The sequence below is a fragment of the Sphingomonas sp. 4RDLI-65 genome, from assembly GCF_049472435.1.
Taxonomy (GTDB): domain Bacteria; phylum Pseudomonadota; class Alphaproteobacteria; order Sphingomonadales; family Sphingomonadaceae; genus Sphingomonas.
The window spans coordinates 53,888-108,785 of the sequence record NZ_JBCEBT010000009.1; the positions used below are offsets into that span (position 1 = coordinate 53,888).

Genomic DNA, 54,898 nt, shown 5'->3' on the forward strand with positions numbered 1-54,898 from the left:
CAGCCTCGCGTCGCGCGGCCATGTCGGCGATCTTCGGGGCGATCGCTTCGGCGGGGTCGCCGTGCATGACGTAGGCATCGCACTGCGCGGCGATCATCGCCTTGGCCTTCTCGCTCTCGCCGCCGGCGTAGACGGTGGGGCGCTTGACGGGCTTGGGTGAGCAGATCGCCTGTTCGGTTGTGTAGAACTGGCCGGCGAAGTCGAACCGCTCCTGCGTCCACAACCCGTCGACGACGGTCAGCCACTCGGCGGTGCGCGCGTAGCGATCGTCGTGCTGGTCGAACTGGAGGCCGTATTGGTTGGCCTCGTCCGCCCACCAGGACGACACGACGTTGAGCGCGAGACGGCCGCCCGAGATCCGGTCGATGTTCGCCGCCGCCTTGGCGAACAGCGCGGGGTGGTGGAAGTTCGGGCGGACCGCGACCATCAACTCGATGCTGTCGGTCACTGCCGCGAGCGCCGCCGCGGTCGACCATGCGTCGAGCGCGGGCTGTTCGATGCCCTTGATATCGTTGAGGTTCAGCTCGGCGATCAGCGTCAGGTCGTAGCCCCAGCGCTCGGCATTCTGCGTCAGCGCCTTGGTGTAGGCCCAGCTCGCCTCCATGCCCTCGTCGGGGACGTTGCGGAGCCAGCCGCCGAAGACGGGAGTCCAGTAACCGTAGCGCATCAGCGGGCCTTCTCGATCTGTTCGATGAGGTAATCGACGAGGCGGTCGTGCGGATCCCAGCCGAGCACATCGTGCGGCTTGGCGACGAAGTTCGACAGCGCGTTGATGTCGTAGAAGCGCGCGACGCCGTCGCGGTCGTCGATCATCACCTCGACCCCGCCGACATCGAGATCGACCGCACGGGCGATCGCTTCGGCGGCGTCCTTCAAGGCTTGCGAGGGCTCGACCGCGGCCATCTTGATGCCCGAGCCGGGGACGACGCACGCGTCCGCCGGGCAGAGGTCGAACGCGCCGCCGCCGGCGACTTCGATTGCGTAGAGGTATGTGCGGTTCAGCGTTTCGATCCGGGTGATCGCGCCGTCGCGGACTGGGACGTATTCCTGGACCAGTAGGACGCCGTCGACGCTGCTTGGGAGGCCGGCGTCGGCTACGGCGGTGCGCAATTCTTCGAGGCTGTCGAAGCGGATGATGCCTGCGCCCGATCCGCCGATGTTCGCCTTCACGACCAGCGGGAAGCGGAGCGTCTGCGCGGCGGGGACGACGTCGGCGGCGCGGTGGACGACGCGTGTCTCGGGGATCGCGAGGCCGAGCGAGGCGATCAGCGACAATTGCCGTGCCTTGGACGCGTCGATCGCGAGCACGTCGGTGCCGTTGATCACGCGCGCGCCGGTGCGGCGCCAGTGATCGAGCATCGCCATCGTGTCGAAGATCGGATGCTCGTCGTTGCGCAGGAAGCTCGACATCGCGATCCGGTTGAAGACGACGGGGGCGGGGGCGCTCTGGTCGGCGGGGTTCCAGAAGCCGTCGGGCGTGGCGCGCGTGAAGTCGACACCGCGGCGATCGAGCGCGGCGAACAGCGGTTCGAACCAGAGCGGGTGCTCGTAGAGAATGGCGAGATCGGTCATCCCTCTCCGGATACGCATTGCGTGCGGGCGTGCAAACCCAAGCAAAACTTTGCCGGGTGCAATATCGTGTCGCGGGGTCGCTGACAGCGAGGCGGCGGCGGGGTAGCGTGGCCAATGATCTCCAGATTCGTCACGCTCGCCCTTGCCGTTTTCGGCGCCGTTTCCGTCTCGGCGCAGGAAACCCCGCCCGCGCCGCAGCCCGCCGTGCCGGCGACCGTCTCGATCGTGATGACGACGAGCGAGGGGCCGATCACGCTGGCGCTGGAAAAGGAGCGCGCGCCGCTGACGACGGCGAATTTCCTTCGCTATGTCGACCAGAAGCGGCTCGATGGGGTGACGTTCTATCGCGCGATGAAGTTGGGGCCGGAATCCGGGTTGATCCAGGGCGGGCCGCAGGGTGAGGTGAAGCGTCTACTGCCGCCGGTGAAGCATGAGCCGACCACCCAGACCGGGCTGTCGCACGTCGATGGCACGATCTCACTCGCGCGGTTCGCGCCGGGGAGTGCGACGGCGGACTTCTTCATTACGGTCGGGCCGGTGCTGTCGTTGGACGCCAACCCGGCGGGGACTGGGGATACGGCAGGGTTTGCGGCGTTCGGGCATGTCGTGGAGGGGATGGACGTTGTGAAGCGCATTCTTGCTGCGCCGACTTCGGCGACTGCCGGGGTTGGGGTGATGAAAGGGCAGATGATTGCTGCGCCGGTGAAGGTGCTGACGGTGCGGCGGGTGAAGTAACGCCACCTAGTTCCACCCCGGCGGAGGCCGGGGCCCAATTGGGGAACGTTGCTAACGTAGCACCGCCAGCAGTTACTCCGGCCTTTCCAATTGGGCCCCGGCCTTCGCCGGGGTGGTGCGAAATACTGGCGGCTTCTCCCGGTTCATGTTTCCCCGCGAAGGCGGGGACCCAGTCTGGGCTCCCGCCTTCGCGGGAGAACAAGCAAGCGGGCGGTCCTGCTAGTCGAGCGTGCCTCAGGCGGGCGCCATCACCCGGATGATCCCCGCCGCGACCTTCGCGGTCACCGGAGTCTTCGCCAGAACCTCCCCATCGATCGAGATCGGCAGCGGCGGAATGGTGTTGATCTTCAAACTCTTCCCGCGGAAATCGCGCACCTTCTCGTGCCGTGACTCCAGCCGGAACACGCTGGAGAACCAGTTCTGCACCAGCCGCCGCTTCACGTGCCCCATCACCGCTTGCACCACGATCTCGCCCGAATCCACCGCCGCCGCGTCGACCAGTTCGGTGCCGCCATGATACGGCCCGTTCGAGATCCGCACTTCGACGACCCGGATCTTCACTGCGGTCGGGCCTTCGCCGACGATCAGCGTGAACGGCCGGAAGCGCAGATACTGATACGTCGCCCAAGCCAGATAACCGACCTTGCCGAAGACCTTCTTCAACCCATGCGGCACGGTCTCGGCGATCTTCGGACTGATCCCCATCGCCGCGCAGTTCGCGAAATAATCGCCGTCGATCATGCCGAGATCGATCCGGCGCGGCTTGCCCGTGCGGATCACTTCGACGGCGCCCTCGACGTTCAGGGGGATGCCGAGTGTGCGCGCGAAACTGTTGGCGGTGCCGAGCGGGAGCACGCCGAGGATCACGTCGTGACCCACCATCAGGTCGACCAGCCCGCTGACCGTGCCGTCGCCGCCGCCCAGAATCAGCAGGTCGGGCTTCTTCGCCAGCGCCCGCAGCACCGTCGCCTCCAGTTCCTTCGGATCATCGACCGCGTGCGCGTCGACCTCATAGGGCAACCCCGACATCGCCGCGCACGCACGCTTGAACAGCTTCTGGCCCTTGCGCGACTTCGCGTTGACGACGAGCGCGGCAGACGTGATCGTATCGTTCGACATAAGGCCCCCAACGCACGGTATGCGGTTTCGCACCCGTAACGCTCTTGCGTAACGCTTGATCCGTCGCCGCGCATCCCGCAAAGCCCCGGCATGACCGCAAGCTATCCCGCGCTTCGCCTCCGTCGCACTCGCGCCTCCACCTGGAGCCGCCGCCTCCATGCCGAGACCGTGCTGACCCCCGCCGACCTGATCTGGCCGCTGTTCGTCGCCGAGGGAGCCGGCGTCGAACAACCGATCGCCAGCCTGCCGGGCGTGTCGCGCTGGTCGGTCGACGGCATCGTCGCGCGCGGTCGCGAGGCGCGAGATCTCGGCATTCCGTGCATCGCGCTATTCCCCTATACGCAGGTCGACCGCCGGACCGAGGATGGTCGCGAGGCGCTGAATCCGGACAATCTGATGTGCCAGGCGATCCGCGCGCTGAAGGATGCGGTGCCGGAGGTCGGCGTGCTGACCGACGTCGCGCTCGATCCGTACACGAGTCACGGTCACGACGGGCTGGTCGACGCTGCCGGCTACGTCGTCAACGACACGACCGCCGAGATGCTCGTTGCGCAGGCGCTCAATCAGGCGAACGCAGGCGCCGACATCATCGCACCGTCGGACATGATGGACGGCCGGATCGGCATGATCCGCGACGCACTCGAGGCGGACTCGCACCACAACGTCCAGATCATGTCCTACGCCGCCAAATATGCGAGCGCGTTCTACGGCCCGTTCCGCGATGCGGTCGGCTCGCGCGGGCTGCTGAAGGGCGACAAGAAGACGTACCAGATGGACAATGCCAACGCCGAGGAAGCCTTGCGCGAGGTGGCGATGGATCTGGCTGAGGGTGCCGACACGGTGATGGTCAAGCCCGGCCTGCCGTATCTCGACATCATCGTCCGCGTCCGTCAGGCGTTCGAGGTGCCCGTGTTCGCGTACCAGGTGTCGGGCGAGTACGCGATGATCGAGCATGCCGTCGCGGCGGGGGCCGCCGAGCGCGACGTCATGGTGCTGGAGACGCTGATGTCGTTCAAGCGCGCCGGCTGCTCGGGCGTGCTGACCTATCACGCGGCGCATGCGGCGAAATTGCTGAATGGCTGACATTATCGGTGCGGACGACCGGCCGTTGATGGCGCGCTGGTGCCGGACGATGTTCGTGGCGACGATCCTGACGGGATCGTTCCTGCTGTTCCTCGTCCAGCCGATGGTGGCGCGGATGGCGCTTCCGCGGCTCGGCGGCGCGCCGGCGGTGTGGAACTCGGCGATGCTGGTGTACCAGGCGTTGCTGCTCGCGGGCTATGCGTATGCGCATTGGCTGGGACGGGTAAGACCGCGCGCACAGGCGGCCATCCACCTCGGCGTGCTGATCGTCGCGGGCTTGTGGCTGCCGATCGGGCTGATCGCGATGGACCTGCCCGCCGACGCGTTGCCCGCGCTGTGGGTGCCGTGGTTGCTCGGGCTGTCGATCGGGCCTTTGTTCTTCGCGGTGTCGGCGCAGGCGCCGCTGATCCAGCGATGGTTCAGCGATGCGAGCGGCGGCGGCGACCCCTACGCGCTGTACGCTGCGTCGAACCTCGGCAGCTTTGCCGGGCTGATCGCATACCCGCTGCTGGTCGAGCCGTTAATGGCGATCCGCGGCCAGAGCCTGCTCTGGAGCGGCGGCTATCTGCTGCTCGTGCTGTTCGTGCTCGCCTGCGCGACAAGACTGCCGAAGATCGCGGCGGTCGATCACGTCGCCGCGACCAGCGCGCCGCCGGGCACCAGGCGGATCGTGCACTGGATCGCGCTCGCGCTGGTGCCTTCGGGGCTGATGCTCGCCACGTCGACCTATATCACCACCGATATCGTCGCGATGCCGCTGTTGTGGGTGATTCCGCTTGGGCTGTACCTGTTGAGTTTCAGCGTGGCGTTTGCGAACGATCGCTGGCTCGCCGACCTGCTGACGCGGATCGCGCCGATCACCATATTGCTGTTCGGCGGGATCATCATGGGCGGTGTCAACGACCGCCCGTTCTTCAGCGCCGGAATCGCGCTGATTCTGCTCTTCATGATCTCGGTCGCGCTGCACACCGCGCTGTATCGCAAGCGGCCCGCGCCCGATCGGCTGACCGGCTTCTATCTCGCGATGTCGGCGGGCGGGGCGCTGGGCGGGGTGTTTGCCGCGCTGGTGGCGCCGGTGGTGTTCGACTGGACCTATGAATATCCGCTGCTGATCCTCGCCGCCGGCGCGCTGGTGCCGCAGATGTATCTGTTCGTGCAGTTCCGCGCGCTCTGGCTGGGTAGGGGGCACGCGAAATTGATCGCCATCGGCGCGATCATCGTCGTCCTGGCCGTCGTCATCGGTCTGCGGATCGCCGATCCCGGCGGCGTGTTCGGCGAACGCCGGCAGGGCCTCGACTTCCTCGTCATCGCGACGATCGGGCTGGCCGCGATCGGTGCGCGGCTGCCGTACATGATCGTGCTGACCGGTGCGCTGGTGATGTTCGGCGGGTATCGGTCGCTCGAGCTGTCGATCGATCCGGGTGCGCGGGTGCGGAGCTATTTCGGCGTCTATACCGTGCGCAACCTGCCCGGACCCAATGGAGGAGTGCGCGAACTCGATCACGGGACGACCGTGCACGGCCTCCAGCTCCGCGGCTCGGCCCAGCGCGAGCGTATGCCGACGACCTATTACGCAGCGGGATCGGGTGTCGGGCAGGCGATGCTGGCCGCGCCTGCCTTATATGGCGCGACCGCGCGGATCGGCGTCGTCGGGCTGGGGACGGGGACACTGTCGTGTTACGCAAGGCCCGGTCAGCATTGGCGGTTCTACGAGATCGACCCGGCGGTCGTCCGGATCGCGCGCGATACCGGCCAGTTCACCTATCTGTCGCGCTGCTTGCCCAACCCCGAGATCCGCATGGGCGATGCGCGGATCGCGTTGGCGCACGACGCATCGAACAGCCTCGACCTGCTCGCGCTCGACGCGTTCTCGTCCGATTCCGTGCCGATGCACCTGATGACGCGCGAGGCGTTCGCGACCTATGGCCGGGTGCTCGCGCATGACGGGTTGCTGCTGGTGCACATCTCGAACCGGTTCATCGATCTCGAACCGGTAGTCGCCGCGGCGGCACGCGAGGGGGGCTGGACCGCCGCCGAGCTGAAATACCGTCCGTCGACCCTGCTTGCGGATCGTGCCTCGCAATCCGACTGGGTTGCGCTGTCCCGCGACCCGCAATCGATCGCCGCACTTCGCACCCACGATCCGGACTGGGCGCCGCTGACGCTGCGCCCGGGGTTTACCGGGTGGACCGACGACTATTCGACGATCCTGCCGCTGCTCAAGGGGTTCTGATCCGCTTGTCCTCCCCCGCAAGAGGGAGGATTTAGAAGGCGCTCAAGCGGCCGGCATGCTCGCCTGGATGCGGCTGATCGTCGTGCCCTGGCGGTCGTTCTCCACCTGCGCCTTTGCGTGGACTGCCGCGAGCGCGGGATAGTCGGGCTGCAGCGCCGCAGCGCGATCCGTCGCGCGCGCCTCGATGTCCGTCACCAGCGCCGAGGACTGCGCGCGCCAGTCGTCGAGCCCGGCGAGCGCGGTCTGTGCGGTGAGCCATGCGTCGCTGCCGACCGCTGCGCCGCGCGCCGCCCGCGCGGACGCCTCCGCCTTGCTTGCGTCGCGCGTGAAGCCGGCGACGATCGCGTCGAGTCTGCCCGACATCACCGCGATCTCCGCATCCAGCGCCGGATCCGGCTTCACCTCCGCGGCCTTCACCTCGGGCTCGGCGAATCCGAGTTTTTCCACGGGGCGCAGGCCGAGCGAGGGATAGCCGACCGTATCCTTGCTGCACGCGCCGACCGCCAGGGCCATGGCGAGGGATACGAAGCGGAGCGAAAAGGCGTGTTTCATGTCCGCCGCTCTATGCCGGCCGGCGCTCGTGCACAACTTTCTCGCGGCAAACCCTTGCGCCCCCGAAAATGCCTGCTATCAGCGCCCCTCCAGTGCACCCATAGCTCAGCTGGATAGAGCATCAGACTACGAATCTGAGGGTCGGGCGTTCGAATCGCTCTGGGTGCACCAGGATTTTCCGCTTCACGGCGGGCTTGTCGAACCGGTCACGGAACGGCGATGCACCCATAGCTCAGCTGGATAGAGCATCAGACTACGAATCTGAGGGTCGGGCGTTCGAATCGCTCTGGGTGCACCATTCTCCATCATTGGGTCTTCAGCCACGCGGCGATGCGATCGAGCAGTTGCGATGTTGCATCGACGCGTCCGCCGAACTGCAGGAAGGCGTGGATCATGCCGTCGTATCGGTGGTGATCGACCGTAACGCCGGCTTCATGCAGACGTCGGCCGTACGCTTCGCCTTCGTCACGCAGCGGATCGTTTTCGCACGTTACCAACAGGGTCGGGGGCAGGGCGCTCAGGTTCTCCGCCAGGATCGGTGAGGCCCGCGGATCGGTCCGCGCGTCGGGCGATGCGAGGTACAGGTCGATCTGCCGCTCCAGCGACGCGGCGTCGATGATGTTGCCGTCCTCGCTCTTGCGCGACGGATAGTCGGTTTCGCTGCGCAGATCGGTGTTTGGATAGAGCAGGATCTGGCCGTTCAGCGCCGGGCCGTTGTCCGCCACGGTGCGTGCGGCGAGGGCGGTCGCGAGCGTGCCGCCGATGCTGTCGCCCGACACGACGATCCGCGATGCGTCGATGTCGAGCGCGCCGGCCTGCGCGACGAGTCCCGTCAACGCCGTCCAGTTATCGTCGAGTTGCGCCGGAAAGCGGTGTTCGGGGGCGAGGCGATAGGCGGGTGCGGCGACCAGCCAGCCGGTCCGGTTGGCCAGCGCGCGCAACGCCGGGTCGTGACCATCGATCGATCCCGCGATCGCGCCGCCGCCGTGGATATGGAACAGCAGCGGCAATGGCCCCGGCTTCGGCCGATACAGGCGGACGACCCGCGGTCCTGCCTCGGACGGCAACAGGAGGTGCGTGATCGCGTGCACCGGTTTGGGTTCGCCCGAAAACGTCTTGAGCAGGGCGGTCTGATAGCGGAAGTCTGCGAGCCACCGCGCATTGTCGGCGTGCGGATCGGCATCGGGCGCGATCACTTTGATCGTGTCGAGTATCGTTCGAGCCTGTGGATCCACCGGCGTATCTCCTTCGCGGGTCGGACGTTCGGTGGCTGCGACGGGTTCCATGGAACAGGCCGCTGCGACTTTGGACAAGGCCGGGCGTTCAGCGCACTATGGATTTGAAGGAGATCACGATGAGGCGGACGGGCAAGGGATTGATCGGCGGGGCGCTGCTGGCGGCGGTATCGGGGATCGGGCTGTCGCTCTATTCGAGCCGCGTCGCGCGCAAGGCCGAGGAACTGGTGCCCGCGGAAGGGCGCTTCCTCGATGTCGCGGGCGCACGGCTGCATTATATCGACGTTGGCTCGGGCCCGGCGATCGTCATGGTCCACGGCCTCGGCGGGCAGTTGCGCAATTTCAGCTATGCGCTCGTCGACCTGCTGAAGGACGACTACCGCGTGATCGTCGTCGACCGGCCGGGCTCGGGCTATTCGGTCGCGACCGGTGCCACCACGCCGGGGATCATCGCGCAGGGGGCGATCATTGCCGACTTCATCCAGAAGCTCGGGCTCGATCGGCCGCTGTTCGTCGGCCATTCGCTGGGCGGGGCGATCGGGCTGGCGGTCGGGCTCGATCATCCGCACCTGGTCCGCGCACTGGCCTTGATTGCGCCGCTCACCCAGCCGCTGGAGCAGGTGCCCGAGAGTTTCCGCGGACTGGCGCGGATTCCGTCGGGCGCCCGCTTGGCGTTTGCACAGGTGCTGGGGACGCCGCTAAGCCGCCTGACAGCGACAAAAACGCTGGAAGGCGTGTTCGCCCCCGAAGCAGTACCGGAAGATTTCGTGACGCGGGGCGGCGGGGCGCTGTCGGCGCGGCCGATCGCGATTGCGGCGGCGGCGGCGGACCTTGCCGGGGCGAACGACGATGTGGCGGCAATGGTCCGGCGGTATGCGGGGATCGATGTACCGACGCGGATCTTGTACGGGCGGCAGGATGCGATCCTTGATCCGGCGTGGAACGGTCACCGGACGGCGGCGGTGATCCCGGGCGCTAAGATCGACACGATCGAGGGCGGGCACATGATCCCGATCACTGCGCCTGAGGCGTGTGCGCGGTTTGTAAGGGCTGCGTTCGCGGCTGGGTGAGGGGTTACCCCAGTAGTTTGCCCACCCCGGCGAAGGCCGGGGCCCAATTGGAAAGGTCGACGTAACTGAGGGATGCGCCCCGTTAGCTACCTTCCCCAATTGGGCCCCGGCCTTCGCCGGGGTGGTGCCTCTGTGTGGGCCGCGCCTACAGATACGAGCGTTTGGGGCGTAGGGAGTTGTTGTCGCTGAATTTGATGCGTTGTCGGTAGCCTCTCCGGCAAGTGGCAACGAACGCCATCATCTGCTTCCTTGTTCTCCCGCGAAGGCGGGAGCCCAGTCTGGGCTCCCGCCTTCGCGGGAGAACAAGCTTGAGTTTGAGTGCCGGTCAGCCCGCGACGGGAAGCTTCACCTTGCCCTCGTCATCGCGTTCCAAAGCGCCGTACGACAGCACGACCTCCAGCAGCAACGGCCCGCCATAGATGTGCGGGAACAGCTGTCCCCCACGCGACTCTTCCCACTTCACGTCGTCGCCGAGCGCTTCGAGATCGATCGCGGCCACGTGCAGGTCCGACTGGCCGGCAAAGTGCTTGTCGACCGTCTCCGTCAGCTGCTCAGCCGTCGAAAGGTGGATATAGCCATCGGCCACATCCACCGGCGCCCCGGCGAAGCTGCCGCTCTCCAAGGTCGCCAACTGCTCACCCGTCAGCACCTTATACGCGATCGGATCGCGGCTCATTCGCCGTCCTCCGGACCCGCAGCAGTATCCTCGCCGATCGTCGCGCCGGTATCCGGAGCGACCTCGGGCACGGCGTCAGCCAGGTTGATCTCGGCGTCTTCCTCGGTTTCCTCGATCCGCGCGGCCGACACGACGTGTTCGCCCTTCGCCACATCGAACAGCTTCACGCCCGCCGAATTGCGGCTGATGACGCGGAGCGACGCGAGCGTTGTGCGGATCAGCTTCGCCTGGTTGGTCACCAGCATCAGCTGATGGCCCTTCGCCGCGGCGAAGCTCGCCACCACCGGGCCGTTGCGCGCGATGTTGTCGATGTTGGTGATGCCCTGGCCACCACGACCGGTGCGCCGGTAATCATACGCGCTCGACAGCTTGCCATAGCCGTTCTCGCAGACCGTCAGGATGAACTGCTCGCGGTCCTTGAGATCGTTATAGCGCTCGTCGCCCATGCCGTGATCGCCCTCGCGCTCGCCCTTCCAGGGTGCAAACTTGAGGTACGTCTCGCGCTCTTCCGGGGTCGCGCCGACGCGGTGGAGGACCGACAGCGAGATGACCTCGTCGTCGCCCTTCAGCGTCACGCCGCGGACGCCGGTCGAGGTGCGGCTCTGGAACTCGCGGACGTCGTCGCCAGCGAAGCGGATCGCCTTGCCGAGCTTGGTCGCGAGCAGTACGTCGTCATGCTCGCTGAGCAGCGCGACGCCGATCAGCTTGTCCTCGGAGCCTTCCTCGAACCGCATCGCGATCTTGCCGTTCGACGGCACGTTGGTGAACGCATCCATCGCGTTGCGGCGCACGAGCCCGCGCTGCGTCGCGAACATCACGTGCAGGCGGCTCCACTCGCTCAGATCCTCCGGCAGCGGAAGCACGGTCGAGATCGTCTCGCCCGGCGCCAGCGGCAGCAGGTTGATCATCGGCCGACCACGTGTCGCTGGACCACCCTCGGGCAGACGCCAGACCTTGTAGCGGTACACCTTGCCGAGGTTCGAGAAGAACAGCACCGGGGTGTGCGTCGAGGTGACGAACAGCTCGGTGACGACGTCCTCGTCCTTCGTCGACATGCCCGCGCGACCCTTACCGCCGCGCGCCTGTGCGCGGAACGTGTCGAGGCTGGTGCGCTTGATATAGCCCTGCATGGTCACGGTGACGACCATGTCCTCGCGCTCGATCAGGTCCTCGTCGTCGATGCCGTTGGCGGCGGCGGCGATCTCGGAGCGGCGCGGGGTGGCGAATTCGTCGCGGATCGCGATCAGCTCGCCGCGCATGACTTCGTACAGCTTCGCACGGTCGCCGAGGATGTGGAGCAGCTCGCCGATCGTCGCGGCCAGCGCCTTCAGCTCGTCGCCGATCTCGTCACGGCCGAGCAGCGTCAGGCGATGCAGGCGGAGATCGAGGATCGCGCGGACCTGCGGCTCGGACAGCTTGTAGATGCCCTCCTGCTGCTTGTCCTCGACCGCCTCGACCAGCGCGATGTACGGCGCGATCTCCTCGACCGGCCATTCGCGGGCGAGCAGCTTGCCGCGCGCTTCGGCGGGGCTCGACGAGCCGCGGATGATCTTGACGACTTCGTCGAGGTTGGTGACCGCGATGACGAGGCCGAGCAACAGATGCGCGCGCTCTCTAGCCTTGGCGAGTTCGAACTTCGACCGCCGCGTGATGACCTGCTCGCGGAAGGTGATGAACGCGCCGATGATGTCGCGCAGGTTGAGCAGTTCGGGACGGCCGCCGCGGATCGCCAGCATGTTGGCGGGGAAGCTCGACTGCGCCGGCGTGTGCCGCCACAGCTGGTTGAGCACCACGTCGACGGTCGCGTCGCGCTTCAGGTCGATGACGATGCGGACGCCCATCCGGCTCGATTCGTCGCGGATGTCGCTGACGCCTTCGATCCGCTTGTCCTTGGCGGCTTCGGCGATCTTCTCGACCAGGCCGTTCTTGCCGGTCTGGAACGGGATCTCGGTCAGCACGATCGAGCGACGGTCGCCCTTGCCCTCCTCGACGATGTGGCGCGAGCGGACGATGATCGAACCGCGGCCGGTCTCATACGCCGACTTGGCGCCGGCACGGCCAAGGATGATCGCGCCGGTCGGGAAGTCAGGACCGGGGACGATCTCGAACAGTTCCTCGGTCGTGATCGCGCCATTGTCCATGTACGCGAGGCACGCGGCGATGACTTCGCCGAGGTTATGCGGCGGGATGTTGGTCGCCATGCCGACCGCGATGCCGCCTGCGCCGTTGACCAGCAGGTTCGGGAAGCGCGCCGGCAGCACAGAGGGCTCGCGCTCGGAGCCGTCATAGTTGGGCGTGAAGTCGACGGTATCCTTGTCGAGATCGCCGAGCAGCGCGTTGGCGACCTTGCCGAGACGCGCCTCGGTGTAGCGCATCGCCGCGGGTGGATCGGGATCCATCGAGCCGAAGTTGCCCTGGCCGTCGATCAGCGGCACGCGCATCGACCAGTCCTGGGTCATGCGGGCCAACGCGTCGTAGATCGAGCTGTCGCCGTGCGGATGGTATTTACCCATCACGTCACCGACGATGCGCGCGGACTTGCGGTAGGGCTTGCCGGCGACGAAGCCGCTCTCGTGCGCGCCGTACAGGATGCGGCGATGGACGGGCTTCAGGCCGTCGCGGACGTCGGGCAGCGCGCGCGCGACGATGACGCTCATCGCATAGTCGAGATAGCTCGACTTCATCTCGTCGACGATCGAGATCGTGGCGATGCCGGCGGGCTCGCCGCCCTGGGGTTCGGCGAGTATGGTCTCGTCGGTCAAATCTGAACGCTTTCGGCTTGTTGCGGTATGATGACATACCTTAGCCGAGGGGGGTGGGCCTTACTACCCCCGCGCACGCGTACGCACGCGAGGGACAGTAGTTTCATCGTTAATTACGGGCTTATTTGCAGGCGGTCTTGGTCTTGTTGCCGGCTAGCGAGCAATCATAGGTGACGGTCTTGCCGTTCGCGAGCTTGGCAGTGACCATGCGGCCTTTCTTGACCGTGGTGGTGCGCTTGGCGACCTTGGTGTTGCCCATCGGTGTGGTGGTCTTGGTGGTCGTCGTCGAGGTCGCGACGGTCTTCGGCTGGACGGTTTTAGTCTGGACCTGCGTCGCGGCGATCGCTGCGGTGCCGGACAGGAGCGCCGCGCCGGCGAGGATCGCGAGGGGGAGGGACTTGGTCATGGGGTATCCTCTCTGTTTCGGCCTTGGTGGACGATGCGGGAGAGACTGCGCCGAGGGACCTGAAGGAAGCGTGGCAGCGAGGTGAAATCCGCGTCATGAGCGGGAGGCGAGGCGGCGATCCTCCCCCGCCAGGGGGAGGTGGCGCCGAAGGCGACGGAGGGGGAGGACACGGAACAGCGGTTTCGCTGTCCTCCCCCTCCGTCTGGCAAGCGCCAGCCACCTCCCCCTTGCGGGGGAGGATCGCACGATCTTAAGGCGTGACCTCCACCCCGTCCCAGGCGAACAGCTTGCCGCTGTCCGGCGCGCGCAGGCCGTCGATCACGTCGAGCAACTGCACCGCCGCCCGGTCTGCCTTGAAGAGGTTGCCGGGGGTGACGTTGCCTTGGAACGGCTTCGACAGCCCGGTATCGACCGTCCCCGGATGCAGCCCCACGACGATCCCGCTCGAGTTGCGCCGCTTGTCCTCGATCGAGATCGTCTTCACCAACTGGTTCAGCGCCGCCTTCGACGCACGATACCCGTACCAGCCGCCCAGCTTGTTATCGCCGATGCTGCCGACCCGCGCCGACAGCACCGCGAACACGATCCGCCCCGCCTTGGGCATCGTCGGCAGGAAGTGCTTCGCCACCAGCGCCGGCCCAATCGCATTGATCGCGAAGTTTCGCGCTATCCACACCGGATCGAGCTCGCGCATCGCCTTCTCGGGACCCTTGTCGCCGTCGTGCAGCAACCCGGTCGCGACGATCACCAGCGTCGGCGAGCCGACCCGCAAAGCCGCCGCCGCAATGCTCGCCTCGTCCTCCAAGTCGAGATGCCGATCGCCACTTTCCGACCGCGCGAACCCATGGACCTTGTCGAACGCACCCTCCTCGATCAGCGCCTCCTCCAGCGCCTTGCCGATCCCACCCGACACACCGATGACGACCGCGCTGCTCACTTGCGCACGAACCGGAACTGCGCGTCGCTGCTGCCCGCGGCATCATACGCATAGCCGTCGCTGTCGAAGCCCTTGATCCCCTCAATATCGTCGACGCGGTGTTCGACCAGCCACCGCGCGACCATCCCGCGCGCCTTCTTCGCATGGAAACTGACGAACTTCTGCGCCTCGCCCTCGCGGAAATCGATCGCCACGACGCGGATCGAAGCCGGCAGCTTCCCCTGCGCCGCCGCCCAATATTCCTGGCTCGCGAGGTTCAGGATCGTCCCCGATCCCTCCGCCTCGACGTCGTCGGCGAGCAGCTTGGCGATCCGATCGCCCCACCAGTCGGTCAGCTTGGTCTTCCGCGGCGCCCAGCGTGTACCCATCTCCAGCCGATAGGGGCGTATCAGGTCGAGCGGCCGCAGCAAGCCGTACAGCCCCGACAGCATCCGCACATGATCCTGCGCGTAATCCACCGCGGCCTCGTCGAGCGTCTTCGCCTCCAGCCCGGTATAGACGTCGCCCGCGAATGCGAACATCGCCGGCCGCTCGGGCAGGGTGTCGAAATCGCGATACCGGTCTGCGTTCAGCTTCGCCAACGCAGGCGAGATATGCATCAGCTCCGACAGCTTCTTCTGCGTCAGGTGCGCGGCAGCATGCGCCAGCGTTTGCGCTTCGTGGGCAAACCTCGGCGTAGTGGGTTCGAGCTTGGGCAGTGCGCTCTCGTAATCGAGCGTCTTGGCGGGCGATAGGACAGCGATCATGGCCGCGATCTAGCTATGGCGCGGGGCGCGTTCAATCGTCGTTCACGCGCAATCGCACATCCGCGGGATCCAAGCCGCTCGCTTGAACGTATGCATGGCGGACCATATAGCGTCGTCGCGCGCCGCCAACCTGAGGGGGGCCGACGCAAAGGGAGAGTTTCCGCATGAAGACCATTTCGAAGCTTGCACTGATTGCGGCGTTCGCCACTGGCACGAGCGGCCTCGCGCTGTCGGCGCCGGCGTTCGCCAAGGACAAGAAGACCGACGCGGCACCGGCGATGAAGCTGAGCCCCGAAGTCCAGAAGCCCGGCATCGCCGCGCAGACTGCGCTCGCTGCCAAGGATTATCCAACCGCGCTGACCGCGATCGACCAGATCGATGCCGCCGCCAAGACCGATTACGAGAAGTATATCGGTGCAGCACTGCGCTATCAGCTCGAATCCGAGAAGCTTGCCGCCGGCCAGGCCGCGAACCCGAACGCGCCGCTGAACGAGACGACGCTCGCCAAGCCGCTCGACATGCTGATCGACAACCCCGCGACGCCGGCGGCCGATCGTGGCCGCTACGCGTATCGCCGCGGTGCGCTCGCGTTCAACGGCAAGCAGTATCCGATCGCGCTGCAGTATTTCAACAAGGCCAAGGAGCTCGGCTACACCGACCCGAACCTGTCGCTGCAGATCATCAAGGCGAAGATGGACAGCGGCGACATCGCCGGTGCGACCGCCGATCTCGACGCCGCGATCGCGCAGATGACCGCCGCGGGCCAGAAGGCGCCGGAAGAATATTACAAGTACGCGGTCGCCAAGTCGTACGCGGCCAAGCGCAACGCCGACACGATGGCGTGGCTCAAGAAGTGGGTCACCGCCTATCCGACCGCCAAGAACTGGCGTGACGTCCTGATCCTGTCGGGCATCCAGCAGAACGCGCTGATCACGCTGGACGAAGCGCAGAAGGTCGACATCTTCCGTCTGATGCGCGCCACCAATGCGCTCGCCGACCAGACCGATTATCTGCAATATGCCGACAGCGTGAACCGTCGCGGCCTGCCGAGCGAGGCGCAGGCGGTGATCAAGGAAGGCATGGCGACGGGCAAGATCCCGGCGTCGAACACGATGGCGAAGGGCCTGCTGGCCGATGCCACCAAGAACATCGCCGCCGACGGCCCGCTCGCAGGGCTCGAAAAGCGTGCGGCGGCAGCGGCCAACGGCAAGCTGGCTGCGGGCACGGCGGATGCGTATCTCGGCCAGAACAACTACGCCAAGTCGGTCGAGCTGTACCGGCTGGCGCTCAGCAAGGGCGGAGTCGATGCCGACGACGTGAACCTGCACATGGGTATCGCGCTGGCGCGCTCGGGCGACAAGGCCGGGGCCGCAACCGCGTTCTCGGCGGTGAAGGCGCCGCCCAAGGCGGACGTCGCGGGCTTGTGGACCACATGGCTCGGCGCACCGTCGGCGTAAGCGATCTGGTTTCTGGCTAGAGGAAGCGGGGCGGCAGCGATGCCGCCCCGTTTTCGTTTGTGGCCGTATCCAGGACTTGAACGATCCTCCCCCGCAAGGGGGAGGTGGCTGGCGCTTGCCAGACGGAGGGGGAGGACACGGAACCGACGGGATCGCTCACCGCCCCCTCCGTCGCCTACGGCGCCACCTCCCCCTGGCGGGGGAGGATCGCGAATTCAGAGGGCCTTTATTCCACCACCACCGGGATCCCCGACAGCGCCTTGGCCGTCCGGATCGTCAGCGACGTCTTCACGCTCGCCACGTTCGGCGCGGGCGTCAGGTGCGTCGTCAGGATCTCCTGGAAGCTCTTCAGATCCGCCGCGACGATCTTCAGGATGAAGTCGATCTCGCCGTTGAGCATGTGGCATTCCCGGATTTCCGGGATATCCGCGATGTGGTGCTCGAACGCGGCGAGGTCGTGTTCGGCCTGGCTGCGCAGCGACACCATAGCGAACACCGTGATCGGGAACCCGAGGCGGCTCGCGTCGAGATCCGCATGATAGCCGCGGATTGCCCCCGCCTCTTCGAGCGCGCGAACGCGGCGCAGGCAGGGTGGCGCGGTAAGGCCCACCTGGTCGGCCAGGTCGACATTGGTCATGCGACCGTCGGCCTGCAACAGCGACAGGATCTGCCTATCGATCCGGTCAAAACTCATTTCACGCAACTCCCAGGCAACATTGCAAACCAAGCGGTTCGTTCCCCATAGCGATAAGATAGTTGCGGCGAAACGCAATTGTCCCACATTGCGACGAACGTCCCGAGCCAACAAAATGCGCTGTTCCTTCGACTTGGCGCGCGCGTTAAGGAATCGGTACGGGGAGCGTGATAGGCCCGCTCGAACCGTGGGATCCGGTCGTGGATCCAGCTGGGATACCCTGCCGGGAGACGATGTGCGGTTCGACGACAGCCTGAAGACGATCCTCTCCGCCGACATGGCCACCGGCTTTGGTGCGCAATCGGCGTGGCGGCAACTCGTCGACCTGATGGGCCGTGGTCGGATTACGGTCGACGAGCCGGCGATCGCGCGGTTGCGGCTGTTGCGCCAGGCGGTGCCGGTCGAGGTCCGCGCCGCCAGCGCGCGCGCGCTCGCCTTCGCCGCGCCCGGTGCGGCGCTGGTCGGGTTCTTCGCGGAGGATACGCTGGCGATCGCCGCACCGGTGTTGCGCACCGCGACGCTCGAGCCCGACGACTGGCTGGCGATCCTGCCGCGCCTGACGCCCGCCAGCCGTTCGGTCTTGCGCCATCGTCGCGACCTGCCGGCGTCGGTCCAGCGTGGCTTGCAGAGCTTTGGTTCGGTCGATTTCGTCTTGCCGCAACCCGACCTGCCGATTGAGACGCCGATCGAAGCGGTCGCAGAGCCGATTGCGCCCGAGGTGATCCAACCCGAGCCCGTGCTGATCGAAGAGCCAGCTGACATCGACGAGCCTGTGCTGATCGCCGACCTGGTCGCCGAAACGCCCGAGCCCGCTTTCCTCGTTGCGCCCGAGCCGCCGCTCTACACCGCGCCCCTCAGCGAGACGCCGTTCATGGCGCTTGGCGCGGTAGCCCGCGGCCTGCCGTTCGTCGCCGAGGCGTTTCGCCATGCCAAGCTGGCTGAGACCGAGCCCCCCGTTGTCGAGCCGGCCTTCGTCGAGCCAGCCTTCGTCGAGCCAGCCGGTCCTTCGCCGGCGGACCGCTTCGAGATTTCCGACCTCGTCGCGCGGATCGAGGCGTTCAATCGCGATCGCACCGTCGAGGATGCCAAGCCCGCGGTGGCGCCGGCGGAAACCGAGACCTTCCGGTTCGAAACCGATGCGCAAGGCGTCATCCGCATGGTCGAGGGCGTGTCGCGCTCGGCCCTGGTCGGCGTGTCGCTCGGCTATGCGGCGCAGCAGGGCGAGGCGCATCTCGACGGCGTCGCGGCCGGTGCGTTCCGTCGTCGCTCGCAGTTCGGCGACGCGCGGCTCGAAGTCGGCGGCCTGTCCGACGCGTTCGGCTCGTGGCGACTGTCGGGCGTGCCCGCGTTCGAACACGCGTCGGGGCGCTTCGTCGGTTTCCGCGGTACGGGACGCCGCCCTCGCCGCGACGAGACCACGGTGCCCAAGCCGGTATCGTCGCCCGTCTCCGATTCGCTTCGCCAGCTCGTCCACGAACTGCGTACCCCAACCAATGCGATCGCCGGGTTCGCGGAACTGATCGAGACGCAATTGCTCGGCCCCGTCTCACCGACGTACCGCGATCGCGCGACCACGATCCGGACGCAGGCGGGCGACCTGCTCGCGGCGATCGACGATCTCGATACCGCGGCACGGATCGAAGGCCATGCGCTGGACCTCCGCCCGACGACCGTCCCCGTCCTGCCGCTGCTCGACCGGGTGACGCACGACCTGCAACCGCTCGCGACGTTGCGCGGCGCCAGCCTGTCTGTCAGCGCGCCCGGTGGCGACTGCGACATGCTCGGCGACGACCGCGCGATCGAGCGGCTGGTCGGCCGGTTGCTGGCGGCGCTGGTGTCGGCGGGCCGGCAGGGCGAGCGGATCGGCATCGTCGTCCGTCCGGTCGCCGATACCGTCACGATCGAGTTCGACCGCCCCGCCGCACTGGCCGCCTATGCGACCGACGTGCTGCTCAGCATCGACGCCGAACAGGAGGGCGATGGCGATGGTGCGCCGCTGCTCGGCACCGGCTTTGCGCTGCGGCTCGCCCAGAATCTTGCCGTCGAACTGGGGGGCGCGCTGACGATCGGTGTGGATCGGCTGACGCTGCGATTGCCCGCGGCGCATGCCGGCCAAGCGGAGCGCACCGCCGACGATCAGAGTTGACCTACCGCCCCCCGCGGCCGACCGACGCGCAACGGGTGATCTGGCCCGATGATTTCGGTACGCGCTTCACGATATTCGTCGACGTCGAGGAGGAGTTCGACTGGCGCGCGCCGCTCGATGCCCGCAACCGTACGACGACCGCGATGGCGGCGTTCCCGGATGCGCATCGCCGGTTCGCCGAGCGCGGCGTCGCCCTGGCCTGCATGGTCGACCATCCGATCGCCACCGACCCGGCGGCGGTCGCGATCCTGGCGCGCGTCGTCGAGGATGGGCGGTCGGAGATCGGCACGCAGCTGCACGCCTGGGTCAACCCGCCGTTCGACGCGGATGCATCGCCGGCGACGAGCTATGCCGGCAATCTGCCGCGCGCGCTCGAGGCGGCCAAGCTGGAGACGCTCACGACGGCTATCACGACCGCGTTCGGCACGGCGCCACGAGCGTATCGCGCCGGCCGCTACGGGATCGGTCCGCGCAGCTTCGACCTGCTCGCGGGCCTCGGCTACCGGATCGATAGCTCGGTGCGCCCCGGCTACGACTATAGTGCCGACGGCGGCCCCGACTTCACGATGGCGGACGCGCAGGCGTACCGTGTCAGCGGGATCGTCGAACTGCCGCTGACCACCATATTCACCGGTCGCGCACGGCGGGGCGGCGGGGCGCTGTACCGTGCGCTCGGGCATGTATCGAAGGGCAGGGGCGTGTTCGCGCGCGCGCGCCTGTTGTCGCGGATCGCGCTGACGCCCGAGGACATGCCGATCGAGGCTGCGCTCGAGGCTGTCGCGGTCGCGGCGGGCGAGGGGCTGCGACTGCTGAACCTGTCGTTCCACTCGCCGTCGCTGGCGCCGGGTAACACGCCGTATGTGCGTGACGCCGCCGATCTAAAGCGCTTTCATGCGTGGTGGACGACGATGCTCGACGCGCTCGACCGCCGCGGAATCCGCAACGCGTCTTTGGACGAGATCATCACCGCGCTGGGGTGAGATGGACGTGTTCCTTCCCTTTCCGGGAAGGAGACGTACCGGGGATAGGTCCAGTCTGGGTCCCCGCGGAGGCGGGGACCCAGACTGGGCTCCCGCCTTCGCGGGAGAACAAGATGCGTGTGCTATGCTCATGCACGGTGATGCTCGATACCTTCGACCATCGCAGGACTCGCGGGGCAGCCCCGTCCTCACCCGTTGCCGCTTTCGGCACATCTTCGTCTTCTAATTGGCAGAGGGAAGCGTGAGGCGACACGCCGTCCACCCCCCAAACGAGAAAGGGCGGCCCGTTGCCGGACCGCCCTTTTCGATACGCAGATACTGAAAGCGGGATTAGCGCTTCGAGAACTGGAAGCTGCGACGGGCCTTCGCCTTGCCGTACTTCTTGCGCTCGACGACGCGGCTGTCGCGGGTCAGGAAGCCTGCTGCCTTCACCGAGGCGCGCAGCACCGGCTCGAAGCGGGTCAGCGCCTGGCTGATGCCGTGCTTGACCGCGCCGGCCTGGCCCGAAAGGCCACCGCCCTTGACGGTGCAGACGACGTCGTACTGACCTTCGCGCTCGGTGATGCCGAACACCTGGTTGATGACGAGACGCAGCGTCGGACGTGCGAAATACACTTCCTGGTCACGACCGTTGATCGTGATCTTGCCGGTGCCGGGCTTGACCCAGACGCGGGCGACGGCGTCCTTGCGACGGCCGGTTGCATAGGCGCGGCCCTGCTTGTCGAGGATCTGCTCGCGCAGCGGCATCGGCTCGCGGACGGGCTCGTTCGACACCGGTGCGGCGAGATCGCCTTCGCTGGTCGGCAAAGCCTGCTCGGCGGGGGCAGCCGGCGCGGGCTGGTTGGTCAGGCTCGCGAGATCGGCGAGCGACTGGCGGTTGTCGGACATTATGCGCCCACCTTGTTCTTGCGGTTCATGCTGCCGATGTCGAGCACGGCAGGGTTCTGTGCCTCGTGCGGATGCTCGGTGCCCTTGAAGATACGTAGGTTGCGCATCTGCTCACGACCCAGGGGCCCACGCGGAATCATGCGCTCGACGGCCTTTTCGAGAACACGCTCCGGGAAGCGGCCGTCGAGGACCTTGGCGGCAGTGATGCCCTTGATGCCGCCGGCGTAACCGGTGTGCTTGTAATAGATCTTCTTCGCGGCCTTGTTGCCGGTGAAGCGGATCTTGTCGGCGTTGATCACGACGACGTTGTCACCGCAATCGACATGCGGGGTGAACGACACCTTGTGCTTGCCGCGCAGGACGTTGGCGATGATCGATGCGGCACGACCGACGACGAGACCTTCCGCGTCGACGATATGCCACTGCTTCTCCACCTCAGCCGGCTTCGCCGACTTGGTGGTCTTCATGAGCGCCTTCATGGGCGTTAGACCTTCCAGATTGAATGCAAGCGCACCAAGGGGAGGCCCCGCAGCGCGAATGCCGGCCTAATGCTGAAAGGGGGGCTTCAAGTCAAGCTTTCCGCCGGTTTCCTGACGGGTATTATTATACCCGCTGCTTGATACGGGGCGCTGTGCCGACTGCGTGCGCTGCGAACATCGCGGCGATTAGGAGGAGCGCGGCGTTGCCCTGGTGCGCGACCGCGACGTCGATCTGCACGCCGGTCATCAGCGTCGCGATGCCGAGCATGATCTGCAGCGTGACCAGTCCGACGACGAAGAACCCTGCGCTGCTGCCGGTCTTGGTCGCCTTGATCGCCAGCCAGATCAGGCCGGCGGCCGCGGCGAACGCGAACCAGCGGTGGATGAACTGCACGACGATCGGGTTGTCGACCGCATTGCTCCAGGCAGGGTTCACCATCGGCACGTCGGCCGGGAACAACCCGTCGCCCATCAGCGGCCAGCTGGCGAAGGCATAGCCGGCGTCGAGCCCAGCGGTGAACGCACCATAGACAAGCTGCACGAACAGCAGCGCCAGCGCGACGATCGCCACCGGCTGCATGCGAGCACGGGCGGCGAGCGGGTTGCGTGACAGCGCCATCAGGTCGAGCGCGGTCCACACGATCCCGGCGAGGATCGTCAGCGCGGTCAGCAGGTGGACGGCGAGTCGGATATGGCTGACATCGGTCCGCACCGACAGGCCCGACGCAACCATCCACCAACCGATCGCCCCTTGGAACGCACCAAGCGCCAGCAGCGCCGACAGTCGCCAGCCGTATCCGACCGGGATACGCTTGCGCACCGCGAACCAGATCAGCGGCACCGCGAAGGCGAGTCCGATCAGTCGACCCCAGAGCCGGTGGAGGTATTCCCAGAAGAAGATCGCCTTGAATCCCGACACGGTCATGTCGGCATTGAACGCGGCATATTCGGGAATGCGCTTGTAGGCGGCGAACTCCGCCTGCCACTGCGCGTCGTTGAGCGGCGGGATGATCCCGCTGATCGGTTTCCACTGCGTGATCGACAGCCCCGACTCGGTTAGCCGCGTGATCCCGCCGATGACGACCATCGCGACGATCAGGCCCGCGACCGTATACAGCCACAGGGCGACCGCACGAGGACGGGCTTTGGTGAGAAAGGCGGCGCTGGGCTGAAGCATGGCGGTGAGATAGTCCTTTGCGCAGCCCGGCGCCATTCCTTCATGGTGCGCCATTGCTTCATGTTGCTGGACCAACCGCAGCACTTCATGTCCTTGTTCTCCCGCGAAGGCGGGAGTCCAGTCTGGGCTCCCGCCTTCGCGGGAGAACAAGGAGGAACGGGAGAGCCCTTCAAAACCTTCCAACACGCCACGAAAATCTGCAATGTAATGTTGTATCCTTTCAATCTTCCCGCTATATCCGCCGAACGATGACGCCCTCGGCCACCCATACCCACCGCTTCGCCGGCCTCGATCGCTATGCGATCGGCCTGTCAGGGCTGTGCATGGTGCATTGCCTTGCCACCTCGGTACTGGTCGCGCTGATGTCGACCGCAGGCGGTTTTCTGCTCGATCCGATATTCCACGAAGTCGGCCTGACGATCGCGATCGGCCTCGGTGCATTGGCGCTAGGCCGCGGCGTCCTCCACCACGGCTATATGATGCCCGCCGCGATGGGCGCGCTCGGGCTCGGCATCATGGCGGGCGCGATGACGCTGCCGCACGATAGCGGCGGCGGCGAGACGTTGTGGACGATCGTCGGCGTCGGCCTGCTCGCATTCGGCCACGATCTCAACCGCCGCGCCGAAAGCTGACCGGGTTGCTGGAACCCTTCCGGCATCCTACTTCATCCACCATGGCGCACGCTCACACCCACACCGAACCGCAAGGCGCCGATCTCACCGTCGCAGCACAATCGACGCTCGAAAAGGCCGGCGAACAGTGGACCACGATGCGTGCCAGCGTGTTCGCCGCGCTGGCCAGCTTCGAAAAACCGGCCTCGGCGTACGACATCGCCGAAGCCGTCTCGAAATCCGAAGGCCGCCGTGTCGCCGCGAACAGCGTGTACCGCATCCTCGACCTGTTCGTCGGCGCCAATCTCGCGCGGCGAGTCGAGAGCGCCAACGCCTATGTCGCCAACGCGCACCCCGATTGCCTGCACGACTGCATCTTCCTGGTCTGCGACTCGTGCGGCCAGACCACGCATCTCGATAACGACACGATCACCAAGGGTGTCCGCAACGCAGCGGAAGCGGCAGGTTTCTCGCCCGTACGCCCGGTCATCGAAGTCCGCGGTCGCTGCGCGGAGTGCGAGGCGAAGTAGCCTTCTCCGTCATGCCGGGCTCGTTCCGGCATCCACCTTTCCGCACCCTCGATAGACGTAATTTCGCGGCACAGTGGACCCCGGAACAAGTCCGGGGTGACGGGATATGCTTGGTAAGGTGTTACCCCAGCGCCTTCCCCATCCGGATCATCGGCACCGGCACGTCCCCTGGCGTCTCGATCCGCTCGATCGGCAGATACCCGCAAGCCCGGTACAGCGGCTCCCCAGCGAGCGTCGCCATCATCTCCGCCCGAGAAAACCCCGCCTCGCGCGCAGCGGCCTCGCAAACTGACAGCACCAACCTTCCGACACCCCGCCGCACGAAATCCGGATCGGTATACATTGCTCGGATTCGCGCCGCATCGCGCGCCGGGTCCAGCAGTGCCGCATCCCGCAACGCCGTACTGTGATCGCCACCGTACAGCGTCGCCCGCCGACTCCACCCGCCACACCCGGCTAGTCGTCCGTCCCCCTCGACGAGCAAATACGTCCCGTCCGCGATCAACTGCGTATCGAGCCCCATCACCGCATGGCTCGCCTCGATCTGCGCCGGCGTGAGAAAATCCCCCTGCAACGCGCCGATCGCCCGCGCCATCAGCGCCGCGATCGCCGGGATATCCGCCGCGACGGCAACACGGTGCGTAAAGTTCATAATTGTGCACTTTCCGAGCGATTCCAGTGCGAATGCTACGCCATGACACGGTAACAATCGACACGATACGCGCGCTGCATTAAGCGATTGGGATGGCCGACCTTCCTTCGACACCGCTGCTCGACACCGTTTCGACGCCCGACGACCTCCGCAAGCTGCGCCCCGACCAGCTTCGCCAGCTCGCCGACGAACTGCGTACCGAGACGATTTCCGCGGTCGGCACCACCGGTGGCCACCTCGGTTCCGGGCTTGGCGTGGTCGAACTGACTACCGCGATCCACTACGTCTTCGACACCCCGCGCGACCGCCTCGTGTGGGACGTCGGCCACCAATGCTACCCGCACAAGATCCTCACCGGACGCCGCGACCGCATCCGCACACTCCGCCAGGGCGGCGGGCTCAGCGGCTTCACCAAGCGCAGCGAAAGCGAATACGACCCGTTCGGCGCGGCGCATTCGTCGACCTCGATCTCGGCGGCGCTCGGCTTTGCCGTCGCCAACAAGATCGCGGGCACGCCGGGCAAGGGCATCGCGGTAATCGGCGACGGCGCGATGTCCGCGGGCATGGCGTACGAGGCGATGAACAACGCCGCGCAGGCGGGCAACCGCCTCGTCGTGATCCTCAACGACAACGACATGTCGATCGCACCGCCCGTCGGTGGATTGTCGGCGTATCTGAGCCGTATCGTATCGAGTCGCGAGTTCCTCGGCTTCCGCGACCTGGCCCGGAAACTCGCCAAGCGGCTGCCACGGCCGATCGCCAGCGGGATGCGCAAGACCGACGAGTTCGCGCGCGGCATGACGATGGGCGGCACGCTGTTCGAGGAATTGGGCTTCTATTATGTCGGCCCGATCGACGGCCATAACCTCGACCACCTTATCCCGGTGCTCGAGAACGTGCGCGATGCCGAAGAGGGCCCGATCCTCGTCCACGTCGTCACCAAGAAGGGCAAGGGCTACGCCCCCGCCGAGGCCGCCGCGGACAAGTATCACGGCGTACAGAAGTTCGACGTGATCTCGGGCATCCAGACCAAGGCGCCCCCCGGGCCGCCGCAATACCAGAACGTGTTCGGTGCGCAGCTCGTCGCCGAGGCGGCCAAGGACCCTCGGATCTGCGCGATCACCGCGGCGATGCCGTCGGGCACCGGGCTCGACGCGTTCGCCAAGGCCTATCCCGACCGGTTCTTCGACGTCGGCATCGCCGAGCAGCACGGCGTCACCTTTGCCGCCGGCCTCGCGGCGCAAGGCCTGCGCCCGTTCTGCGCGATCTATTCGACCTTCCTCCAGCGTGCGTACGACCAGGTCGTCCACGATGTGGCGATCCAGAACTTGCCCGTCCGTTTCGCAATCGACCGCGCGGGCCTGGTCGGCGCGGACGGTGCGACTCACGCAGGGTCGTTCGACGTCACCTACCTCGCGACGCTCCCGAACTTCGTCGTGATGGCGGCGGCGGACGAGGCCGAACTCGTCCACATGACGCACACCGCCGCGCAGTACGACACCGGCCCGATCGCGCTCCGCTATCCGCGCGGCAACGGTACCGGCGTCGCGCTGCCCGAGACCCCGCAATTGCTGGAGATCGGCAAGGGCCGCGTCGTGCGCGAGGGCAAGACCGTCGCGATCCTGTCGCTCGGCACGCGTCTCGAGGAGGCTTTGAAGGCCGCCGAGATCCTCGAAGCCAAGGGGCTCAGCACGACGGTCGCCGATCTCCGCTTCGCCAAACCGCTCGACGTCGACCTGATCCGCAAGCTGCTCACCACGCACGAGGTCGCGGTAACGATCGAGGAGAACTCGGTCGGTGGTTTCGGCGCGCATGTGTTGACGATGGCGTCGGACGAAGGGCTGATCGACGGCGGGCTTAAGCTTCGCACGCTGCGTTTGCCCGACGTCTACCAGGATCAGGACAAGCCCGAAGTTCAGTACGCCGAAGCCGGCCTCGACGCGACCGCGCTGGTCGACACCGTCCTCAAGGCGCTCCGCCACAATTCGCGCGGGGTTGCCGAAGCGCGCGCATGACCGGGCCGACCAAGGGTCTCCTGATCATAGCACTCGCGGTGGTCGTGATGGTGACGTTGAACATCACGATGTGGCGGCGGATGCGGGGTGGTCTAGCAGCGGCGAAGGCTGAGCAGGCGGCGAATCCCGAGCTGTTCGATGAGGACGGTTCGCGGATTTCGTAAGCTGCCTTTGTAGGCAGGCACCACCCCGGCGAAGGCCGGGGCCCAATTAGGAAGCGTTGATAACGAAGCGCGGTCCCCCGTTACTACGACCTCACCAATTGGGCCCCGGCCTTCGCCGGGGTGGTGTATCGTTTGGGGGGGGCGCTCAACCACCCAGATAATGCGTCTGCGCGGCATCGGTCGCGCTTACCGCCAGGATCGATCGCGCCTTGCTCGGCGGCAGAGCCTGCCCCCGGCCATCGCCGCTCGCCGCGATCACCCGTTCGAGCAGATCCTGCCCCTCGCACCACCAGCCGATCCCGCTCGCAGCATTCAGATGCCCCTGCGGGCCGGCGTCGACGAAGTGGCTGCCCCAGTCCGCCGCCATGCTGTGCGCGCGCTGCGGCGTGACCCAAGGGTCGTCGCTGCTCGCCACCACGATCGACGGGAACGGCAAGGGCGTGCGCGGCGTCGGCGAAAAGCCTTTCAGTTCCGCCTGCGCACCGCCACGATCGACATCCGCCGGCGCCACCAGCAACGCGCCCGCCACCGGCCAGCCATAAGGCTGCGGGCTGAGTTCTGCCCACCACGCCACCGCCAAGCATCCGAGGCTGTGCGCCGCGAGGATCACCGGCGCGTCGGCGCGGCGGATCGCCTCGTCGAGCCGCGTCACCCAGGCGTTGCGGTGCGGCGTGTTCCACATGCCGAGCTCGACGCGCACCGTGTCCGGCCGCGCGTCCTCCCATAGCGTTTGCCAATGCGAGGGGCCGGAACCGCCGAGACCCGGCACGGTCAGGATGGTCGGCTGGACGGAATCATACGGTGCGAAACTACCCACAGCGCTTCTCCTTCTCCAAGGCCCCGTTTCGGGGTGGAAAGCGTGACCGGGGGGACGCTCTAGGGGACGCCGGCTGATCACGCTTCCCAAGCCTCAACGTAATCCTACTTGATCGGTAGGCAATGGCATTGCGGCGAAAGGAAGGCAGCTTGCGGCGATCGGATCGGGGGGCGATAGGCGGGGTATGGGAAAGTTGCGCGCAGACCAGATGCTGGTCGACAGAGGCCTCGTCGAGTCGCGGACGCGCGCGCAGGCGCTGATCATGGCGGGCCTCGTGTTCGCGGGGACCAAGAAGGTCGACAAACCCGGCCAGACGCTCCCCGATGACGTGCTGCTCGACGTTCGCGGGCGCGATCATCCCTGGGTCTCGCGCGGCGGAATCAAGCTCGCACACGGCCTCGCGCATTTCGGCTGGGACGTGACCGACGCGGTCGCGATCGATGTCGGGTCTTCGACGGGGGGCTTCACCGACGTCATGCTGAAGAATGGCGTGGCACGCGTGTACGCGGTCGACAGCGGCACCAACCAGCTCGCCTGGTCGCTCCGCCAGGACGACCGCGTGATCGTCCACGAGCAGACCAGCGCCCGCATTCTCACGCCCGCGCATATTCCCGAACCGATCGACCTGATCGTATGCGACGCAAGCTTCATTGGGCTCGCCAAGGTCCTCGAACGACCGATGTCCTTCGCCAAGCCCGATGCAAGGCTGATGGCGCTGGTGAAGCCGCAGTTCGAGGCGGGGCGCGAGGAGGTGGGGAAGGGTGGTGTCGTTCGCAACTCCGCGATCCACCAGCGCGTCTGCGACCAGGTCGCGGCATGGCTGACCGGGCAGGGATGGAGCGTGGTCGGTGTGGTCGAGAGCCCGATCACCGGCCCCGAAGGCAATGTCGAATTCCTGATTGCCGCCTTGCACGGCGGTGGATCTCCAGAGCAGACCCAAACTCTCCCGTCATCCTGACGAAAGTCAGGACCCAGGATACCGAGGGCGATCCTGCTTGGCTCTGGGTCCTGACTTTCGTCAGGATGACGGAGGGCGGTGTTGGTGCGTGCCTAACCGCCACCCACCGTGCCGGAATGAACCACTAGCGGAACGATTCTTGCCGACGCACGGTTTACCGATCGCAAGATGCGCGGCAGGACGAGCCTGCGTAGAGACGGAAGGATTTGTGTGGGCGGTATCGCTTCGAAGGGCCAGTTGAGGATGTCGTTCCTCCGCTGGGCGGTCGTGACCGTGCCCCTGATCCTGCTGCTCGGTTTCGCCTCCGGCCAGTCGGTCAGCGTCGGGAGCGACAATACCTGGTACATGGCGCTCGCCAAGCCCGCGCTGAACCCGCCGGGCTGGGTCTTCCCCGTTGTCTGGACGACGCTCTACATCCTGATCGGGCTCGCGCTCGCGATGATCCTCAACGCACGCGGTGCACGGTTGCGGGGACTGGCCGTCGCGCTGTTCGTCGGCCAGTTCGCGCTCAACCTCGCCTGGACGCCGATCTTCTTCGGCGCGCACAGGATCGGCCTGTCGGTACTCGTGATCGTCGCGATGCTGGCGCTGTCGATCGCCGCGACGTTCGTGTTCGCGCGTATCCGCCCCGCCGCGGCATGGCTGATGCTGCCCTATATGGTGTGGATCAGTTTTGCTGGCGTGCTCGCGTTCAGCATCGGGCAGATGAACCCCGGCGCCGAGACACTTGCACCCGCAAGCCATACGTCCCAAATGCTGTGACGAACTGATCTTACGGGAATTTGAAGCAATGCAGTCCGAAAACCGCGTGTTCGACGATATCGTCAAGGTCTTGAACGGTGCGGCCGGTACGCTTGCGGGCGTCGGTCGCGAAGCCGGGTCTGGCGCGCGGGAACGCGCCCGCGAATGGCTCGGCGGGCTCGATTTCGTCAGTCGCGAAGAGTTCGATGCGGTCAAGGCTATGGCCGCTGCCGCGCGCGACGAGAACGACGTGTTGAAGGCACGTCTCGATGCGCTGGAAGCCAAATTCACGGCACAATCCACAGTCAATGCGCCGACCGGGGCGTCGGTCGACTGACTTTTCCACAGTTTTCCGCAGAAACGGGTTCGATGGGGTTGCCGTGGCGTTTTTGCCTCGGCACCCTTTGTCGTGCGATAAGGACCGCCAGGACCTAATGATGCTCGACCAAGTAGACCACGACCACGAAGACGCTGCCCCGATCGACATGCTCGAGAGCTATTATGCTGCGCATGGCTGGGAGCATGAGCGTCACGAGGACGAGATCGTCGCGACCGTGAAGGGCAGCTGGACGACGTACGAGCTGCGTGCCCTGTGGCGCGAAGACGATAGCGTCCTGCAATTCCTCGCTTTTCCCGACATCAAGGTGCCCGACGAGCGACGTCAGGCGGTGTACGAGACGATCGGGCTGGTCAACGAACAGCTCTGGATCGGCCATTTCGAACTCTGGTCGTCGAGCGGCATATTGCTGTTCCGGCATGCGGCGATGGTCGATGGCGGCGATGACGGGACGATGTCGTTGGAAGCGGCCGAACTGCTGGTCGAATCGGCGATCGAGGAATGCGAGCGTTTCTACCCCGTGTTCCAGTTCGTGCTGTGGGGCGGCAAGAGCCCCAAGGACGCGCTGGCGGCCGCGCTGATCGAAACGCACGGCGAGGCATGAGCGGGGGGGCTCCGGCCACCGGCTTTCCGACGGGCCCGCTGTGGCTGATCGGCTGCGGCAACATGGGTGGCGCGATGCTGCACCGCTGGCTCAAGGCGGGGCTCGATCCCGCGACGGTGACGGTGATCACGCGGAGCGGGAAGGGGGCGCCCGACGGCGTCCGCTCGCTGACCGCGCTGCCTGACGAGGATGCACCCGCGACGCTGATGCTCGCGCTCAAGCCACAGCAGATCGACGCCGCGCAATCTTTGCTCGCGCCGATGCGGGGCGCGCCGAAGTTGCTGCTGTCGATCCTCGCCGGTGTCGACCACGCTGCCTTGGCGCAGCGGTTTGCGGCCGAGGCGATCGTCCGCGCGATGCCCAATCTCCCGGTGGCGATCGGCAAGGGCGTGACGTCGCTCTACACGGTCGGCGCGTCGGATGCGGCGATTACGGGGGCGGAAGCGTTCGCGGGCCCCCTCGGCCATTACGAATGGATCGCCAACGAAGCGCATTTCGACGCCGTGACCGCGCTCGCCGGTTGCGGACCGGGGTTCGTGTTCCGCTTCGCCGACGCGCTCGCCAAGGCCGGTGCCGCGCTCGGCTTGCCGGCTGACCAAGCCGCGCGCCTTGCCATCGCCACACTGGAGGGCTCGGCGATCATGGCAGCGGATGCGGATGTTTCGCCCGCCGTGCTGGCCGACCGCGTCGCAAGCCCCGGCGGATCGACGCGCGAGGGCCTAAACGTGCTCGACCGTGACGACGCGCTGGTCGCCTTGCTCACGGAAACGCTAGCCGCCTCCGAACGCCGAAACGCCGAAATGGCCGCCGCCGCGCGTTAGGCCAGGGCGGACGTGGGGTCACTCCAGCTTCGGCCGTTATCCGGACCTTCTATTTAGCCGTCCAACCTTACGCCGTCACGCCAACCTTACCCGTCACGCCGCCCCCTAGTCCGTCACCCCAGCGAAAGCTGGGGTATCCCGGTGTGGCTCACGACATCTGCCAAACCATGAGATCCCAGCTTTCGCTGGGATGATGGTGGAGGGAGTGTAGCTGACGGCGAGGGGGCAAGGATGACGGTTGGGGGCGAGCAGGAACGGAATATGCGCAGGCGGGGCGCGAAGCAGCAGACAGGCAGACAGCGCCGCTCGTGCGCCTACCCCCGCAGCCCGATCACCTGCGACCGCTCGCTCTCCGGCACCAGGCCCTCCAGCACCGCCCAGAAACCCGACACCGCGCTCTGCCCCGCGCTCGCATAGGCCGCCGCCATCTGGATGCGCGCCGCCTCGAACAGCTCGCGCTCCATGATCGACCCTTCCGCTGTCAGTCGCAGCAACCGCTGCCGCCGGTCGCGCTCGCCCGGCCGCGTCTCGACCAGCTTCCGGTCCGCGAGTTCGTTCAGCACACGGCCGAGCGATTGCTTGGTGATCGCCAGCAACGACAGCAATTCGCTGACCGTCATGTCGGGTTTGCGGGCGATGAAATACAGCGCCCGGTGATGCGCGCGCCCCAGGCCTTCCTGCGCCAGCCCCTCGTCGATCGACCGCGTCAGGTGGCTGTAGCCGAAGTACAGCAGCTCCATGCCGCGGCGGAGTTCGGGTTCGCGAAGGAACAGGGGTGAAGCGGACGACGCTGGGGCAGACATGTTGACCGGTTTAGACATCGCCCGTAGTCGTCGGCAACCCGCCTTGAGAGAGAATTTCGATGTCCGCTCCAGCTTTTACGCCGACCTCCGCCTTTCGGCATGAACCGAACGCGACTCCGGTCGAGGCGAACGAGCGCGCGAAGCGGCTGATCGACCCCGGTTTCGGACGCGTCTTCACCGATCACATGGCGATGATCCGCTACAGCGAGACCAAGGGCTGGCACGACGCGCAGATCACCGCGCGCGCGCCGCTGTCGATCGATCCGGCGTCGTCGGTGCTGCATTATGCGCAGGAGATCTTCGAGGGCATGAAGGCGTATCGACTCGCCGACGGCGGCACCGCGCTGTTCCGCCCCGAGGCGAACGCACGCCGCTTTCAGGATTCGGCGCGGCGCCTCGCCATGCCCGAACTGCCCGAGGACCTGTTCCTCGAATCGATCGAGCGCCTCGTGAAGGTCGATGCCGATTGGATCCCTGAGAGCGACGGCGGCGCGCTGTACCTGCGCCCGTTCATGTTCGCGTCCGAAGTGTTCCTCGGCGTGAAGCCATCCGCCGAATATCTGTACATGGTGCTCGCCTCGTCGGTCGGCGCCTATTTCAAGGGCGGCGCCCCGACCGTGTCGATCTGGGTGAGTCAGCAATACACCCGCGCCGCGCAGGGCGGCACCGGCGCGGCCAAGTGCGGCGGCAATTACGCCGCCAGCCTGCTCGCGCAGTCCGAGGCGATCCGCAACGGCTGCGACCAGGTGGTGTTCCTCGATGCGGCCGAGCGCCGCTGGGTCGAGGAACTCGGCGGCATGAACATCTTCTTCGTGTTCGACGACGGCAGCATGGCGACACCCGCGCTGACCGGCACGATCCTCCCCGGCATCACGCGCGATTCGATCCTGACGCTCGCACGCGCGAACGGTATCGAGGTCCGTGAGGAGGGCTATACGATCGACCAGTGGCGCGCCGACGCGGCGAGCGGCCGGCTGGTCGAGGCGTTCGCCTGCGGCACCGCGGCGGTCGTCACGCCGATCGGCACGGTGGCGAGCCCGGAGGGGCGCTTCACGATCGGCAGCGGCGGTCCGGGCGCGCTGACGATGCGGATGCGCGACGCGCTCGTGTCGATCCAGCGTGGTACTGCGCCCGACGACAACAACTGGCTGCATCATCTCGCCGATTGAGGCGCGCAAGGGCTTTTCACGCGGCGCGGCCCCGCTATAAGGCCGCCTCTGCTGGGGCGTCGCCAAGTGGTAAGGCAGCGGCTTTTGATGCCGCCATGCGCAGGTTCGAACCCTGCCGCCCCAGCCAATTCCGGATATCGAGCGTGCTGATCGCTGCTGACTGCCAGAGCAGGCAGTGGCTGGTCTCGTTCGCGCCACGCCAGGGCCAATCCCCGATTGAGGCGACTGCGCGGCGTTCCGGACATGAACGAAATCTCATGGAACATCGGGTCGGTGCCACGGGTAATTGGCCCGTCACTCCGTTCGAGGATTTCGCCATGCGCATTGCCCAACTTATCGTCCTGCCGCTCCTCATCGTCTCGGCGTCGCCGGTGCTGGCCGAAGGCTGTCTGCGCGGCGCCGCTGCTGGAGGCGTGGGCGGTCATTTCGTCGGCAAAGGCCATGCGGTGCTCGGCGCGGCAGCTGGCTGCGTGGTGGCGCATCACCACTATGCCAAGCAGGCCAAGGCGCAGAAGGTCGCGGCCAAAGCAGGGCGGTGACGCTATCCTGCCGGGCTCGCCGCAGGAGGTTGGTGGGCCCGGCAGGAATCGAACCCGCAACCTAGCCGTTATGAGCGGCCAGCTCTAACCGTTGAGCTACAGGCCCCACCGGCGCCTGCGTTAGCGCAAGCGATCATCGGGCAAAAGGGCGCAAAGCAGATGCGCAAAGAAAAAGGGCGCTCCCGAAGGAACGCCCTTTCCGACACTAAATCCTATCGAGCGTAGAAACGCCCGACAGATTTTAGTTCATGTTGTCGGTCTTCTCGTCGGCAGCGTCACGGACGTTGTCGGCAGCTGCGTTCATGTTGTCAGCAGCGTTCTCGAGCACGTCGGTAGCGACTGCGTTCGAGGTATTGTCCGCCATGGCGTCCATGTTGTCAGCCTGCATTTCCATGTTGTCAGCCAGCATGTCCGCGTTGTTCTCAACGGCGGCGGCTTCTGGCGACTTGCTGCAGGCTGCGACGGACATCAGGCCGGCGGCAGCAGCGATCAGAACGATCTTCTTCATTCGAATGCTCCCAAGCATAGTTTCACTCGCGGCCGACCCGATTGCCGTCGCGAAGTCACGTCAAATAGCGGACCCCGGCGGGCGGTCAATCCGCTAAATTCATCTGTCCGCAAGGTTTGCGGCAGAACGATGACGTTTCGGTTGCAGCGACTGGTCACTTTCCGGGCACGATCGGACCGATTTCCTCAGGCGCATTGGCGACCGTGGCGATCATCGCGGTCCAGGCGGCGACGTTCTGACGAAGCTGTTCGGGGTCGATCAAACCCAGCGTGTCCTCGGGCGTGTGATGGTAGTCGAAGTAGCGCAGGCCCGATTGGTTGAGGTCGATTCCGGCTACCCCGGTGGCGATCGTCGGGCCGACATCGGTGCCACCGTGCGGGGCGTCGTTGCCGCGGATGATCCCGAGCGGCGCGAGCGCGACGGCTAGGCGATCGACGACCGGCTTGGCGGCATCGGGCAGGCTGCTTTCGAAGCGCCAGACGCGGTCGGCACCGAAATCCGATTCGGCGGCGGTCGCGTGACGCTCGCCGGCATGCGCCTTGGCGTAGGCGGTTCCGCCGAACCCGCCGCTCTCCTCGTCACCGAACCAGACGACGCGGATCGTGCGGCGTGGGCGCTGCCCGCTGTCCATGACGAGCTTGGCGGCAGCCGCGGTGATCGCGATGCCCGCGCCGTCGTCGATCGCGCCGGTGCCCAGATCCCAGCTGTCGAGATGGCCACCGACCAGCACGATGCCTGCCTTGGGATCGGTGCCCGGAACCTCGGCGACGACGTTGCCCGATTCCTGCATCCCAGCCTGCTTGTCCTCGAGCACCAGCTTCAGCGTCACCGGCTTGCCGAGCTTCACCAGCCGCTCGACATGCTCGGCATCCGCGACCGACAGCGCCGCCGCGGGGATCGGAGTCACGCCCGCGTCGAAATTGGTGTTGCCCGCGTGCGGCCCGCGGCCGTGATCGGTGCCGATCGACCGGATCACGATCGCTGCCGCGCCCTTCTTGGCGGCGACGTTCGGTCCGACGAAGCGCGCGGTGCCCTGCGATCCATAGCTCGACCCATCCTGGGTCGGCTGCATCGCGTTGGAGACGAACGCGATCTTGCCCTTCAGGCTGCCGTCGGCGGCGAGCGCCAGGTCGTTGTACGTCGGGAAATACACGATCGGCAGCGTCAGTCCGCCCGGCGGCGTCGCGCCCGAATTGCCGAGGCCGACCAGATGCAGCTTCTGCGCATAGGGTGCGACCAGCTCACCGCTCTCCGTGCCGCGCGACCAGACCGGTAGCTGGTATTTCTCGATCCGCACGTTCTTGAACCCGAGCGCCTTCAGCTTAGCGACCGACCAGGCGCGGGCCCGCGGTGCCGCCTCGGTGCCCGTCATCCGCGGGCCGACCTCGGTCGTGATGCCCTCGACGATCTTGTACGCGGTATCGTCGGTCAGCGCCTTGTCGCGGAGCGCCGCAACCTCCGCGTCGACCGCGGTCGCCGGGGCGGCGGTACGCTGCGCTAACAGGGGAGAGGTGAGGGCGGAAGCGGCCAGCGCCGCGAGCAGGGTGCGTTTCATCATCGGGGCAGCGTATGTCGGCGCTCCCCGTTTGCCAACGGCCCGCCGCATCGCTATCTGCGCACGTCAAATCCCGCCATATTTCTAGCATGGAGCTCGGCACCCACATGGCCGTCCAGTATACCTACGTCATGAAGGGTCTGTCGAAGACCTTCCCCGGTGCCAACAAGCCCGTTCTCAACAACATCCACCTGCAGTTCATCCCGTCGGCGAAGATCGCGATCATCGGCCCCAACGGCTCGGGCAAGTCGACCTTGATGAAGATCATGGCCGGCATGGATCCCGATTTCACCGGCGAGGCCTGGGCGGCGGAAGGCGTCAACGTCGGCTATCTGGCGCAGGAGCCTCAGCTCGATCCCACCAAGGACGTGATGGGCAACGTCAAGGACGGCGTGCGGCCGGTCGCGGACCTGGTCGACCGGTTCAATGCGATATCGGCCGAAATGGGCGATCCGCAGGACGACACCGATTTCGACGCGCTGATGGAGGAGATGGGCGAGCTCCAGGCCAAGATTGACGCGGTCGATGGCTGGGCGCTCGACAGCCAGCTCGAACAGGCGATGGAGGCACTGCGCTGCCCGCCGGGCGACGCCGACGTCACCAACCTGTCGGGCGGCGAGAAGCGCCGTGTCGCGCTCTGCAAGCTGCTGCTGGAGAAGCCGCAGATCCTGCTGCTCGATGAGCCGACCAACCATCTCGACGCCGAAAGCGTGTCGTGGCTGGAGAACTACCTCAAGGAATATACCGGCAACGTCATCCTCGTGACGCATGACCGCTACTTCCTCGACAACGTCGTCAACTGGGTGCTCGAGCTCGATCGCGGGCGCTACTACACCTACGAGAGCAACTATTCGGGCTATCTGGAGAAGAAGGCGCAGCGCCTCAGCCAGGAAGAGCGCGAAGAGGCGGGCAAGCAGAAGGCGATCGCCGACGAGCTGGCGTGGATGCGCCAGACCCCCAAGGCGCGCCAGACCAAGTCGAAGGCGCGTATCCGCGCGTTCGACGAGCTGATGGAGAAGCAGGAGAACCGCGTCGCCGGCAAGGCCGCGATCCTGATCCAGCTGCCCGCGCGTCTCGGCGGCAAGGTGATCGAGGCGAAGGGCCTGACCAAGTCGTATGGCGACAAGCTGTTGTTCGACGGCCTCGACTTCACGCTGCCCCCGGGCGGCATCGTCGGCGTGATCGGCCCGAACGGCGCGGGCAAGTCGACCTTGTTCAAGCTGATCACCGGCCAGGAAACACCCGACGAGGGCACGATCGAGGTCGGCTCGACCGTCAAGCTCGGCTATGTCGACCAGAGCCGCGACGATCTCGATCCGAACAAGAACGTCTGGCAGGAAATCTCCGACGAATTGGAGATCTTCCGTTTCGGCAAGCAGGAGATGGGCACGCGGGCATATGTCGGCGCGTTCAACTTCCGTGGGGCGGACCAGCAGAAGAAGGTCGGCCAGCTGTCGGGCGGCGAGCGCAACCGCGTCCACATGGCCAAGATGCTGAAGGAGGGTGGCAACGTCCTCCTGCTCGATGAGCCGACCAACGATCTCGACGTCGAGACGCTGCGTGCGCTCGAAGAGGCACTGGAGACGTTCGCGGGCTGCGCGGTGGTCATCAGCCATGACCGCTTCTTCCTCGATCGCCTGGCGACGCATATCCTCGCATTCGAGGGCGATAGCCACGTCGAGTGGTTCGAGGGCAACTACGCGTCGTACGAGGAGGACAAGCGTCGCCGCATGGGTGACGCCGCCGATCGGCCCACGCGTCTGGCGTACAAGAAGCTGACCCGCTGATCGCCTGAAGCGCGACGACTCGAAAATCCTCCCCCCGCAAGGGGGAGGATCGTTCGGCATCATCGGGGGATATCGATCCGTCCCTTTCCCGTTCTGCCGGGCCCTTCGCCTACGCTCGAGAAAGCTTGGCTCCCGCAAATCCGATACAATTCTGGTTTGCGGAATGGTCGTCCTCGGAACCTGTCGGTACTTACTGCTGACAGAGCAGGTGCCACCCCGGCGGAGGCCGAGGCCCAGTTGGAAAGTTTGTGGTAACGTAGCGCAGCCGTCGCAAGCGGGATCCCCCAACTGTGCCCCCGCCTTCGCCCGGGTGATGCACGCGGTCGAATGCCTCTATTTCGAAGATATCCGGAGTGCCGGTCCGACCTCGGCAATATGTTGACCGTTGGTTTCGCCTAAAGCGCGGACGTGGCTACGCTCAGGTTCGGAATCGTCGTCGACTCGATCCCTGTGTCGAAGGACACATCACGCGACTGGGTGAAGCGATCACCCAGCGGCGCCCAAAATTGGTGGATCACCCTCGCGCGTACGTTCACGACCCAATATTCGGCAATGCCTTCGCGCGCATAGATCTTGCGCTTTCGGCCGAGATCGTTGCGCAGCGTCGTATCCGCAACCTCGATCACCAGTGCGAGCGATGCGAGCGGGATTAGCCCTTCGCCCTCCGGTTCTGCGGTTACAGCGATATCAGGTTCTGGCACGTTGTAGGGCGGCATCGAAACCGACCCTTCGACAAGCGCTTCGAGATTGCCCGGCAACGTATCGAGCGTATCGGCGATCAGGCGAAACAGCCGTGACTTGATCCGCGCGTGCGGCCTGTGCTGCGAATTCATGTAGACGATTTCCCCGTCCAGCAGCTCGGTTTTGCCATACGCCTCGAACGCCCCGGCGGCGTCGAGCATCAGATAGTCCTCGACCCGAAGCTTTACGGGGAGCGGCACGGTGGTAAGAGGCACCATCTCGGTCATTGCACCAGCCTAGCATGATCGGCGAGCGTCCCCAAGACGCGTGAAACAGAGCGGAGTGCATCTTGGCTGTCATCGAAACTTCCCCCGGCGGGAATACTCCTCCGGCTGCGGGCGAGCTTCAGTATCGCCTTCGCCAGCAGTCGATCCTGGCCGATTTTGGGATCGAGGCACTGCGCGCGCGCGATCTCCAGCCGATGTTGCAGCGTGCGACCGAGCTGTGCGGCGAGGGGATGCGGTCGAAATACTGCAAGTTCCTCGAATATCGCCCGGAGCAGGATACGCTGCTGGTGCGCGCCGGCATCGGCTGGGAGCCGGGCGTGGTAGGGTCGACCGAGATGCGCACCGATCTCGGTTCGCCCGCGGGGTTTGCGCTGGAAACCGGCCTGCCGGTAATCTCGAACCATCTCGAAAACGAACAGCGGTTTCGGACGCCCGAGTTCATGGCGCGGCACAATATCCGGCGCGCGATCAACGTGCTCGTCGAGACGTCGGGCAAGCGCTTCGGCGTGCTCGAGGTCGACAGCCCCGACGAAGGACAGTTCGAGCCCGCCGACTTCGCGTTCATGCAGGGTTTCGCCAACCTCATCGGCGTAGCGATCGAGCGACAGCAGGCCGAACAACGGCTGAGCGAGGCGATGGAGCATCAGGAGCTGCTCACGCGCGAGGCCAGCCACCGCGTCAAGAACAGCCTCGCGCTGGTTTCGGCGATGCTCAACCTCCAGATGCAGGAAGACGACGATCCGCGGATCCGGCGGCTGCTCGGCGACGCGCAGGCGCGGATCACCGCGATCGCGCAGACGCACGACCAGCTCTGGCGGGGCGACCAGGTCGGCATCGTCGCGCTCGACGATCTGGTCTGCGGGATCGCGACGGGGCTTGGCGAGCAGTCGCTCAACCACCGGATCGACTGCGATATCGAGGCGATCCTGATCAGCGCCGACGTGGCGATCCCGATGGGGTTGCTGGTCACCGAACTCGTCACCAACGCGATCAAATATGCCTATGGCGAGGACGGCGGCGTGATCCTGGTCAGGGTGCGCAGCGCGGACGGGCGGATCGTCCTGACGGTGTCGGACGAGGGCGGCGGGCTGCCGGCGGACTTCGACCTGAAGACGGCGTCGCGCAAAAGCCTGGGGATGCGGATGATCGGCAGCCTCGCGCGGCAGTTGCGCGGGGCGGTGACGATCGAGAACGCACAGGTCGGGACGTGCGCAACGCTGGACGTGCCCGATCCGCGGGTCGAGGTCGTTGGCTAGACGTTGAGTGTGCGATCCTCCCCCTGGCGGGGGAGGATCACGGAAAAGCTAAGCCGCCACGGCGTCCGCTCTGGTTGCCATCCACGCTTCGGCCTTCGCCAGCGCGGGCGCGTCGTCGACGTCGATCCAGTCGATGTCGCTGCAATCGACGATCCGGGCCAGGCCTTGCGCGGCAAGCAGGCGGACGCCTTCGGTGAGCGAGGGGCTGGCAAGCGTTGCCAGCGCATCCGACAGCGCAGGGCCGATCGCGAAGACGCCGGTGTCGTAGCAGTCGTGCGGTTCGAGGCCCTTGCCGATCGCGACGATGCGGTCGCCTTCGGTCGCGACGCAGGTGACGTCCTCGGGGTCGACCCAGTCATGGCCGAGGCGGCGGTCGATGCCGAGGCGGAGACCACCGCCAGCGCCAGCCTTCGCCATACGCGCGTAGAGTTCGGGACTGACGAGGTGGTCGCACATCGCCAGCACCGCCTCGCCACCGGCCAGCGCCTCGCGCGCAGCCAGCACCGAGACGCCGTTCGGCTCGCGGTGATCGGCGAGCACTGTCTCGACCGCCAGCGGCCAGCGCCGGCTGCCAAGATACGCTTCGATCGCCTCGCGACCATAACTCACCGTCACGATCGCGCGAGCAAAGCCGGCCTCAGCCAGCCCTTCCAAAGCATGCGCGATCAACGGCCGCCCCGCGACCGCGCAGAGCGGCTTATACGGGGCGGAGGTGCGAAGGCGGCTGCCTTCCCCGGCGGCGAGGATGATCGCCGTTTGAATCCGGGGCGTCTCGATCATGTCAGGCGGCCTTGATGAACCGCTCGACTTCGATCTGCGCGAGATCGTCGGTCATCTGCGTGCGCGGGTGCTTGCAGAAATAGGCCGAGGCAGGGTCGATCACGCCGGCGATGCCGCGATCCTTGGCGATCTTGGCGCAGCGGATCATGTCGATCGCGACACCCGCCGAGTTGGGGCTGTCCTCGACCGAAAGACGCAGCTCGATGTTCATCGGCACGCCGCCGAACAGCTGGCCTTCCATGCGCAGGAAGCAGACCTTGTTGTCGTTCTGCCAAGGCACGTAATCCGACGGGCCGATATGGACGTTGTCGTCGTCCATCCGCTCGGCCGCGACCGACTGGACGGCTTCGGTCTTCGAGATCTTCTTCGACTCGAGACGGCGATGGTTCGACATGTTGAGGAAGTCGGTGTTGCCGCCGGTGTTGAGCTGGTAGGTGCGATCCAGCTTCACGCCGCGCTTGGCGAACAGGTCGGTCAGCACACGGTGGACGATCGTCGCGCCGAGCTGCGCCTTGATGTCGTCGCCGATGATCGCGACGCCGGCGTCCTCGAACTTCTTCGCCCATACCGGGTTCGACGCGATAAACACGGGGATGTTGTTGACGAACGCCACGCCCGCTTCGATCGCGCACTCGGCGTAGAATTCGGTCGCTTCCTGCGAACCGACCGGGAGGTAGTTCATCAGCACGTCGGCGCCCGATGCCTTCAGCTCGGCGATGACCTCTTCACGCGTCGGTTCGGCGGCGTCGGAAACCAGGAACGTACGGTCGTCCTTGAAGTCAGCCATGTGGTCGGCGACGCCGTCCAGCTTCTTGCCCATCTTCACGATCGTGCCGGTGTTGCTCACGTTCGGCGCGAACACCGCGGTGCAGTTCGGCTTGGCGAAGATCGCCTCGGCGACGTCCTTGCCGACTTTCCGCCGATCGACGTCCCACGCCGCGACGACCTTGATGTCGCTCGGCTTGTAGCCACCCATGTCGAAATGCATCAGGCCGACCTGGTCGTTGGCGCCCTCACGGTAGTGCTCGAGGCCTTGCACGAGCGAGCTCGCGCAGTTGCCGATGCCGACCACGGCGATCCGAATGCTATTCATTACTGACCCTGTTCCTTACGAAAGATGCATGCGCGACGCGGTCTTTGGTCGCGGCGGCGTTGTACTACGAACGAAGGCGCGTTCGACACGACGGTGCCAGACGAGCCCGACGATGGCCACGAGCGTCAAAGGGACGATCTCGAACCACCAGAAGATGCGTGGGTTGCCCGCGAAGCAGGCGACGAAGATCGCCCATACTCGCACATTCGCGGTAAGCAAGGCCATCAAGCGCAACGGCGCGACGGCGCGAGCCCCATAACTGGCGCCGAGCGCGACCGGATCGCTCGATTGGCCGAGCGTCCGTTCGAACGGCATGGCGATCCGATCGATGCTGCTGGCGACCCCATCATAGAAGCGCACGAGCGCGTTACCGGTCGGTACGGGGGGCGCTGCGAGCGCCACGCCCTTGATCCGGCGATGGAAGCGTGAACGCTCGCCTTCGTACATGTTCGACTGCACCGCATGCGCGCCACCGGCGGCAATGGCGAGGATCCAGCCCGCGGGCGTATCGATCGTCAACGCGAGGGAGATATAGATCAGCGCGAACACGCCGTGATCGCACAACCCGTCGAGCATGCGCCCGAGCGGGCTCGCGGTCTTGGTCGCGCGGGCGACCATGCCGTCGAGCCCGTCGGCGATCAGCCACCCCATCGACAGCACCAGACCGACCAGCGCCAGCGCCCAATTACCCCATTGCGTATAGGCGAGCGCAGCCGCCCCACCGAGGCAAAGGCCCGCCACCGACACCGAATTCGCGGAAATTCCACGCGCCAAGGCGAGCGGCAAAAGCGCACGGCCCGCCGGGTGAATCAGCCAAAGATTAGATGGGATCTCGATCCGGCGATCGCGCGATCCATCCGGTGGAGCCACTGTCATAGGATTTTCACAATGCGCCCGACCCGTGGATTATGCAAGACGGCGCGGCTAACCACACGGAACGCTTGACCGCAATTCTTCGATCCAAGCGGTTGCAATTCCGTCCGAAGGGGCCCGCCAATCGCCGCGCGGCGACAGCGCGCCCCCTGCCGACACCTTCGGTCCGTTGGGCATCGCCGACCGCTTGAACTGGCTGGTCGTGAAAAACCGGAACAGGAATTTCTCCAGCCAGTGGCGGATCGTCGGCAGGTCGTAAGCGACGCGCGCATCGGCGGGCAGATCCTCCGGCCACGCGCCAACGCTCGCATCGCGCCAGGCGTGCCAGGCGAGGAACGCGATCTTCGAAGGCGCAAGGCCATGGCGGATGACGTAATGCGCGAAGAAGTCGTTCAGCGCGTACGGCCCGATCATCGACTCCGTGCTCTGCAATGCGCCGTCCGCACCCGCGGGGACGAGCTCGGGCGAAATTTCCTGCGCGAGGATCGTCGACAGAATGGCGTCGGTCGCCGCGTCATACTGGTCGGTGCGGATACACCAGCGGATCAGGAACTGGATCAACGTTTTCGGCACGCCGCTGTTGACCGCATAATGGCTCATCTGGTCGCCGACGCCGTAGGTGCACCAGCCAAGCGCCATCTCGCTGAGATCGCCGGTGCCGAGCACGATCCCGCGCCGCTGGTTGGCGAGGCGGAAGAGGTAATCGGTGCGCAAGCCCGCCTGCACGTTCTCGAACGTGATGTCGTACACCGGTTCGCCCTCGCTGAAGGGGTGGCCGATGTCTTCCAGCATGCGGCGGGCGGCGGGTTTGATATCGATCTCTTCGGCGGTGATGCCGAGCGCGCGCATGAGCGCCCAGGCGTTCGCCTTGGTGCCGTCTCCGGTCGCGAAGCCGGGCATCGTGAAGCCGAGGATGTTGGTCCGCGGGCGGCCGAGCCGGTCCATCGCCTTGGCTGCGACGATCAGCGCATGCGTCGAGTCGAGGCCACCGGAGACGCCGATCACGATCGTCTCGGCGTTTGCGGAGACGAGCCGCTTCGACAACGCCTCCACCTGGATGTTGAACGCTTCGTAGCAATCGTCGTCGCGTCGCGCCGGATCGTTCGGGACGAACGGGAAGCGGCGGATCGCACGCTCCAGACCGGCATCGTCGCAGACCGGCGCATGATCGAACCCGATCCGCCGGAAGCGCGTCTCCGGGTTGCCCGCAAACACGGCGGCATCGTTGAACGTCCCGAACCGCAGCCGCTCTTGCGTGATCCGCTCGCAATCGACGTCGGCGACGACCAGCTCTGGTTCGGTCGCGAACCGCTTCGATTCCGCCAGTTGCTCGCCGAGTTCGTGGATCAGCCCCTGGCCGTCCCACGCGACTTCGGTGGTGCTCTCGCCGGGGCCCGCCGCGGAATAGACGTACGCACACACCGCGCGCGCCGACTGCGCCGCCGCCAGCATCGCCCGCTCGCGCGCCTTGCCGATGACGATGTTCGACGCCGACAAATTGCAGCAGATCAGCGCGCCGGCGAGCGCGCCGGCGGTCGAGGGCGGGGTAGGGGCCCAATAATCCTCGCAGATCTCGGCATGGAACACGAACCCGGGCAGGTCGTGCGCGGCAAAGATCAGGTCGGTCCCGAACGGCACCTCCTCGCCGCCGAGGTCGATCGTCAGTCCGGTCATGCCCGCGCCGCTCGCGAACCAGCGCTTTTCATAGAATTCGCGATAATTGGGCAGGAACGTCTTGGGCACCACGCCGAGCACGCGGCCGTGGGCGATCGCCAGCGCGCAATTATACAGCCGCCCGTTCCGCACCAGCGCCGCGCCCACGAGCAGCACCGGTCGCAGGTCCGCACTGGCCTCGACGACCGCCGCGATCGCCGCCAGCGTCGCACGCTGCTGTGCAGTCTGCAGGTGTAGGTCGTCGATCGCATAGGAGGTCAGGTTCAATTCGGGGAACACGATCAGGTCGACGCCCTGCGCGTCGGCATCCCGCGCCAGCGCGATCGTCGCGGCGGCATTGGCGGCGGTATCGCCGACCGAGGCCCTGGGCGTGGCGGCGGCGACGCGGATCAGGCCGTGCGTGTGGATCGCGTAGAACGGATGCTTCATGCCGCACAGATACCCGCGTGCGGCGCGCCACGCTACCGGCTTGGGGATGCTGCCGGTTCCATAAAAAAAGGGCGGGAGGGTTGCCCATCCCGCCCGCTCTGTTCGCCGTCGATCAGAACTCGAAGTGGACCGAGCCGATGAAGGTCCGCGGTGCGCCGAACGTGTAGCGCGTCGTGCTCGCCGCCGTCGTCCCGGTGCTGAGGTTGCCGAAATAGCGTTCGTTGAACAGGTTCGACACGTTCAGCTGGAAGAACGTCTTGTCGAGCCCGGCGAACGCCAGGTCGAACCGCGCGTCGAGATCGACCGTGGTGTAGCCCGCCGCGATCAGGTCGTTGACGTCGGTGACGTAGCGCTGGCCGACATGCTTGACCTGCGCGCCGATCGAGACCGGATCGAACGATGCCTGCACCCGGCCGCCATATTGCCATTTGGGCGTCTCGACGACGAACTTGCCTGCGGTCGCCGCGGTGATCGCGCCGGTGGTCGGGTCGACCGCGTTGTCCTGCAGCTTGGCGTCGATGTACGACACGAACCCGTAGAGCGAGATGTTGCGGATCGGCGTGATCCCGAGACTCGCGTCGACGCCCTTGCTCTTGACCGTGCCGACGTTGCGATCGGTGGTCAGCGTGCCGCCACCCTCGAGCGTGGTCAGCATCGAGATGATCCGGTTGTCGTAATGGATGTACCAGCCGGCCAGCTGCGCCTGGATCAGCCGCGATGAATAGCGCAGGCCGAGATCGAACGAGTCGGTCTTTTCGGGCTTCACCTCGGCGACCGGCGCGATCGTGACGTCGTCGAACGCATAGAGATTGTCGGTGCGCGGTGCCGAGAAGCCCTTGGCATAGCTGGCGAAGATGCTCGCATTCGGGGTGAAGCTGTAGGTTGCTCCGACGTTCGGCAGGACCGCGTTGTACGACTTGATGCGGTTTTTGTACGGTGCGCCATAGGCGGCCGTGGTGGCGTTCGCGGCGACCTGTGCGGCGGTCTGTGAGGTGCAGTATCCGTCGCTCGAATTGCCCGGGATCGTGTAGCAGTAATTGGTCAGGTTGCGGCGGAAGAACGGCGCGCGCAGGCCAACCGCGAGCTTCAACGCATCGTCGAAATACGACCCGCGATACTCGCCCGACACCTGGTGCAGGATCGCGTACGACAGGTGGTTGCGCTTGTTGACGACATTGCCCGCCGCATCGAGCACTGCACCTTCGCCCTCGCCGTCGAGCGCACTGAAGACGCTGTACGGATTGCCGGCGGCATCGAGCAGGCTCGCCTCGCCGGTCTGGCGATGACGCGCGCGATCCCAGGTATAGGCGAAGCGGACGGTGTTGTCGGCGTCGAGATCGTAGCGCAAGCCTGCGATCGCGGTGAAGCGCTGCGTGCGCGTGTTCGACGGGAGATAGACGCGCACGTAATCGAGCGTATCGCCATCACCGTTGATATCGACTGTCGACGCGACGCCTGCACCGAGCCGCTGGAGCTGGTAGGTGTAGACGCTGGTCGCCGCCGCCGTACCCGCTGCGTTGGTCGCGTTGGCGTCGCTCTCGGCGAGCACGGCCGAGCCGCCGCCATTGGCGCGGGTGAAGCTGTACGCACCGTCGAAGGTGAAGATCAGCTTGTCGGTCAGCGTGTAGCGCGAATTGACGCGGAAATTGCCTGTGTTCGACGGGTTGATCGCGGTCGATGCGACGTTGCTGCACGCGGTCTTGTCGCTCTGACTGCCGGCCCCGCCACTCGCCGAGGGCAGCGAGCAGGTGCTGTCGTAGAGATAGGCGTTGGTCTTGTCGTCGAACACGGTGTCGTATTGCGAGTTGCTCAGGTCGAGCGTGTACGGCGTGTCCGACGTGATCCCTGTCGTCGGCACGACCGCGGTGCCGAGCGTCGTGCGGATATTGGCGAGCGTCGGGTTGCTGTACGAGCTGTTGCGGTTCTGGTTGTAGTTCGCGCCGAACGCGATGAAATCGCCCTTGCTGCCGATCGGCTGATAGATCTTGGCGTTATATTGCTGCTTGTTGATCTCTCCCGAACCGCGGAACTGGTCGTAGCGCTGTTCGCTGGCCGAGATCCACGCCTTGGTGCCGAACGAGGTGAAGACGCCGGTATCGAGCTTGGCGAAGAAGCGGTTCATGTCGTTGGTGCCGTGCGAATAGGCCATCGTTGCGCCGAGTTTGTCCTTCGGCATCACCGACCGGTAATTGACCGTGCCGCCCGACGCGCTGGCGGTCGGCGAATCGACGTCGGTCGCGCCGAAATTGACGTTGACCTGCTCGATCAGCTCGGGGTCGAGCTGCTGGTTCGAATAGATCGCGTAATTGCCCGAATCGTTCAGCGGAATGCCGTCGAACGTCAGCGAGATACGGTTGCCGTCGAACCCGCGGATGCGCAGCTGCCCGCCCGAGCCGCCGTACGGATCGCTGTTCGTGAAGTTCACGCCGGGGACGAGGTTGATCGTGTCGAGGATCGTCTGGCCGGGTGTGCGGCGCTCGATCAACTCCTGCGTCAGGACCGCCTTCGCCTTGGGGCTGTCGGGCGTCTGGATACCGTTCACGCCCGTCGAGCGCTGGCCGCTGACGACGATATCGGTCTCCGCGTCGACCGTGCCGGTCGATTGCGCGTGCGCCGTGGCGGGAAGAACCAGCGCCGCGAGTGCAGCGCTGCAGAATAATGTCTTACGCATGTATGCCCCTTTTGAAGACCCGTCGAAATACGACGCGGAGATCGCCGTCGTTTTCTCGTAGTTTCGCTATGAGTCATAGATGACAGTTTGGCGTAAGCCGTCGTGATGTACCGTTTTGCTAGGCGGGTGTTGTATGTGAGATCCGGTATGTGTCGGATTGTGTCTCAATATCGCCATCCATGACGATGAAGACGTATCGCGTTACCAGGTTTACGGGATGGTTACTGTCCGAGATCCTTCGTGTCGGACTGGGCGGCGTGGGGCGATCATCGTGGGAAAGCCATGTCCTTGCACGCCGGGCGGCGATAGGACGCGCAGGGCACCGGGCATCGCGTGGGCGAGGGGCCGACAGGAGGCGGCTTTGACGATTACGCTGTTCGGCATCAAAAACTGCGACACGATGAAGAAGGCGCGGGCCTGGCTCGACACGCACAGCGTCGACTACGCGTTCCATGACTACAAGGCCGCCGGGATCGATGCGGCGCGCCTGGAAGGCTGGATCGACCGGGTCGGCTGGGAGGCGCTGCTCAACCGCGCCGGCACCACGTTCCGAAAACTGCCCGAGGCGGACCGCGCCGATCTCGATGCGGGCAAGGCCGTGGCGCTGATGCTGGCGCAACCGTCGATGATCAAGCGGCCTGTGCTGGAGGCTGGCGAGACGCTGCTGGTCGGGTTCAAGCCCGAGCGGTATGAGGCGGCGGGGCTGGGGAGCGTCTGAAGGAGATCGGCATGCCTGTTGCAACCTGGAATGGCCACGAGATCGCACGATCGGACGACACCGTCGTCGTCGAGGGCAATCACTATTTTCCCGCGAACAGCGTCGATCCGGCGCTGCTGGAGGATAGCGCCACGCACTCGAACTGCCCGTGGAAGGGCGTGGCCAGCTACAAGACGCTGGTCGTCGACGGCAAACGCAACGTCGATGCCGTCTGGTATTATCCCGATCCGAAATCCGCCGCCGCCGAGATCAAGGGCCGGTACGCATTCTGGAAGGGCGTGACCGTCGGGTAAGGCGGCACGGCCGCAATTGCTGTCGCCGTCATCTCCGCGTCTCGCCGCCATCGCCAAGTATCCCCGTCATCCCAGCGAAAGCTGGGATCTCCCGGTCAGGCGGGCGTCGCGAACCACGAGGGAGACCCCAGCTTTCGCTGGGGTGACGGTTATCCAACTCGAATCGCCGCCCGCAATCCTCCCCCGCTGGGGGGAGGATCTAGAAGTTCCGCTCAGATCGCGCCCGAGAACGTGTCGCACTGCGCCGGATCGCCGCTGTCGAGCCCGCGCTTCAGCCACGTCTGACGCTGCGCCGACGTCCCGTGCGTGAAGCTGTCCGGTACCACACGCCCCTGCGATTCCTTTTGCAACGTGTCGTCGCCGATCGCCTGCGCCGCGGTCATGCCCTCCTGGATATCGCCCGCCTCGAGCCGCGACCGGTTCGCCGCCGCCCATACGCCGGCATAGCAATCCGCTTGCAGTTCCAGCCGCACCGACAGCGCGTTGCCCTCGGTCTCGCTCGCCTGGCGCTGCGCCTGCTGGACCTGCGCATTGGTGCCGAGCAACTTCTGGATATGATGGCCGAACTCGTGCGCGATCACGTAATCCTGCGCGAAGTCGCCCTCCGCCTTGAAGCGGTTCGACAGTTCCGAGAAGAAGCTCGTGTCGAGATAGATTCCCTGGTCGGTCGGGCAATAGAACGGCCCCATCGCCGACTGCGCCGCGCCGCAGCCGGATTTGCCGTTACCGTCGAAGAAGACGAGCTTGGGCGCCTCGAACCGCTGGCCGTTCTTCTGGAAAATCGCTTCCCAGGTATTGTCGGCCGAACTGAACGCGTTGCAAGCGGCCTTGCTCTCGGGCGTCAGGGTGCAGCTCGTCGTGGTGTTCGTGCCTGCGCGTGGTGCGCCGTTCTGAGTGGTCGGGGCGGAGGATTGCCCGCCACCCAGCAGCCCGCCGAGACCGCCCATGCCGCCGAACACCGCCATCAGGATCAGCACGACGACGATCCCGCCGCAGCCGAAGCGGCTGCCGATCATTGGCAACAGTCCCATCAGCAGGCCGCCGCCGCCGCCAAAGCCGCCGCCTCCGCCGCCCGAACCGCGCTGGTCCTCCACGTTGATGTTCGGATCGAAGTCGTCGAGCCGCATGATATGCCCCTTTTCGTTTCTGCTTGGGAACGAAATGCGCAAGGTGGCGGTAGAGTTGCAAGGCTGTACGTTCGGCGGTTCGATCTCGGCGGTTCGATAGTGATGGGCCGACAGCGATAGGGGGAGTGCGCATGTTCCTGAAGGGCAAGACGGCAGTCATTACCGGATCAACCTCCGGCATCGGGCTCGCCTACGCCAAGGCGTTTGCTGCCGAAGGCGCGGCGATCGTCCTGAACGGCTTTGGCGATGCGGACGCGATCGAACGGGAGCGCGCGGATTTGGCGCAGGTCAGCGGCGCGGCCGCCCTGTACGACGCGGCCGACATGACGAGGCCCGACGAGATCGCCGCGATGGTCGAACGGGCGGCGCGCGAGACCGGCAGCGTCGACATCGTCGTCAACAACGCGGGTATCCAGCATGTCGCGGGAATCGCCGATTTCCCGATCGACAAGTTCGACGCGATCATCGCGATCAACCTGTCCTCTGCCTGGCACATGATGCGCGCCGCGGTGCCGCACATGCGCGCGAAGGGCTGGGGGCGGATCATCTCGACCGCGTCGGCGCATTCGCTGGTCGCGAGCCCCAACAAGTCCGCTTACGTCATGGCCAAGCACGCGATCGCCGGCCTGACCAAGACGATCGCGCTGGAGACCGCGACCGACGGCATCACCGTCAATTGCATCTCGCCGGGCTATGTCTGGACGCCGCTGGTCGAGAACCAGATTCCCGACACGATGGCGGCGCGCGGGCTGACGCGCGACCAGGTGATGAACGACGTGCTGCTCGCGGCGCAACCGACCAAGGAATTCGTCACGCCCGAACAGGTCGCGGCGTTCGCGCTGTTCCTGTGTCGCGACGAGGCCAGGGCGATCACCGGCGCGAACCTGTCGATGGATGGCGGGTGGACCGCGGCATGAGGGTCCCGGCTGGCCCGATACCGCTGCCGACACGCGCCTGGTGGGCGGCAACCGCCTGCGTCATGATCGCGGCCTGTGGCTCGAACGACCGGCGCGTCATGTCCGCGGGGGACATCGTGGCCCCGGCCGACCCGCTAGATGATTCGCGTGACGGGGACGCCGCCGATCGCGACTGGCGCCGGGTCGCCACGTCGGCCGATCGTGCGCGCCTGAGGGGTTGGCGCGGCGCCTGGATCAACGCGCTCGCACAGGCCGATCCGCGCGAAATCGCTCGCGAACCCGTGCTGTTCGATCCCGATCACGCGCTGGAGACCCCATTGCCCCCGAGCGGCAGCTATCGATGCCGCACGTTCAAGCTCGGCGCACGCGGCGGGATCGGGCCGACCTTTGCCAGTTCGGGCTGGTTCGCGTGCCGGATCGGCGGCGCGGACCCCAACTCAAGTGGCGACAGCGTCGTCAGCCTGGTCAAGCTCGACGGATCGCAACGCCCCGTCGGCAGGATCTTCGCGGACACGAACGCGCGTGCGGTCTTTCTCGGGACGATGGAGCTTGGCGACGAAAAGCGGCCGATGCGCTATGGTCGCGACGCGAACCGCGACATGGCCGGGTTGATCGAGCGTATCGGCACACGCCGCTGGCGGGTCGTACTGCCCTATCCGCGGTTCGAATCGGTGCTGGACGTCGTCGAACTGGTACCGGCGCCCTAGCGCGCCGTAGCCAGCGGGAGCTGCGGCTGCGGCAGCGATGAAACGGTCGCGGTCGCGATAACCGGAACGTCGGCGCGCGGTGTCGCGGGCGCCGGGACCAGCGGGCCGAGCGTCGCGAGATACTCCTTGCCGTGCAGCCCGACCGGTATCGCCCGCGTCGCGTTCCTGGCGAGGACCGCCTTCAGATAGGAGCGCGGCTTTTTCATCAGCTCAGGCTGATCGAGGTCGGTCAGCCCGACCAGCCGCGCAGCCTCCTTCACGAAGGTCACGCAATTATGGTCGCCGACACGATAGATGCTGTCGGGCTTGCCTTCGCTCCACGCGTCGACCAGCGCGAGGATGGCGGTGTATTGCGCATCGGTCATGACCACCGAGAACTGCGCATCGCTGCCCTTGATGTAAAAGGGCGTCGCGATGTCGAGCTTGCCGGCGACCGGGCCGAACAGCAATGCGGGGGTCAGCGATTTCGCGGTGAACCCGAAATTGGCGTCGACCGGATCGCCGCCCGCATCGGCCACGCCGCGCAACGTGAAGAACGCATGCGGAAAGCTGTTGCCGAGTTCGTGGCTCCAGAACGTGATCGTCACCGCGGCGTTCGCCGGCAGCGCGAAACCGATCCAGAACACCAGCAGGGCGAGCAGTCGAACACAGCGTCTCATGCCGGCAAGCTATCGCGGAATTACGTGCCTTACCAGTGGGATAACGCGAACACAGATCAGCTTTGCGGCGCTGGCTTTTGATCCATGATCCGGGTGGTTGGTACCGCTTCCTCGCGCTTTTCGGGGCGGATATAGATCGACGACAAGGTCGGCACCGCGGTTCGCAGCTCGGTCTCGATCGCCTCGATCATCGTTTCGCCGGCGCCCATCGTCATCGCATCGTCGAAATCGGCGCTGATCGCGGCAAAGATGCTGTCGGGTGCGGTGTGGATCGTGCGGACATGGTTGACCGCCGTGATCCCGGGATACCCGGTGACGATCTTGCGGATCGTCGCGATCACCGCCGGGTCGGCGCGCTCGCCGATCAACAGGCCCTTCGATTCGCGCGCGAGCAGCACGGCGACCAAGGCGAGGATCAGCCCGATCGCGATCGAAGCAGCGCCGTCGATCCGCGGATCGTTGAAGGCGTGGCTCGCCCAGATGCCGATCCCGGCGATTACGAGGCCCGCCAGCGCTGCCGAATCCTCGAACAGCACGATGAAGCCCGCGGGATCCTTCGACCGGTGGATCGCCGACCACCAGCCCATATCGCCCTTGGTCTTCGAGAATTCGCGCACCGCGATCGTCCAGCTGCTGCCCTCCAGCGCGAACGAGATCGCCAGCACGACATAGTTGATCGTCGGGCTGGTCAGCGGCTCGGGCGACTGGATGTGGCGCCATCCCTCGTAGATCGATACCCCCGCGCCGATCGCGAAGATCAGGATCGCGACGACGAACGCCCAGAAATACAGCTCGCGACCATAGCCGAACGGGTGTGCCTCGTCGGCGGGGCGCTTGGCCTTGCGCTGGCCGTAGAGCAGCAGCACCTGGTTGCCGCTGTCGACCACCGAATGGAAGCCTTCGGTCAGCATCGACGACGATCCGGTCAGCCCGGCGGCGACGAATTTGGCCACCCCGATCCCGAGATTGGCGGCGAGGGCGCCGTAGAGGACGATGTCGTCCTTGATGCGAGCGGTCAGTGTCTTGGCCATGCCGCCGTCCTACACCAGGGGGCGGGGTTGGAAAGGGGCCGCTTCGCAAGAGGTTGGCGAAGATCTGGCGGAGACCTCGCGGGGGGAGCATCGTGACTCGCAGGAATGCCCGCCGGTGGACGAACCACCGGCGGGCACCTTTCCTCCCCAGGAAACTGCCTGAAAGCGTGTCAGCCGAGCCGGCCGAGGCGGTGGTACAGCGCACTCATCCGCATCAGTCGCGTGTCGTCGATCGAAGTCTTGCTGATCATCTCGCCGAGCACTTCCTTCATCAGCGCGAAATCGTTGGTCGAGAAGACGGCGCGGGCGCGGGGTTGTTCGGTGGTGGTCTGCATGGCTTGCCTCCTTCGATGGTGCGTCTTGTCTCTCTCTTTACAGCGGCTGCATATCGAGAGAAGCGATGCACACCTAATAGCGGGCGATACCGGCCGGTTGGAATGGGAAGTCGGTTTGCAGCAGCGTCGCGATGTCCGTCGTTCTTGCTTCCAGGCTGTCGGCCTGTAAAGATCGTGACAGGAGGGTTTGCGATGGCGGAACGGAAATTGCTGGCGGGGCATGCGATCCGCCGCCTGCGGCGCGGGGCGGGGCTGACGCAGGCGGCGATGGCCGACATGCTCGCGATCAGCCCGAGCTACCTGAACCTCGTCGAGCGCAACCAGCGGCCGATCTCGGCCACCCTGCTGATCAAGCTGGCGGAGAGCTTCGACTTCGATCCGCGCTCGCTCACCGCCGCCGAGCCCGGCGGCGGTGCCGAAGCGATCCGGCGGCGGCTGGCGGACCCGATGTTCGCCGACCTCGAGATCGACCGCAACGAAGTCGAGGAGTGGCTTGCCAGCGCCCCCGGCGGCGCGGCCGCGTTCGCGCGCGTGTTCGACCGGATCGGCGGCGGCGCGGTAGTCGAGGCGAGCGACGATCCGGTGACGCTGGTCCGTCGCGAGATCGAGCGCTGGCGCAATCATTTCGCCGATCTCGACGCGGCGGCTGAGGCGCTGGCGGACGAGCTGAGGCTCGGTGCGGGCGACCTTTACGGCGCGATTGCCGAGCGGCTGCGGTCGAAACACGGCCTGACGATCCGCGTTCTGCCCGCCGATGTGCTGCCGGACATGCTGCGCCGGCTCGATCTCCACGCGCGCCAGTTGCAGCTGAGCGAGATGCTCGACCCCGCCTCGCGGACGTTCGCGGTCGCTTTCCAGCTTGGCCAGATCGAGGCGAAGGCGGAGATCGATGCGCTCGCGAAAGGCGCAGGCTTCACCGATCGTGCTGCTGAGCGGCTCTATCGTCGCCACCTGCTTGGCTATTTCGCCGCCGCGCTGATGATGCCGTACGCACGGTTCCTGCGCGGGTGCGAGACGACCGGGTACGATATCGAGCTGCTCCAGCGCCGGTTCGGCGCGGGTTTCGAACAGGTCGCACACCGGCTGACGACGTTGCAGCGGGTCGGCGCACGTGGACTGCCGTTCTTCATGATCCGGATCGACCGCGCGGGGCAGGCATCGAAGCGCTATCCCGGTGCGAGCGGTGCGGCACTGGTCGAGGCGGACGGGCGGTGTCCGTTATGGCACCTCCACCATGCGTTCGACCGGCCGGGCAGCCTGATGGTGCAACTGGTCGAGCTGGAAGACGGCGCGCGCTGGCTGACGATGGCGCGGACGGTGACGCCGCAGGGTAGTCGCTTCGGCGCGGTCCACGCCGAGTTCGCGATCGGCCTCGGCGTGGCGGCATCGCAGGCGGGGGTGCTGGCCGCGGCGAGCGGCTTCGACCTGGCGGGGAGGGCGATGCCGATCGGCCTGGGATGCCGAGCCTGCTTCCGCACCGATTGCCCGCAACGCTCGATCGCCCCGGCGGGCCGTGCGCTGCTGATCAATGAACGCGAACGGCGAACCTCCGCGCTGACGTTCGCAGGAGACTGATCGCCCCTCCCCGCCAGGGGGAGGGGCGATGGGTCAGGCGCCTGCGTCCGTCAACGCGTCGAGCTGGTCCTTGCTCAGTTCGAGCGTCATCGCGGGAAGAAGGTCCTCGATCTGCTTCACGCTGGTTGCGCTAGCGATCGGAGCAGTCACCCCGGGCTGGGCCATCAACCACGCAAGCGCGACCTGCGCGTGCGTCGCGCCGGTGGCCTCGACCACCGAGTCCATCGCATCGAG

At 66.1% G+C, this 54,898-nt stretch carries 55 protein-coding genes and 4 tRNA genes (2 of these 59 cut by a window edge); 28 read left to right on the forward strand and 31 right to left on the reverse strand.

From position 1 onward, the window contains the following. Positions 1–667, reverse strand: partial view of an LLM class flavin-dependent oxidoreductase gene (locus tag VH567_RS15770; protein ID WP_423327197.1) — the 5' portion only. It extends 350 nt beyond the left edge of the window; 667 of the gene's 1,017 nt are visible here — the first part of the coding sequence; it begins with the start codon at positions 665–667; its stop codon lies off the left edge, out of view. Further along, positions 667–1,572, reverse strand: a complete 906-nt coding sequence (locus VH567_RS15775) for an ATP-grasp domain-containing protein (protein WP_423327198.1) — start codon at positions 1,570–1,572, stop codon at positions 667–669. The genes VH567_RS15770 and VH567_RS15775 overlap by 1 nt, the downstream gene beginning before the upstream one ends. A gap of 114 nt (positions 1,573–1,686) precedes the next feature. Between VH567_RS15775 and VH567_RS15780 the strand changes: the two genes are divergently transcribed. Then, the gene (locus VH567_RS15780) at positions 1,687–2,307 is read left to right on the forward strand and encodes a peptidylprolyl isomerase (RefSeq protein WP_423327199.1); all 621 of its coding nucleotides are present in this window, start codon (positions 1,687–1,689) and stop codon (positions 2,305–2,307) included. A gap of 234 nt (positions 2,308–2,541) precedes the next feature. Here VH567_RS15780 and VH567_RS15785 read toward each other — a convergent pair whose 3' ends face one another. Continuing rightward, positions 2,542–3,426, reverse strand: a complete 885-nt coding sequence (locus VH567_RS15785) for a diacylglycerol/lipid kinase family protein (protein ID WP_423327200.1) — start codon at positions 3,424–3,426, stop codon at positions 2,542–2,544. A 90-nt stretch (positions 3,427–3,516) separates the two neighbouring features. On the opposite strand from VH567_RS15785, the gene hemB reads away from it, so the two are divergent. Both hemB and VH567_RS15795 read left to right on the forward strand, forming a co-directional pair. After that, positions 3,517–4,509 carry a porphobilinogen synthase gene (gene hemB, locus VH567_RS15790; protein ID WP_423327201.1) on the forward strand — a complete coding sequence of 331 codons (993 nt, stop codon included), beginning with the start codon at positions 3,517–3,519 and terminating at the stop codon, positions 4,507–4,509. Continuing rightward, entirely contained in the window at positions 4,502–6,742 is a 2,241-nt protein-coding gene (locus tag VH567_RS15795) for a spermidine synthase (protein ID WP_423327202.1), read from the forward strand. Before hemB ends, VH567_RS15795 begins: the two co-directional genes overlap by 8 nt. Positions 6,743–6,784: 42 nt before the next feature. Here the strand turns inward: VH567_RS15795 and VH567_RS15800 are convergent, their stop codons facing one another. Beyond that, entirely contained in the window at positions 6,785–7,294 is a 510-nt protein-coding gene (locus VH567_RS15800; protein ID WP_423327203.1) for a hypothetical protein, read from the reverse strand. Between the two features lie 94 nt (positions 7,295–7,388). Here VH567_RS15800 and VH567_RS15805 point away from each other — a divergent pair. Together VH567_RS15805 and VH567_RS15810 are read left to right on the forward strand one after the other, a co-directional pair. Next, positions 7,389–7,465: transfer RNA gene (locus VH567_RS15805), tRNA-Arg, on the forward strand. A gap of 50 nt (positions 7,466–7,515) precedes the next feature. After that, positions 7,516–7,592 (forward strand) — tRNA-Arg (locus VH567_RS15810). Between the two features lie 7 nt (positions 7,593–7,599). Here the strand turns inward: VH567_RS15810 and VH567_RS15815 are convergent. Next, on the reverse strand, positions 7,600–8,529 hold the full coding sequence (locus VH567_RS15815; RefSeq protein WP_423327204.1) for an alpha/beta hydrolase: 930 nt from the start codon (positions 8,527–8,529) through the stop codon (positions 7,600–7,602). Between the two features lie 119 nt (positions 8,530–8,648). Between VH567_RS15815 and VH567_RS15820 the strand changes: the two genes are divergently transcribed. Continuing rightward, positions 8,649–9,599 (forward strand): alpha/beta fold hydrolase, encoded by a 951-nt coding sequence (locus VH567_RS15820; protein ID WP_423327205.1) that lies wholly within the window; start codon positions 8,649–8,651, stop codon positions 9,597–9,599. 325 nt (positions 9,600–9,924) lie between these two features. Here the strand turns inward: VH567_RS15820 and VH567_RS15825 are convergent, their stop codons facing one another. The 5 genes from VH567_RS15825 to yaaA all read right to left on the reverse strand — a co-directional run bounded on the left by VH567_RS15825 (position 9,925) and on the right by yaaA (position 15,126). Next, a complete protein-coding gene (locus tag VH567_RS15825) occupies positions 9,925–10,275 on the reverse strand; it encodes a DUF952 domain-containing protein (protein WP_423327206.1) in 351 nt (116 codons plus the stop codon). Then, on the reverse strand, positions 10,272–13,037 hold the full coding sequence (gene gyrA, locus VH567_RS15830) for a DNA gyrase subunit A (RefSeq protein ID WP_423327207.1): 2,766 nt from the start codon (positions 13,035–13,037) through the stop codon (positions 10,272–10,274). Before gyrA ends, VH567_RS15825 begins: the two co-directional genes overlap by 4 nt. A gap of 121 nt (positions 13,038–13,158) precedes the next feature. Continuing rightward, positions 13,159–13,443, reverse strand: a complete 285-nt coding sequence (locus VH567_RS15835) for a hypothetical protein (RefSeq protein ID WP_423327208.1) — start codon at positions 13,441–13,443, stop codon at positions 13,159–13,161. A 250-nt stretch (positions 13,444–13,693) separates the two neighbouring features. Further along, positions 13,694–14,380: an SDR family NAD(P)-dependent oxidoreductase gene (locus VH567_RS15840; RefSeq protein WP_423327209.1), complete on the reverse strand. Its 687-nt coding sequence runs from the start codon at positions 14,378–14,380 to the stop codon at positions 13,694–13,696. Beyond that, the gene (gene yaaA, locus VH567_RS15845; RefSeq protein WP_423327210.1) at positions 14,377–15,126 is read right to left on the reverse strand and encodes a peroxide stress protein YaaA; all 750 of its coding nucleotides are present in this window, start codon (positions 15,124–15,126) and stop codon (positions 14,377–14,379) included. Before yaaA ends, VH567_RS15840 begins: the two co-directional genes overlap by 4 nt. A gap of 164 nt (positions 15,127–15,290) precedes the next feature. Between yaaA and VH567_RS15850 the strand changes: the two genes are divergently transcribed. Beyond that, positions 15,291–16,583 carry a hypothetical protein gene (locus VH567_RS15850; protein ID WP_423327211.1) on the forward strand — a complete coding sequence of 431 codons (1,293 nt, stop codon included), beginning with the start codon at positions 15,291–15,293 and terminating at the stop codon, positions 16,581–16,583. Between the two features lie 226 nt (positions 16,584–16,809). Here the strand turns inward: VH567_RS15850 and VH567_RS15855 are convergent, their stop codons facing one another. Continuing rightward, positions 16,810–17,277 (reverse strand): Lrp/AsnC family transcriptional regulator, encoded by a 468-nt coding sequence (locus tag VH567_RS15855; protein ID WP_093399250.1) that lies wholly within the window; start codon positions 17,275–17,277, stop codon positions 16,810–16,812. A 235-nt stretch (positions 17,278–17,512) separates the two neighbouring features. Between VH567_RS15855 and VH567_RS15860 the strand changes: the two genes are divergently transcribed. Both VH567_RS15860 and VH567_RS15865 read left to right on the forward strand, forming a co-directional pair. Continuing rightward, entirely contained in the window at positions 17,513–19,423 is a 1,911-nt protein-coding gene (locus VH567_RS15860; RefSeq protein ID WP_423327212.1) for a histidine kinase dimerization/phospho-acceptor domain-containing protein, read from the forward strand. Beyond that, positions 19,420–20,403, forward strand: a complete 984-nt coding sequence (locus tag VH567_RS15865; RefSeq protein ID WP_423327213.1) for a polysaccharide deacetylase family protein — start codon at positions 19,420–19,422, stop codon at positions 20,401–20,403. The genes VH567_RS15860 and VH567_RS15865 overlap by 4 nt, the downstream gene beginning before the upstream one ends. 330 nt (positions 20,404–20,733) lie before the next feature. On the opposite strand, the gene rpsI is transcribed toward VH567_RS15865, so the two are convergent. From rpsI to VH567_RS15880, 3 genes are all read right to left on the reverse strand, one after another. Then, positions 20,734–21,291, reverse strand: coding sequence for a 30S ribosomal protein S9 (rpsI, locus tag VH567_RS15870; RefSeq protein ID WP_082443995.1), 558 nt, complete (start codon positions 21,289–21,291; stop codon positions 20,734–20,736). Continuing rightward, on the reverse strand, positions 21,291–21,770 hold the full coding sequence (rplM, locus tag VH567_RS15875) for a 50S ribosomal protein L13 (RefSeq protein ID WP_060524218.1): 480 nt from the start codon (positions 21,768–21,770) through the stop codon (positions 21,291–21,293). The genes rpsI and rplM overlap by 1 nt, the downstream gene beginning before the upstream one ends. A 124-nt stretch (positions 21,771–21,894) precedes the next feature. Next, complete coding sequence (locus tag VH567_RS15880; protein WP_423327214.1) at positions 21,895–22,947, reverse strand: COX15/CtaA family protein; 1,053 nt, start codon at positions 22,945–22,947, stop codon at positions 21,895–21,897. Between the two features lie 248 nt (positions 22,948–23,195). On the opposite strand from VH567_RS15880, the gene VH567_RS15885 reads away from it, so the two are divergent. Then, positions 23,196–23,579, forward strand: a complete 384-nt coding sequence (locus tag VH567_RS15885; RefSeq protein ID WP_423327215.1) for a MerC domain-containing protein — start codon at positions 23,196–23,198, stop codon at positions 23,577–23,579. Between the two features lie 41 nt (positions 23,580–23,620). Next, positions 23,621–24,088 carry a Fur family transcriptional regulator gene (locus VH567_RS15890; protein WP_333927495.1) on the forward strand — a complete coding sequence of 156 codons (468 nt, stop codon included), beginning with the start codon at positions 23,621–23,623 and terminating at the stop codon, positions 24,086–24,088. A 121-nt stretch (positions 24,089–24,209) separates the two neighbouring features. On the opposite strand, the gene VH567_RS15895 is transcribed toward VH567_RS15890, so the two are convergent. Further along, a complete protein-coding gene (locus tag VH567_RS15895) occupies positions 24,210–24,740 on the reverse strand; it encodes a GNAT family N-acetyltransferase (protein WP_423327216.1) in 531 nt (176 codons plus the stop codon). 92 nt (positions 24,741–24,832) lie between these two features. On the opposite strand from VH567_RS15895, the gene dxs reads away from it, so the two are divergent. Together dxs and VH567_RS15905 are read left to right on the forward strand one after the other, a co-directional pair. Then, complete coding sequence (gene dxs / locus VH567_RS15900; RefSeq protein ID WP_423327217.1) at positions 24,833–26,755, forward strand: 1-deoxy-D-xylulose-5-phosphate synthase; 1,923 nt, start codon at positions 24,833–24,835, stop codon at positions 26,753–26,755. Then, the gene (locus tag VH567_RS15905; RefSeq protein WP_423327218.1) at positions 26,752–26,919 is read left to right on the forward strand and encodes a hypothetical protein; all 168 of its coding nucleotides are present in this window, start codon (positions 26,752–26,754) and stop codon (positions 26,917–26,919) included. Before dxs ends, VH567_RS15905 begins: the two co-directional genes overlap by 4 nt. Positions 26,920–27,064: 145 nt before the next feature. Here VH567_RS15905 and VH567_RS15910 read toward each other — a convergent pair whose 3' ends face one another. Then, a complete protein-coding gene (locus VH567_RS15910) occupies positions 27,065–27,736 on the reverse strand; it encodes an RBBP9/YdeN family alpha/beta hydrolase (protein WP_423327219.1) in 672 nt (223 codons plus the stop codon). Positions 27,737–27,920: 184 nt separating this feature from the next. Here VH567_RS15910 and VH567_RS15915 point away from each other — a divergent pair, with 184 nt between their 5' ends. The 5 genes from VH567_RS15915 to VH567_RS15935 all read left to right on the forward strand — a co-directional run bounded on the left by VH567_RS15915 (position 27,921) and on the right by VH567_RS15935 (position 31,197). Beyond that, complete coding sequence (locus tag VH567_RS15915) at positions 27,921–28,694, forward strand: TlyA family RNA methyltransferase (protein WP_423327220.1); 774 nt, start codon at positions 27,921–27,923, stop codon at positions 28,692–28,694. A 243-nt stretch (positions 28,695–28,937) separates the two neighbouring features. Continuing rightward, positions 28,938–29,456 (forward strand): TspO/MBR family protein, encoded by a 519-nt coding sequence (locus tag VH567_RS15920; protein ID WP_423327251.1) that lies wholly within the window; start codon positions 28,938–28,940, stop codon positions 29,454–29,456. A gap of 28 nt (positions 29,457–29,484) precedes the next feature. Continuing rightward, positions 29,485–29,772: an accessory factor UbiK family protein gene (locus VH567_RS15925; protein ID WP_423327222.1), complete on the forward strand. Its 288-nt coding sequence runs from the start codon at positions 29,485–29,487 to the stop codon at positions 29,770–29,772. A gap of 97 nt (positions 29,773–29,869) precedes the next feature. Beyond that, entirely contained in the window at positions 29,870–30,376 is a 507-nt protein-coding gene (locus tag VH567_RS15930; RefSeq protein WP_423327223.1) for a YbjN domain-containing protein, read from the forward strand. Then, positions 30,373–31,197: a pyrroline-5-carboxylate reductase family protein gene (locus VH567_RS15935; RefSeq protein ID WP_423327224.1), complete on the forward strand. Its 825-nt coding sequence runs from the start codon at positions 30,373–30,375 to the stop codon at positions 31,195–31,197. Before VH567_RS15930 ends, VH567_RS15935 begins: the two co-directional genes overlap by 4 nt. 314 nt (positions 31,198–31,511) lie before the next feature. On the opposite strand, the gene VH567_RS15940 is transcribed toward VH567_RS15935, so the two are convergent. Then, positions 31,512–32,000 carry a MarR family transcriptional regulator gene (locus VH567_RS15940; RefSeq protein ID WP_423327225.1) on the reverse strand — a complete coding sequence of 163 codons (489 nt, stop codon included), beginning with the start codon at positions 31,998–32,000 and terminating at the stop codon, positions 31,512–31,514. 59 nt (positions 32,001–32,059) lie between these two features. On the opposite strand from VH567_RS15940, the gene VH567_RS15945 reads away from it, so the two are divergent. The 3 genes from VH567_RS15945 to VH567_RS15955 all read left to right on the forward strand — a co-directional run bounded on the left by VH567_RS15945 (position 32,060) and on the right by VH567_RS15955 (position 33,708). Next, a complete protein-coding gene (locus tag VH567_RS15945) occupies positions 32,060–33,169 on the forward strand; it encodes a branched-chain amino acid aminotransferase (RefSeq protein WP_423327226.1) in 1,110 nt (369 codons plus the stop codon). 52 nt (positions 33,170–33,221) lie between these two features. After that, positions 33,222–33,296 (forward strand) — tRNA-Gln (locus tag VH567_RS15950). A 16-nt stretch (positions 33,297–33,312) separates the two neighbouring features. Further along, positions 33,313–33,708, forward strand: a complete 396-nt coding sequence (locus VH567_RS15955; protein ID WP_423327227.1) for a hypothetical protein — start codon at positions 33,313–33,315, stop codon at positions 33,706–33,708. A gap of 30 nt (positions 33,709–33,738) precedes the next feature. Here the strand turns inward: VH567_RS15955 and VH567_RS15960 are convergent. The 3 genes from VH567_RS15960 to VH567_RS15970 all read right to left on the reverse strand — a co-directional run bounded on the left by VH567_RS15960 (position 33,739) and on the right by VH567_RS15970 (position 35,774). Then, a tRNA-Ile gene (locus VH567_RS15960) sits at positions 33,739–33,814 on the reverse strand. Between the two features lie 135 nt (positions 33,815–33,949). Next, positions 33,950–34,216 (reverse strand): hypothetical protein, encoded by a 267-nt coding sequence (locus VH567_RS15965; protein ID WP_031393308.1) that lies wholly within the window; start codon positions 34,214–34,216, stop codon positions 33,950–33,952. 154 nt (positions 34,217–34,370) lie between these two features. Then, on the reverse strand, positions 34,371–35,774 hold the full coding sequence (locus VH567_RS15970; RefSeq protein ID WP_423327228.1) for a M20/M25/M40 family metallo-hydrolase: 1,404 nt from the start codon (positions 35,772–35,774) through the stop codon (positions 34,371–34,373). 104 nt (positions 35,775–35,878) lie between these two features. On the opposite strand from VH567_RS15970, the gene ettA reads away from it, so the two are divergent. After that, complete coding sequence (gene ettA / locus VH567_RS15975; protein WP_423327252.1) at positions 35,879–37,558, forward strand: energy-dependent translational throttle protein EttA; 1,680 nt, start codon at positions 35,879–35,881, stop codon at positions 37,556–37,558. A gap of 395 nt (positions 37,559–37,953) precedes the next feature. Here ettA and VH567_RS15980 read toward each other — a convergent pair whose 3' ends face one another. Continuing rightward, the gene (locus tag VH567_RS15980; RefSeq protein ID WP_423327229.1) at positions 37,954–38,526 is read right to left on the reverse strand and encodes a Uma2 family endonuclease; all 573 of its coding nucleotides are present in this window, start codon (positions 38,524–38,526) and stop codon (positions 37,954–37,956) included. Positions 38,527–38,588: 62 nt separating this feature from the next. Here VH567_RS15980 and VH567_RS15985 point away from each other — a divergent pair, with 62 nt between their 5' ends. Continuing rightward, on the forward strand, positions 38,589–39,782 hold the full coding sequence (locus VH567_RS15985; RefSeq protein WP_423327230.1) for a sensor histidine kinase: 1,194 nt from the start codon (positions 38,589–38,591) through the stop codon (positions 39,780–39,782). A gap of 48 nt (positions 39,783–39,830) precedes the next feature. Here the strand turns inward: VH567_RS15985 and VH567_RS15990 are convergent, their stop codons facing one another. The 5 genes from VH567_RS15990 to VH567_RS16010 form a co-directional block, all read right to left on the reverse strand. Beyond that, complete coding sequence (locus VH567_RS15990) at positions 39,831–40,562, reverse strand: NTP transferase domain-containing protein (RefSeq protein WP_423327231.1); 732 nt, start codon at positions 40,560–40,562, stop codon at positions 39,831–39,833. Between the two features lies 1 nt (position 40,563). Beyond that, complete coding sequence (locus VH567_RS15995; protein WP_132735585.1) at positions 40,564–41,655, reverse strand: inositol-3-phosphate synthase; 1,092 nt, start codon at positions 41,653–41,655, stop codon at positions 40,564–40,566. Between the two features lie 15 nt (positions 41,656–41,670). Further along, positions 41,671–42,531, reverse strand: coding sequence for a CDP-alcohol phosphatidyltransferase family protein (locus tag VH567_RS16000; protein ID WP_423327232.1), 861 nt, complete (start codon positions 42,529–42,531; stop codon positions 41,671–41,673). A 48-nt stretch (positions 42,532–42,579) separates the two neighbouring features. After that, a complete protein-coding gene (locus VH567_RS16005) occupies positions 42,580–44,631 on the reverse strand; it encodes an NAD(+) synthase (RefSeq protein WP_423327233.1) in 2,052 nt (683 codons plus the stop codon). A 112-nt stretch (positions 44,632–44,743) separates the two neighbouring features. Continuing rightward, a complete protein-coding gene (locus VH567_RS16010; RefSeq protein WP_423327234.1) occupies positions 44,744–47,302 on the reverse strand; it encodes a TonB-dependent receptor in 2,559 nt (852 codons plus the stop codon). A 361-nt stretch (positions 47,303–47,663) separates the two neighbouring features. On the opposite strand from VH567_RS16010, the gene VH567_RS16015 reads away from it, so the two are divergent. Further along, a complete protein-coding gene (locus VH567_RS16015; protein ID WP_423327235.1) occupies positions 47,664–48,020 on the forward strand; it encodes an ArsC family reductase in 357 nt (118 codons plus the stop codon). An 11-nt stretch (positions 48,021–48,031) separates the two neighbouring features. Then, positions 48,032–48,313, forward strand: coding sequence for a DUF427 domain-containing protein (locus VH567_RS16020; RefSeq protein WP_423327236.1), 282 nt, complete (start codon positions 48,032–48,034; stop codon positions 48,311–48,313). A gap of 212 nt (positions 48,314–48,525) precedes the next feature. On the opposite strand, the gene ypfJ is transcribed toward VH567_RS16020, so the two are convergent. Then, entirely contained in the window at positions 48,526–49,440 is a 915-nt protein-coding gene (gene ypfJ / locus VH567_RS16025) for a KPN_02809 family neutral zinc metallopeptidase (RefSeq protein WP_423327237.1), read from the reverse strand. Positions 49,441–49,571: 131 nt separating this feature from the next. On the opposite strand from ypfJ, the gene VH567_RS16030 reads away from it, so the two are divergent. Both VH567_RS16030 and VH567_RS16035 read left to right on the forward strand, forming a co-directional pair. Further along, positions 49,572–50,357: a 3-hydroxybutyrate dehydrogenase gene (locus VH567_RS16030; protein WP_423327238.1), complete on the forward strand. Its 786-nt coding sequence runs from the start codon at positions 49,572–49,574 to the stop codon at positions 50,355–50,357. After that, positions 50,354–51,064, forward strand: coding sequence for a DUF4893 domain-containing protein (locus VH567_RS16035; protein WP_423327239.1), 711 nt, complete (start codon positions 50,354–50,356; stop codon positions 51,062–51,064). Before VH567_RS16030 ends, VH567_RS16035 begins: the two co-directional genes overlap by 4 nt. On the opposite strand, the gene VH567_RS16040 is transcribed toward VH567_RS16035, so the two are convergent. The 3 genes from VH567_RS16040 to VH567_RS16050 all read right to left on the reverse strand — a co-directional run bounded on the left by VH567_RS16040 (position 51,061) and on the right by VH567_RS16050 (position 53,089). Continuing rightward, positions 51,061–51,723 carry a hypothetical protein gene (locus tag VH567_RS16040; RefSeq protein ID WP_423327240.1) on the reverse strand — a complete coding sequence of 221 codons (663 nt, stop codon included), beginning with the start codon at positions 51,721–51,723 and terminating at the stop codon, positions 51,061–51,063. The genes VH567_RS16035 and VH567_RS16040 overlap by 4 nt on opposite strands. A 56-nt stretch (positions 51,724–51,779) precedes the next feature. Further along, entirely contained in the window at positions 51,780–52,754 is a 975-nt protein-coding gene (locus VH567_RS16045) for a cation diffusion facilitator family transporter (RefSeq protein ID WP_423327241.1), read from the reverse strand. A gap of 170 nt (positions 52,755–52,924) precedes the next feature. Next, on the reverse strand, positions 52,925–53,089 hold the full coding sequence (locus tag VH567_RS16050; RefSeq protein ID WP_423327242.1) for a hypothetical protein: 165 nt from the start codon (positions 53,087–53,089) through the stop codon (positions 52,925–52,927). A 192-nt stretch (positions 53,090–53,281) separates the two neighbouring features. On the opposite strand from VH567_RS16050, the gene VH567_RS16055 reads away from it, so the two are divergent. After that, positions 53,282–54,664, forward strand: coding sequence for a helix-turn-helix domain-containing protein (locus VH567_RS16055; RefSeq protein ID WP_423327243.1), 1,383 nt, complete (start codon positions 53,282–53,284; stop codon positions 54,662–54,664). 33 nt (positions 54,665–54,697) lie between these two features. On the opposite strand, the gene VH567_RS16060 is transcribed toward VH567_RS16055, so the two are convergent. Continuing rightward, positions 54,698–54,898, reverse strand: the 3' end of a protein-coding gene (locus tag VH567_RS16060; protein WP_423327244.1) for an aldo/keto reductase. 747 nt of this gene lie beyond the right edge of the window; 201 of the gene's 948 nt are visible here — the last part of the coding sequence; its start codon lies off the right edge, out of view — the gene reads right to left on this strand; its stop codon occupies positions 54,698–54,700.

Excerpts from the sequence above, each read along its gene's own strand:
- dxs (WP_423327217.1), top strand. The coding sequence starts at position 24,833 with ATGGCCGACCTTCCTTCGACACCGCTGCTCGACACCGTTTCGACGCCC.
- VH567_RS15775 (WP_423327198.1), bottom strand. The coding sequence starts at position 1,572 with ATGACCGATCTCGCCATTCTCTACGAGCACCCGCTCTGGTTCGAACCG.
- VH567_RS15945 (WP_423327226.1), top strand. The coding sequence starts at position 32,060 with ATGTCCGCTCCAGCTTTTACGCCGACCTCCGCCTTTCGGCATGAACCG.
- VH567_RS16000 (WP_423327232.1), bottom strand. The coding sequence starts at position 42,531 with ATGACAGTGGCTCCACCGGATGGATCGCGCGATCGCCGGATCGAGATC.
- VH567_RS15885 (WP_423327215.1), top strand. The coding sequence starts at position 23,196 with ATGACGCCCTCGGCCACCCATACCCACCGCTTCGCCGGCCTCGATCGC.
- VH567_RS15890 (WP_333927495.1), top strand. The coding sequence starts at position 23,621 with ATGGCGCACGCTCACACCCACACCGAACCGCAAGGCGCCGATCTCACC.
- rpsI (WP_082443995.1), bottom strand. The coding sequence starts at position 21,291 with ATGTCCGACAACCGCCAGTCGCTCGCCGATCTCGCGAGCCTGACCAAC.
- VH567_RS15990 (WP_423327231.1), bottom strand. The coding sequence starts at position 40,562 with ATGATCGAGACGCCCCGGATTCAAACGGCGATCATCCTCGCCGCCGGG.
- VH567_RS16010 (WP_423327234.1), bottom strand. The coding sequence starts at position 47,302 with ATGCGTAAGACATTATTCTGCAGCGCTGCACTCGCGGCGCTGGTTCTT.
- VH567_RS15915 (WP_423327220.1), top strand. The coding sequence starts at position 27,921 with ATGGGAAAGTTGCGCGCAGACCAGATGCTGGTCGACAGAGGCCTCGTC.
- VH567_RS15850 (WP_423327211.1), top strand. The coding sequence starts at position 15,291 with ATGAAGACCATTTCGAAGCTTGCACTGATTGCGGCGTTCGCCACTGGC.
- VH567_RS15965 (WP_031393308.1), bottom strand. The coding sequence starts at position 34,216 with ATGAAGAAGATCGTTCTGATCGCTGCTGCCGCCGGCCTGATGTCCGTC.
- VH567_RS15895 (WP_423327216.1), bottom strand. The coding sequence starts at position 24,740 with ATGAACTTTACGCACCGTGTTGCCGTCGCGGCGGATATCCCGGCGATC.
- VH567_RS15905 (WP_423327218.1), top strand. The coding sequence starts at position 26,752 with ATGACCGGGCCGACCAAGGGTCTCCTGATCATAGCACTCGCGGTGGTC.
- ypfJ (WP_423327237.1), bottom strand. The coding sequence starts at position 49,440 with ATGCGGCTCGACGACTTCGATCCGAACATCAACGTGGAGGACCAGCGC.
- VH567_RS16040 (WP_423327240.1), bottom strand. The coding sequence starts at position 51,723 with ATGAGACGCTGTGTTCGACTGCTCGCCCTGCTGGTGTTCTGGATCGGT.
- VH567_RS15995 (WP_132735585.1), bottom strand. The coding sequence starts at position 41,655 with ATGAATAGCATTCGGATCGCCGTGGTCGGCATCGGCAACTGCGCGAGC.
- VH567_RS16035 (WP_423327239.1), top strand. The coding sequence starts at position 50,354 with ATGAGGGTCCCGGCTGGCCCGATACCGCTGCCGACACGCGCCTGGTGG.
- VH567_RS15880 (WP_423327214.1), bottom strand. The coding sequence starts at position 22,947 with ATGCTTCAGCCCAGCGCCGCCTTTCTCACCAAAGCCCGTCCTCGTGCG.
- VH567_RS15780 (WP_423327199.1), top strand. The coding sequence starts at position 1,687 with ATGATCTCCAGATTCGTCACGCTCGCCCTTGCCGTTTTCGGCGCCGTT.
- ettA (WP_423327252.1), top strand. The coding sequence starts at position 35,879 with ATGGCCGTCCAGTATACCTACGTCATGAAGGGTCTGTCGAAGACCTTC.
- VH567_RS16005 (WP_423327233.1), bottom strand. The coding sequence starts at position 44,631 with ATGAAGCATCCGTTCTACGCGATCCACACGCACGGCCTGATCCGCGTC.
- VH567_RS15925 (WP_423327222.1), top strand. The coding sequence starts at position 29,485 with ATGCAGTCCGAAAACCGCGTGTTCGACGATATCGTCAAGGTCTTGAAC.
- VH567_RS16045 (WP_423327241.1), bottom strand. The coding sequence starts at position 52,754 with ATGGCCAAGACACTGACCGCTCGCATCAAGGACGACATCGTCCTCTAC.
- VH567_RS15835 (WP_423327208.1), bottom strand. The coding sequence starts at position 13,443 with ATGACCAAGTCCCTCCCCCTCGCGATCCTCGCCGGCGCGGCGCTCCTG.
- VH567_RS15940 (WP_423327225.1), bottom strand. The coding sequence starts at position 32,000 with ATGTCTGCCCCAGCGTCGTCCGCTTCACCCCTGTTCCTTCGCGAACCC.
- VH567_RS16020 (WP_423327236.1), top strand. The coding sequence starts at position 48,032 with ATGCCTGTTGCAACCTGGAATGGCCACGAGATCGCACGATCGGACGAC.
- hemB (WP_423327201.1), top strand. The coding sequence starts at position 3,517 with ATGACCGCAAGCTATCCCGCGCTTCGCCTCCGTCGCACTCGCGCCTCC.
- VH567_RS15855 (WP_093399250.1), bottom strand. The coding sequence starts at position 17,277 with ATGAGTTTTGACCGGATCGATAGGCAGATCCTGTCGCTGTTGCAGGCC.
- VH567_RS15820 (WP_423327205.1), top strand. The coding sequence starts at position 8,649 with ATGAGGCGGACGGGCAAGGGATTGATCGGCGGGGCGCTGCTGGCGGCG.
- VH567_RS16050 (WP_423327242.1), bottom strand. The coding sequence starts at position 53,089 with ATGCAGACCACCACCGAACAACCCCGCGCCCGCGCCGTCTTCTCGACC.
- VH567_RS15785 (WP_423327200.1), bottom strand. The coding sequence starts at position 3,426 with ATGTCGAACGATACGATCACGTCTGCCGCGCTCGTCGTCAACGCGAAG.
- VH567_RS15970 (WP_423327228.1), bottom strand. The coding sequence starts at position 35,774 with ATGATGAAACGCACCCTGCTCGCGGCGCTGGCCGCTTCCGCCCTCACC.
- VH567_RS15800 (WP_423327203.1), bottom strand. The coding sequence starts at position 7,294 with ATGAAACACGCCTTTTCGCTCCGCTTCGTATCCCTCGCCATGGCCCTG.
- VH567_RS15935 (WP_423327224.1), top strand. The coding sequence starts at position 30,373 with ATGAGCGGGGGGGCTCCGGCCACCGGCTTTCCGACGGGCCCGCTGTGG.
- VH567_RS15795 (WP_423327202.1), top strand. The coding sequence starts at position 4,502 with ATGGCTGACATTATCGGTGCGGACGACCGGCCGTTGATGGCGCGCTGG.
- VH567_RS16055 (WP_423327243.1), top strand. The coding sequence starts at position 53,282 with ATGGCGGAACGGAAATTGCTGGCGGGGCATGCGATCCGCCGCCTGCGG.
- VH567_RS15980 (WP_423327229.1), bottom strand. The coding sequence starts at position 38,526 with ATGACCGAGATGGTGCCTCTTACCACCGTGCCGCTCCCCGTAAAGCTT.
- VH567_RS15920 (WP_423327251.1), top strand. The coding sequence starts at position 28,938 with ATGTCGTTCCTCCGCTGGGCGGTCGTGACCGTGCCCCTGATCCTGCTG.
- rplM (WP_060524218.1), bottom strand. The coding sequence starts at position 21,770 with ATGAAGGCGCTCATGAAGACCACCAAGTCGGCGAAGCCGGCTGAGGTG.
- VH567_RS15930 (WP_423327223.1), top strand. The coding sequence starts at position 29,870 with ATGATGCTCGACCAAGTAGACCACGACCACGAAGACGCTGCCCCGATC.
- VH567_RS15825 (WP_423327206.1), bottom strand. The coding sequence starts at position 10,275 with ATGAGCCGCGATCCGATCGCGTATAAGGTGCTGACGGGTGAGCAGTTG.
- yaaA (WP_423327210.1), bottom strand. The coding sequence starts at position 15,126 with ATGATCGCTGTCCTATCGCCCGCCAAGACGCTCGATTACGAGAGCGCA.
- VH567_RS16030 (WP_423327238.1), top strand. The coding sequence starts at position 49,572 with ATGTTCCTGAAGGGCAAGACGGCAGTCATTACCGGATCAACCTCCGGC.